We start from the raw sequence: 54,953 nt of genomic DNA on the forward strand, positions 1-54,953 counted from the left end.
GCGTGGTCACCGAGGGCGGCATTGCATTCGACGCCCGCGCCGTGGTGCTGACCGTGGGCACCTTCCTCAACGGCCAGATGCACACCGGGCTCACCCAGCAGCCCGGCGGGCGCGCGGGTGATCCGCCGAGCACTCGCCTGGCGGCGCGCCTGCGCGAGATGGCCTTTGCCGTCGGGCGGCTCAAGACCGGCACGCCGCCGCGCATCGACGGGCGCAGCGTGGATTTCTCGCGGCTCGAGCCGCAGCCGGGCGATGACCCGCGCCCGGTCTTTTCCTTCATCGGCTCGACCGACGACCACCCGGCGCAGCGCCCCTGCCATATCGCGCGCACCAGCGAGAAGACCCACGACCTGATCCGGGCGAACCTCGACCAGGCGCCGATGTACTCCGGCCAGATCGACAGCACCGGCCCGCGCTATTGCCCCTCGATCGAGGACAAGGTGGTGCGCTTTGCCGACAAGACCAGTCACCAGGTCTTTGTCGAGCCGGAAGGCCTCACCACCCACGAGCTGTACCCCAACGGGATCTCCACCTCGCTGCCGTATGCGATCCAGGTCCCCCTGGTGCAGAGCATTGCCGGCTTCGAGAACGCGCGCATCACACGCCCCGGCTACGCGATCGAATACGACTACTTCGATCCCCGCGGCCTGCGCCCGACGCTGGCCACGCGCGAGCTCGGCAACCTGTTCTTTGCCGGCCAGATCAACGGCACCACCGGCTACGAGGAGGCCGCTGCCCAGGGCCTGGTCGCCGGGCTCAATGCCGCGCGGCTGGTGCAGGACGCCGCGCCGTGGATCCCCCAGCGCTCCGAGGCCTACATCGGTGTGCTGATCGACGACCTGGTGACCCGCGGGACCCAGGAGCCCTACCGCATGTTCACCTCGCGCGCCGAGTACCGGCTGTTGCTGCGTGAGGACAACGCCGATCTGCGCCTGACCCCGGTCGGGCGCGAGTACGGACTGGTCGACGACGCCCGCTGGGCGCGCTTCGAGATCCGTGCCGCGGCCATCGAGACCGAGATGACCCGACTCGGACAAACCCGCCCGGACCGCGACCAGCGAAGCCGCCCGGCCCTGATCGACTTGCTGGGCAAGGCGCCGGATCCGGATGCCACGCTGCTCGACCTGCTGCGCCGCCCCGAGGCCGATTACGATGGCTTGATGCATGCGCTGCCCGACCTGGATGTCGGCTGCACGCCCGACGTGCGCGAGCAGGCGGAGATCCAGGCCAAGTACGCCGGCTACATCGAGCGCCAGCAGGCCGAGATCGACCGCCAGGCGAAGGCCGAGCAGACCGCACTCCCGGACAGCCTCGACTACGCCCGAGTCCACGGGCTGTCGAACGAGATCCGCCAGAAGCTGGCGGAATTCCGCCCCCATACCCTGGCCCAGGCGCAGCGCATCCCGGGCGTGACCCCGGCCGCTCTGTCGGCGTTGGCCGTGCACCTGAAGCAGCGCGCCAGTGGCGAGTAACGACTGGCGCGCTGCCCTGGCCGCCGTGGCCGGGGACTGGGCGCTGGACCCACCGGCCATCGAGGCCCTGGCGATTTATCTGGAACAGCTCGGGCGCTGGAACCGCGTGCACAACCTGACCGCGGTGCGTGACCCCGCGCAGTGGATTCGCCGCCATATCCTCGACAGCCTGACGTTGCGCCCGTATCTTCACGGGGACCGGGTGCTGGATGTCGGGACCGGCGCCGGGCTGCCTGGTTTCGTGCTCGCGGCCACCGAGCGCGAACGCGAATTCTGCCTGCTCGACAGCGCGGCCAAGCGCATCCGCTTCCTGCGGAACGTAATCGGACTCGCCCGGCTGTCCGGGGTCGAGGCCGTGCATGTGCGGATCGAGGATTTCCAGCCCTCCGCGCCCTACACCACGGTCCTGGCACGGGCGTTCAAGGCCCCGGCCGACATGGTCTCGCGGGTCGCGCCACAGGTGGCCGAGGGGGGCCGCGTGCTGGCCATGCTGGGTCAGCGCTCGGTCGTCGCCGAACCGCTCCCGGCCCCGTGGTCGTACCGAAGCGTGGACCCGGTTACCATTCCCGGCGAGACCGCCGAGCGGCACATCGCCATTATCGAGAGAGCCGACCCGTGACCGATACGCTGGCTATCACCAATCAGAAGGGCGGAGTGGGCAAGACCACTACCTGCGTGAACCTTGCCGCCTCGCTCGCCCGCCTGGGTAAGCGCGTGCTGGTGGTGGACATGGACCCGCAGGGCAACGCGACCACCGGTTCGGGCGTCGACAAGCACGCCGATGACCCAACCTCCTGCGAGGTCCTGCTTGGCCAGGCCACGGTGGCCGAGGCCGCCCACCGAGTGGAGGCCGGCTATGACCTCGTCCCGGCCAACGGCGACCTGACCGTGGCCGAGGTGCGGCTGATGGAGGCCGAGCGCCGTGAATACCGGTTGCAGGAGGCGCTGGCACCGGCCCGGGCAAACTACGACCACATCCTGGTCGATTGCCCGCCGTCGCTGAACCTTTTGACCGTCAACGGCCTGGTCGCAGCCGATGGTGTGGTGATCCCGATGCAGTGCGAGTACTACGCACTGGAGGGGTTGACCGCCCTGATGCGCACCATCGAGAGCATCCAGCGCGGTCCCAACCCCAAGCTGCGTATCTCGGGCCTGCTGCGCACGATGTTCGATCCACGCAATCGTCTTTCCGGGGATGTCTCGGCACAGCTCACCGGCCACTTCGGCGATCGCGTGTTCCGAACCGTGATCCCGCGCAACATCCGCCTGGCCGAGGCACCCAGTTTTGGCCAGCCGGCCTTGTTGTATGATGCCTCCTCGCGCGGGGCCGTGGCGTACCTGGCCCTGGCCGGCGAGATGTTGCGGCGCTGAACGCCGCCTGTTTTCCCCTTACCGACTGCCTGCAGGAACGATCAACCATGGCGAAACGAGGACTGGGCCGAGGCCTGGATGCCCTGCTCTCCGGCGCCCAGGCCGGTGGTGACGACAGCGACAGTTTGGAGCAGCTCCCGATCGAGCAGATCCGGCGTGGGAAGTATCAGCCCCGGGTCCACATGGCGGAGGCGGCGCTGGCCGAGCTGGCCGACTCGATCCGAGCCCAGGGCATCGTGCAGCCGGTCGTCGTGCGGCGCCTGGACGAGGGCTATGAACTGATCGCCGGCGAGCGCCGCTGGCGTGCCGCCCAGATCGCGGGCCTGGAGACCGTCCCGGCGGTGGTCCGCGATATCCCCGATCAGGCCGCCGCGGCGATGGCACTGATCGAGAACATCCAGCGCGAGGATCTGAACCCGCTGGAAGAGGCGCAGGCCATCCGCCGCCTGATCGGCGAATTCGAGATGACTCACCAGGCCGCGGCCGACGCGGTCGGCCGCTCGCGCACTGCGGTCACCAACCTGCTGCGCCTGCTGGAACTCCACGACACGGTGAAGGACCACGTCAACGAGGGGCGTCTGGAGATGGGCCACGCCCGCTGCCTGCTGGCGGTGCCCCTGGACGACCAGCCCGGGGTGGCCGCGACCGTGGTCAAGCGCGGGCTCTCGGTGCGCGCGACCGAGCAGCTGGTCAAGAAGATCCTCGCCGCCACCCCGGAGCCCAAGAAGGATGCCGGACCCTCGCCCGAGGTGCGACAACTGGAGAGCCGCCTCTCCGACCAGCTGGGTGCCGCGGTCCAGGTTCGCTACAACCGCCAGGGCAAAGGCCGTCTGGTCATCGAATACAACAGCCTCGACGAGCTCGATGGCATCCTCGCCCACATCCAGTAACTCTCTGAGCGGCTTGGCCGATGGCCCTGAACGCCGTTTGACGCAGTACAAGGGCGCTCTTATACTACGCGCACTTTTTGGGAGAGGGGTGGGTGTGCCCATCCGCTGAATGACACCGCGACGCTTCAGACACGCCTTACAATCGCTAGGTCTGCAGCTCGCCTTAACGCTGATACTGTCGGGCCTGCTTCTGGCCCTGTTCCCCCCGATCGTGGCGATCTCGGCTGCGGTGGGCGGCATCACCGCGACGCTCGGCAACGCCGTGGCCGCGGTTGTTGTGTTTCGGGCCTACCGTTCCGATCAGGTGGGCTCGCTGACCGCCCGCATGATGGGCGCCCAGATGGGACGACTGGCAATCATCGCGGTGGCATTCGGGGTGGCGTTCGCTTACCTGGACGAGCCGGATTTACTGGCGTTGTTCGGCATCTTCCTCCTGGTGCACCTGGCCCCCTTGTGGTGGCTGCACCGGGTTTCTGATCAAGCAATGACGAGATAACTGCATGGCTTCAGAAAGCGGACTGCCCACGATGGAAGAGCACATTGCTCACCATCTGACGAATCTTACCTTCGGACTCCACCCCGAGAAGGGGATGAGCTTCGCCACCACCAGCACCGAAGCCGCCGAAATGGGCTTCTGGGCGATCCACGTCGACTCCATGCTGTGGTCGATCGCACTCGGGCTGCTGTTCATCCTCACGTTCCGTGCCGCGGCCAAGAAGGTCACCGCAGGCGTCCCGGGCGGCTGGCAGAATTTCGTCGAAATGATGATGGACTTTGTGAACGACAACGTCCGTGGCTCGTTCAAGCACAAGAACGACATGGTCGCGCCGCTCGCGCTGACCATCTTCGTCTGGATATTCCTGCTCAACCTGATGGACCTCGTGCCGGTCGACCTGATCCCGCACATCGCCTATCTGCTGGGTATCCCGTACTTCAAGATCGTGCCGACTACGGATATCAACGTGACCGCGGGCCTGGCGCTCGGTGTGTTCATCCTGATCATCTACTACTCGCTCAAGATCAAGGGTCCGGTGGGTTTCATCAAGGAACTGACGGGCATCCCGTTCCAGACCAACATCGTGTACATCAAGCCGTTCTTCTGGGTGATCAACTTCGTGCTGGAGTTCATCAACCTGCTGGCCAAGCCGGCCTCGCTCGCCCTGCGACTGTTCGGCAACCTGTACGCCGCGGAGATGATCTTCATCCTGATCGGTGTCATGTACTCTGCGGGCCTGATCCTGGGTCTGGCCGGCGGTGTACTGCACGTGGGCTGGGCGATCTTCCACATCCTCGTGGTGCCGCTGCAGGCCTTCATCTTCATGGTGCTGACCGTCGTCTACATCGACATGGCGTACAGCGAAGACCACTGATTTCGACTTCCCTACTCAACTGACTGTTTCAACACTCGACTGGAGATACAAAAATGGAAATGGCTAACGCTCTGATCGTCCTGGCTGGCTCGCTGCTTCTGGGTCTGGCCGCTGTCGGCGCCGCCATCGGCGTGGGTACCCTCGGTGGTCGCTTCCTGGAAGGCGCCGCGCGTCAGCCGGAACTGATCCCGATGCTGCGCACCCAGTTCTTCATCGTGATGGGTCTGACCGACGCCGTGCCGATGATCGGCGTGGGTATCGGCCTGTACGTCCTGTTCGCCCTGGGTTAATAAGGCTGAGCGAGTCCCGAGGTCCCCTCCACTCGTCCAACCTGAGGTAGCAGGATGAATATCAATCTGACCATCATTGGCCAGCTGCTCGCGTTCAGCGTCTTCGTGTGGTTCACGATGCGCTACGTCTGGCCGCCCATGTCCGCCGCCCTGGAAGAACGTCGCAAGAAAATTGCCGACGGCCTGGCAGCCGCGGAACGTGGCGAGAAAGAGCAGGAGCTCGCCCAGGAGCGTGCGACCGAGGTCCTCAAGGAGGCCAAGCAGCAGGCCAACGAGATCGTGGCCTCTGCGCAGAAGCGCGCCAACGACGTGGTTGAGGAAAGCAAGTCCACGGCCCACGAAGAAGGCGAACGCATCAAGCAGGCGGCGCACGCCGAGATCGAGCAGGAGATCAACCGCGCGAAGGAAGAGCTGCGCAAGCAGGTCTCCGAGCTAGCGGTTGCCGGTGCCGAGCAGATCCTGGCCAAGGAAATCGACGCCAAGGCGCACGGCGATCTGCTCAAGAAGCTCTCGGCCAAGCTGTAAGGAGACGTTATGTCAGACCTGATTTCGGTCGCCCGACCCTACGCTCGCGCAGCTTTCGAGCGGGCCCGCGAGGCCAAGGATCTCGCCGGCTGGGCCGAGCAGCTCGAATTGCTGGCGGCGATCGCCCGCGATTCGCAGATGCACAGTCTCCTCTCCAACCCGCGGGTCCCGCGGCCGGACCGGGCACAGCTCGTGCTCGACGTGGCCGGTGACAAGGTGGGGCCCGAGGCGGGGAACCTGGTTCGCCTGCTGGCCGAAAACGGCCGGCTGCCTGCCCTCCCTGCCGTGAGCGATGCCTTTGCCGAATTGAAGGCCGCGGCCGAGCACCGCGTCCATGCCGACGTGATTGCCTTTCGCAAGCTCACCCAGGCGCAGGAGAAAGAGATCCACGACGCCCTGGCCAAGGGGTTGGGCTGCGAAGTCGATCTCGAGCATTCGGTCGACAGCGCCCTTCTTGGAGGGGCCATCATCCGCGCCGGCGACCTGGTAATCGACGGCTCCGTGCGAGGCCAGCTGAACCGCCTGGCTGCCAATTTGAGTCGCTAAGAGGATATTTAACATGCAACTGAATCCCTCCGAGATCAGTGATCTGATCAAACAGCGCATCGAGAAATTCGATGCCTCGTCCGAGGCCTCCAACGAGGGCACCGTGGTCAGCGTGACCGACGGTATCGCCCGCGTCCACGGTCTCGGTGACGTCATGCAGGGCGAGATGCTCGAGTTCCCGGGCGACACCTTCGGTATGGCGCTCAACCTTGAACGCGACTCTGTGGGTGTCGTGATCCTGGGCGACTACAAGCACATCTCCGAGGGCCAGACGGTCAAGTGTACCGGCCGCATCCTCGAAGTGCCGGTTGGTGAAGCGCTGCTGGGCCGGGTAGTCGATTCCCTGGGTCGTCCGATCGACGGCAAGGGCCCGATCGAAAGCGACATCACCAGCCCGATCGAAAAGATCGCGCCGGGTGTTATCGAGCGCAAGTCGGTCGACCAGCCGCTGCAGTCCGGCATCAAGGCGATCGACGCCATGGTCCCGGTCGGTCGTGGCCAGCGTGAGCTGATCATCGGCGACCGCCAGACCGGCAAGACCGCCGTCGCGATCGATGCGATCATTAACCAGAAGGACTCCGGCGTTAAGTGCGTCTACGTCGCGGTTGGCCAGAAGGCCTCCTCGGTCGCCTCCGTGGTGGCCAAGCTGGAAGAAGCCGGCGCGATGCAGAACACCATCATCGTGGCGGCCAATGCGTCGGAGTCGGCGGCGATGCAGTTCATCGCCCCGTACGCCGGCTGTGCGATGGGCGAGTACTTCCGCGATCGCGGCGAAGACGCGCTGATCGTCTACGATGACCTCACCAAACAGGCCTGGGCCTACCGTCAGGTCTCCCTGCTCCTGCGTCGTCCGCCGGGCCGTGAAGCCTACCCGGGCGATGTCTTCTACCTGCATTCGCGTCTGCTGGAGCGTGCCTCGCGTGTGAACGCCGAGTACGTCGAAGAGAAGACCAACGGTGAAGTGAAGGGCAAGACCGGTTCGCTGACGGCGTTGCCGATCATCGAGACCCAGGCGGGTGACGTCTCCGCGTTCGTTCCGACCAACGTGATCTCGATCACCGACGGTCAGATCTTCCTCGAGACCGACCTGTTCAACTCCGGTATTCGCCCGGCGATCAACGCCGGTCTGTCGGTGTCCCGAGTCGGTGGTGCCGCCCAGACCAAGATCATCAAGAAGCTGGGTGGCGGCGTGCGTCTGGCGCTGGCGCAGTATCGTGAGCTGGCGGCGTTCTCGCAGTTTGCCTCCGATCTGGACGAACTGACCCGCAAGCAGCTGGATCGCGGTAAGCGCGTGACCGAGCTGATGAAGCAGGGTCAGTACCAGCCGATGTCCATCGGCGAGATGGCCTTTTCGCTGTACGCCGCGAACGAAGGCTTCCTCGACGACGTCGAGGCCGACAAGATCGTGAGCTTCGAGAAGGAACTGATCGCCTACGCGCGTTCCTCCCAGAAGGAGCTCCTGGACGAAATCAACAGCACTGGCGACTACAACGACTCCATTCAGGAAAAGCTGAAAAGCGCCCTGGAAGAGTTCAAGGCCAAGCACAGCTGGTAACGGGAGCACGCAATGGCGGGCACTAAGGAGATCCGGACGCAGATCAAGAGTATCAAGAATACTCAGAAGATCACCAAGGCGATGGAAATGGTCGCCGCGTCCAAGATGCGCAAGGCCCAGGACCGCATGCAGGAGTCCCGGCCTTACGCACAGAAGATCCACGACGTGATCGGTCACGTCGCGATGGCGAATGCGGAGTACAAGCATCCGTTCATGGTGGAACGCGAGGTCAAGCGCGTCGCGCTGATCATCGTGTCGACTGACCGTGGTCTTTGCGGCGGCTTGAACACCAACCTGTTCAAGAAGGCCGTGATCGAGATGCGTCGCTACCGCGACGAGGGCGTCGAGGTCGATCTGTGCGTGATCGGGAGCAAGGCGCTGCAGTTCTTCAAGCGCCTGGGCGGCAACATCGTGGCCGAGTCCAAGGATCTCGGGGACCGTCCGCACATCAATGACCTGATCGGTTCGATCAAGGTCGTGCTGGACAACTTGCGTGACGGCAAGGTCGATCGCGTGGTGCTGCTCGAGAACAAGTTCGTCAACACCATGACGCAGCAGGCCGAGGCCACGCAGTTGCTGCCGACGGCGCCTAGCCGAGACGAATCGCTCAAGCACCACTGGGATTACATCTACGAGCCCGACACGCATCCGGTGATGGATACGCTGCTCGAGCGCTATGTCGAGTCCCTGATCTATCAGGCGGTGGTCGAGAACGTGGCCTGCGAGATGGCCGCACGCATGGTCGCGATGAAGTCGGCCTCCGACAACGCCGGCACGATGATCAAGGACCTGCAGCTCGTCTACAACAAGGCGCGCCAGGCTGCGATCACCCAGGAGATCTCCGAGATCGTCGGTGGCGCGGCTGCGGTCTAGCGCCCACCGGCCCGAATCGGTCGACTCGGCACGAATTACGACTTACGAGGATGAACAAATGAGTTCTGGAAAGATTGTCGAAATCATCGGCGCCGTCGTGGACGTGGAATTCCCCCACGGCGAAGTGCCCAAGATCTACGACGCGCTGACCCTGGAAAACGGTCTGACCCTGGAAGTTCAGCAGCAGCTGGGCGACGGCGTGGTACGCACCATTGCCATGGGCACGACCGAGGGCGTGAAACGTCAGACCGCGGTTACCGCCACGGGCAAGCCGATCTCCGTGCCGGTCGGCAAGGGGACCCTGGGTCGGGTGATGGATGTCCTCGGTCGTCCGGTGGACAACGCCGGTGATGTTGAGGCCCAGGAGACCTGGTCGATCCACCGCGCCGCCCCGACTTTTGACGAGCAGGCGGGCTCGACCGAGCTGCTGGAAACCGGCATCAAGGTCATCGATCTGCTGTGCCCCTTCGCGAAGGGCGGCAAGGTCGGCCTGTTTGGTGGGGCCGGCGTGGGCAAGACCGTTAACATGATGGAGCTGATCCGTAATATCGCGATCGAGCACTCCGGTTACTCGGTGTTTGCGGGTGTCGGGGAGCGTACTCGTGAGGGCAACGACTTCTACCACGAGATGAAGGACTCCAACGTCCTCGACAAGGTGGCCCTGGTCTATGGCCAGATGAACGAGCCGCCGGGTAACCGTCTGCGCGTAGCGCTGACCGGTCTGACCATGGCCGAGTTCTTCCGTGACGAAGGCCGTGACGTGCTGATGTTCATTGACAACATCTACCGTTACACCCTGGCCGGTACCGAGGTCTCGGCGCTGCTGGGCCGTATGCCCTCCGCGGTGGGTTACCAGCCGACCCTGGCGGAAGAGATGGGTGTGCTGCAGGAGCGCATCACCTCGACCAAGAAAGGCTCGATCACTTCCATCCAGGCCGTCTACGTGCCGGCGGATGACTTGACCGACCCGTCCCCCGCCACCACCTTCGCGCACCTGGATGCCACGGTCGTGCTGTCGCGGCAGATCGCCGAGCTGGGCATCTACCCGGCCGTGGACCCGCTGGACTCGACCTCGCGTCAGCTGGATCCGCAGATCATTGGGCAGGAACACTACGACACCGCACGGGCGGTGCAGGGCACCCTGCAGCGCTACAAGGAGCTGAAGGACATCATCGCGATCCTCGGCATGGACGAGCTGTCGGAAGATGACAAGCTGGCCGTGGCCCGTGCGCGAAAGATCCAGCGCTACCTGTCGCAGCCGTTCTTCGTTGCGGAAGTCTTCACCGGCGCCCCGGGCAAGTACGTCTCGCTGAAGGACACCATCCGGGCGTTCAAGGCCATCGTGGACGGCGAATACGATCATCTGCCGGAACAGGCCTTCTACATGGTCGGCACGATCGAAGAAGCTGTCGAGAAGGCCGAGAAGCTCGGCTAAGGAGCAAGGCGTTATGCCCATGAATATGCATGTGGATGTGGTCAGTGCGGAGGAGTCGATCTACTCCGGGACGGCCCTGATGATCGCCGCACCCGCCGAAGGGGGCGAGGTCGGCGTGTATGCCGGGCATACGCAGATGCTCGCCCGGTTGAATCCGGGTGAACTGCGCATCCTGGAAAAGGAAGGCGCGGAGCCGCAGCCGGTGTTCGTGTCCGGCGGCATCCTCGAGGTGCAGCCGTACCATGTGACGGTTCTGGCGGACACTGCGGTGCGCGCGAAGGATCTTGACGAGGCCGAGGCCATCGAGGCGAAAAAGCGTGCGGAGGAGGCCCTGGCCAATTCCAAGGCCGATTTCGACTACGCCAAGGCCCAGGCCGAGCTGGTCGAGGCGGCGGCACGGCTGCAGATGATCCAGAAGCTGCGCCGGAAATAATCCGGCAACGTTCCACGGATGACTTACGCTAAGGGCCAACCAACTCGGTTGGCCCTTTATCATTGTGCCCATGCCTGAATCGAAGCCCCTTCATATCGCGGTACTTGCAGCCGGCAAGGGCACGCGCATGCGCTCGCGCCATCCGAAAGTCCTGCAAGCCCTCGCCGGCCGTCCGCTGCTGGCTCATGTCCTGGAAAGAGTAGCGGCGCTGGACGCCGCTGCCTGCCACGTGGTGGTCGGTCACGAACAGGAGCGGGTGCGGGCAGCATTCGCCGACTCCCGGCAAGGCTTGAACTGGGTCGACCAGGGGGAGCCGCGCGGGACCGGCCATGCGGTGTTTCGAGCCCTTGAAGCCATCCCGGATTCCGCACGGGTGCTGGTGACCTATGGCGATGTGCCGCGCATTCCGATTGCCGACCTGGTGGCCTGTGCGGACGGCGACGGTGTCACCGTGCTTGCCGCCCGGGTCGTGGATCCGAGCGGCTATGGGCGCTTGGTTCTGGATTCGTCGGGGCAACTTGAGCGGATTGTCGAGGACAAGGAGGCCAGTGCACGGGAACGTGCCGTGGACCTGATCAATACCGGTGTCCTGGCTGCCCCCGCGGGTGAGCTGCGCCGGTGGCTGGCCGCCTGTGAGCCACGGGTGACCGGACCCCGCGAGTGGTACCTTACCGATGTCGTAGCGGCAGCCCGCGCCGACGGATGTGCCGTCAGCGTTGTGGAAAGCGGCGACGCCGCGGCAGTCCTCGGGGTAAACGACCGCGAGCAACTGGCGGTTCAGGAACGGCTGTACCAGGCGGCGCTGGGTGCTGGAATGATGCGCGAGGGTCTGGGCCTTGCCGACCCCGCGCGCCTGGATGTGCGCGGGGTTCTCACCTTCGGACGCGACTGCCAGATCGATGTGAACGTCGTGATCGAGGGCACGGTGACGCTCTCGGACGATGTTTATATTGGACCCGGTTGCGTGCTGCGGGACTGCGACATCGGTTCCGGCACGCAGATCGCGGCTCATAGTGTGCTCGAGGGGGTGCGGGTTCATGCCGATGCGCGGATTGGACCGTTCGCCCGCCTGCGGCCCGGGACCGAACTGGGGACCGGGGCGCGGGTCGGCAACTTCGTCGAGATCAAGAATGCCACCCTGGGTGCCGGGGCCAAGGCGAACCACCTGACCTACGTCGGTGACGCCCGGGTTGGCGCTGGCGCCAATCTGGGCGCGGGCACCATTACGTGCAACTATGATGGCGCCAACAAGCATCGCACCGAGATCGGCGAGCGCGCCTTTATCGGTTCCAATACGGCATTGGTGGCTCCGATACGCATCGGGGACGACGCGACCGTGGGCGCAGGGTCAACCCTGTCCGACGACGTCGAGGCGGGCGCTCTCGCGCTGACTCGCGCCCGAACCCGCACGATTCGTGACTGGCCGCGCCCGAAGAAGAGCGGTAACGACAAGGAGAAGTAATCGATGTGCGGTCTGGTTGCAGGCATTGGCGAACGAAACCTGGTCCCTGTCCTGGTCGAGGGCCTGCATCGCCTGGAATACCGGGGGTATGACTCCGCTGGAGTGGCCGTGGTCAACGACCGCACCCTTTCGGACCTGCGTGCCATCGGCAAGGTTGCGGCCCTGGAGCAACGGATCGAGGCCGCTGGGCTGGAGGGGCCGGTGGGCATCGCCCACACGCGCTGGGCCACGCACGGGGCTCCGACCGAAGAGAATGCCCATCCCCACCGTTCGCGTGACGGCCGCGTGGCCATCGTGCATAACGGCATCATCGAGAATCACGGCGACCTGCGTTCCCGGCTCGACGCCGCCGGCTGGCCCTGCGTATCCGCGACCGACAGCGAGGTGATCGCCCATCGTCTCGAGCAGGCCCTGGCACTGGGTTCGTCGCCGCTGGATGCGATGCGCAGCGCCTGTGCCGAACTTCAAGGCGCCTACGCGATCGCGGCGGTGTTTGCCGACTTCCCCGACGAATTGATTGTTGCCCGTTCCGGGAGCCCGGTCCTGCTGGGCCTGGGCATTGGCGAGACCTTCGCCGCCTCCGACGTGCAGGCGCTGCTTCCGGTCACCCAGCGTTTCGTCGACCTGGAAGATGGCGACATTGCCCGGCTCACGCGCGACGGCGTCGAGATCCGCGACGCCGCCGGAGAACGGGTCGAGCGCGGCATCCGCGAGAGTCGTTGCCAGGCGAGCATCGCGGACCGGGGCGAGTACCGCCATTTCATGCTCAAGGAGATCTACGAGCAACCCCATGCCCTGGAACAAACCCTGTCGGGCCGCCTGGGCGAAGCCGGTATCCTCGAGAACATCCTCGGACCGGGCAGCGACGAGCGCTTGGCCGATGTCGCCGCCGTCCAGATCGTTGCCTGCGGAACGAGTTATCACGCCGGCATGGTCGCGGCGCACTGGATCGAGGAGCACCTGGGTCTTCCGGCGCGGGTCGAAGTCGCCAGCGAATATCGCTACCGGCGCCACGTCCTCGCCCCGGGCACCCTGCTAGTGGTGATCTCGCAGTCCGGCGAGACCGCCGATACCCTGGCGGTCCTGCGGCAGTCCCAGGACGAGCCGTTCCTGGCGCGGCTGGCGATCTGCAACGTGCCCGAGAGCACGATGGCACGGGCGGCCGACCTGGTCCTGATGACCCATGCCGGACCCGAGATTGGCGTCGCATCCACCAAGGCGTTTACCACCCAATTGGCGGCCCTGGCCATCCTGGTCCTGCTGCTGGGTCAGGTCGCCAGCGCCGCCCGTATGCCCGCCGCCGAGCGGGCCGATGCGGTCGCGGCCCTGCGCAGTCTCCCCGATCAGGTGGCCCGTATCCTCGCGCTCGATACGCCTATTGCGCGGATCGCCGAGGATCTCATGGAGCGCCAGCATGCGCTGTTTCTCGGGCGTGGGGCCTATTTCCCGATTGCCCTGGAAGGCGCGCTGAAGCTGAAGGAAATCTCCTATATCCACGCCGAGGCCTACCCCTCCGGCGAGCTGAAACACGGTCCGTTGGCTCTCGTGGACACCGAGATGCCGGTCGTGGCCGTCGCCCCGGACGATGCCCAGCTGGAGAAACTTTCCAGCAACCTGCAGGAGGTACGGGCCCGGGGCGGGCAGCTGATCGTCATTGGCGAATCCAACGCCGCGCGCGCGTTGGAGCCCGAGGACACTTGGGTCGGTCTGCCGCAGAACGAGGCCCTCAGCCCGTGGCTGGCTCCGGTTCTGTTCACGGTCCCGCTACAGTTGCTCGCTTACCATACGGCCGTGCTGAAGGGCACCGATGTGGATCAGCCGCGCAACCTCGCCAAATCGGTGACCGTCGAATAGTGGGCGGCGCCCAAGCCGCTCAGTCCATCAGGAAACGCTTGTATTCGTGCCCCGGGTTCGCTAGATTTTGGTGCGCTTGAATAACCTGTCACAGGAGCACCTTATGGATCAGCAAGAGCTCAACAACCGCTGCGTCACCCTGTTCCAGTCCCCGCGAATCCAGACCAAGCTTTGGAACCCCCGCATGTTCTGGGAAGTCGGCCGCAAGCTGAACACGAATCCGGACGAGCTCACAGAGCCGAAGGTCGACCTGTGCGAGCTGGAGGTCATGCTCTCCGCCGCAGCCTACGAGCCGTCGAAATGCGCCGACAACCTGAACCAGCGCGAGGCCGGCCGCGCCGACTTCATCCGTCGCGCGGTCCAGTCCGGCCAGCGTCCGTTCCTGCGCCGCGCGGCCTGATCCACGTACGGATCATCGCCCGCCAGGACCCGGCCTCGCGCCGGGTCTTTTCGTTTGGGGTCGCGAAACTGTGTTTGTTCGTCACCGAGGACACGGGGCAGACAGACATCCACTGAGGTGCACGTCATGGCAGTGGCCATGCCCGGCAATCAAATGAACGGCAACTAGCGGTGCATCCGGCCCCGGCCAGTTTCGTGGGTCGGTCCCAAATAGAGGGTCAGGCCATGTGCGTCACCATGGCCTTTGTCCGTGTCCTTTGTGCTTCGCCCGTCTTGAGCCTCATCGCGGGTGTCCACGAGATCGTCCCTTACTGGCCCCTGGCCTCCAGCCAGAAGGTCACCGGGCCGTCGTTGGTCAGACTGACCTGCATGTCCGCCCCGAAACGCCCGCTGGCCACGGGTTTATGGCGTTGGCCTGCCCGCCGTACCAGCCAATCGAACAGCGCTGCGCCGTGCTCGGGGCTAGCCGATCCGGAAAAGCTCGGTCGCATCCCCTTGCGCGTATCGGCTGCCAGGGTGAACTGGGGCACCAGCAGCAGCCCGCCACCGGTCTCGCCCAGGCTCCGGTTCATTCGGCCCGCCGAGTCCGCGAATACCCGGTAGCCCAATAGCCGGTCGAGCATCCGTTCCGCGCTCGCCTCGGTATCGTTCGGCTCCACGGCCACCAGAGCCACCAGGCCGCTCCCGATCGCCCCGACGTCCTCCCCGTCGATGGTGACCCGCGCCGCGCTTGCGCGCTGGATCAGTGCGATCACGCCTGCTCCCTTCCAGTGCCGGGCTCGATGTGCCCGGACAGTTCCCCTGCCAGTCGGTCCGTGGCTGCGACCAGTCGGCGCACGATGCCCGGCTCCGCCGCCGAGTGGCCGGCGTCCGGTACGATCTCCAGCTGCGCCTGCGGCCAGGCCTCGTGCAGGGCCACCGCCTGATTCACCGGACACACCACGTCGTAGCGGCCGTGCACAATGGTGCCGGGAATCCCCTGCAGCCGGCCGGCATCGCGCAGCAGCTGGTCGGGTTCCAGGAACGTCTCGTGAACGAAGTAGTGGCACTCCAGCCGGGCCAGGCTCACGGCCACATCCGGCTCCTCGAAGTGCGCGATCACGTCGTGGTTCGGGATCAGACAGGAGGTGCGCCCTTCCCAGCTGGACCAGGCCCGGGCCGCGGCCTCGCGCACTGCACGGTCGTTGGCGGTCAGCCGCCGGTAGTAGGCACCTACCATGTCCGCCCGCTCGCCATCCGGGATCTGTGCCTCGTAGTCGGCCCAGGCCTCAGGAAACAACCGGTCCGCGCCCGACTGGTAAAACCATTGGATATCCTGCGGGCGGCACAGGAAGATCCCCCGTAGCACCAGGCCCAGGACCCGCTCCGGGTGTTTCTGGGCATACGCCAGCCCGAGGGTCGAGCCCCAGGACCCGCCAAATACCACCCAGCGTTCAACCCCCAGGTGCTCGCGCAGGCGCTCGATGTCCGCGACCGCGTGCCAGGTCGTGTTCGCCTCGAGGCTTGCGTGCGGGGTCGAGCGTCCGCAGCCGCGCTGGTCGAACAGCACGATGCGGTAGCGTTCCGGATCGTAGAAGCGGCGGTGCCAGCTTTCGCAACCCGAGCCGGGCCCGCCATGCAGAAACACGACGGGTATCCCCTCCGGATTGCCGCATTCCTCGAAGTACAGCTCGTGGCCGTCGCCAACCTGCAGGCGCCCCATACCGTGGGGCTCGATCTCGGGATACAGCGCGTCCATGGAAGCCCTCCGGGCAAAACCCCGAGTGTCGCCAAAACGCAGCCTGGGCGAAACCCTTCGGGCTCTTCCCGCAACCGCCGATCCGGCCCTACTCCGGGTCCTCGATTACCCGCCCGCGATAGACACGCCGCTTGTGCGCAGGCCGGTGTTCTCCCTGCGCCCCGTCTTCTGGTTGCGTCTTCGCGGGTGAGGGTGTTCGCAGATACCCCGTTCCCTCCAGCTGACTGCGCAGGGTCAGCGCCGCCGCCTCGACCATGCTCGACTGCGAGCGCGCAGCGTAATCAAGGATGGCCTCCATGAAATCCGGGTCGCTGACCGACAGCCGTGCTACCGAGGGGAATTCGGCGCGCAGGTTTCGCCGAAGTTCGGCGGCCAGGCTGAGGCTCTTGCGGTCGTGCATCGGATCCCCCGGGTGGGCGTAGCTTTCTCCGTCTTCATGCAAGCGGGGTGCCACGGCGAGACGCCCGCCATTCGCCGCTCCGGTGCCCCCACGGTCGAAAGCCCTGCCCTGTGCGAGAGCGACGCGTGTTCATCTCTGGTGCACGGGAGGCGCGGTGTGCACCGAAATCCTGCGCCACCATTGCGGGTTGGGCTTGCGTGCAGCCGACCGCCGGCCTATGTTGCGGGCCCATGGAGACACCCGCCGTTCCCGCCTCGATCCGCCGCCTCGCCGGGCGCGCCATCGCCGACTTCGACATGGTCCGCGAGGGCGACCGCATCCTGGTGGGCCTGTCCGGTGGCAAGGATTCGCTGACCCTGCTGTGGCTGCTGCACAACCTCGCTCGGCGGGCCCCGGTGCGCTTCGAGGTGGGGGCGGTCACGATCAACCCCGAGATCGAGGGATTCGAGCCGCAGCGGCTGATGGATTACCTGGGCAGCTACGGCATCCCCTATCACTTCGTGTCCGAGCCCATCGCCGAGCTGGCCGATGCGCACATGGACAACGACTCGTTCTGCTCCTTCTGCTCGCGCATGAAGCGCGGCTTGATGTATCGCACGGCGCGCGAACACGGCTACAACGTACTGGCGCTGGGCCAGCACCTCGATGATCTCGCGGAGAGCTTCATGATGAGCGCCTTCCATGGCGGCCAGCTGCGCACCATGAAGGCCCACTACGCGATCGACGCCGGCGACCTGCGGGTCATTCGCCCGCTGGTCTACGTGCGTGAACGCCAGACCCGCGACTTTGCCGACGCCGCGGGGCTCCCGGTGATCCTCGACAACTGCCCCGCCTGCTTCGCCATGCCCACCCAGCGCGAGCATATGAAACAGCTGCTGGCGCAGGAGGAGGCGCAGCACCCGCGACTGTTCCGCAACCTGCGCACCACACTCAAGCCCCTGATGACCGAGGGTGGCATTCCTCCGCGCGATCCACCGCCGAGCGCGTCCGCAACCACCGACCCCGCAGTGTCCGAACATGGCCCGACGTCGGCATCTGCGTGATCGCCTGATCGGGGTGGGCCTGCGCCTGCTGGCGCGCCTCCCGCTGTGCGTGAACCACGCCCTGGGCGGCGCGGTCGGGGCGCTGGTGTGGTACCTGCCCACCCGCGCGGCCCGTATCACCCGCATCAATCTGGCGCTGTGCTTTCCGGAAAAGGACCCGGCGTGGCGGCGGCGGGTGGGGCGGCGCTCCCTGATGGCGATGGGCCGCGCCCTGACCGAGTCCCCCTGGCTGTGGCAGTCGCCTCCGGAGAGCCTCGAGACCCTGGCCGTCCAGCCGCCGCAGTACGCGCGCCTGCGCGAGCGCTCCGCCGGTCGGGCGTTGTTCCTGTGCGCCCCGCATCTCGGTTCCTGGGAATTCGCCGGACTGCATGCCGCTTGCCACGGGCCGATGGCCACGCTGTACAGCCCGTTCAAGACCCCGGAGGTGGACCGCTGGGTGCGCGAGGCCCGTGCCTCCACCGGGGCTGAGCTGGCCCCGGCCGATCGCAGTGGCCTGCGCATCCTGCAACAGGCCCGCGACCGCGGCGAGATCATCGGCATCCTGCCGGACCAGAGCCCCAAGGGCGCCTCGGGCCAGCACGCCTCGTTTTTCGGGCGTCCGGCCCTGACCATGACCCTGCTCCCGCGTCTGCTGCGCGGGCGCGCGGATCACGTGGTATTCCTGTTTGCCGAGCGTCTGCCCGGGGGACGGGGCTATCGCTATCACGAGGTCGTGGCCGGCCCGGAGGTGGCCGATCGCGATTTTGTCCGGGCGGCCGCGGCGATCAACCTCCACGTGGAGACCCTGGTCCGGCGCTGTCCCGAGCAGTACAACTGGGCCTACAAGCGCTTCAACCCACCGCCCGCGGGCTGGCCCGATCCCTATCGCCGGGGGGCGCTCGAGTAACCTCCCGCGCGGTACCTCCCCGCGCATGGCTGACCCGCTGAGCGGGTCGCGTCAGAGGATGTAGCGGGACAGGTCCTCGTCTTCCGCCAGGTCGCCGAGGCGTTCGTCGACGAAGGCGCGGTCCACGATCACCGGGCCTTCGACATCCGGGGCGCGGTAGGCGACGTCCTGCAGCAGGCGCTCCAGCACGGTATGCAGACGGCGGGCGCCGATATTCTCGGTGCGTGCGTTCACGTCAAAGGCGATTTCGGCCAGACGGCGCACGCCCTCTTCCTCGAAGCGCAGCTCCACACCCTCGGTCTTCATCAGCGCGGTGTACTGCTCGGTCAGCGAGGCGGTGGGCTCGGTCAGGATGCGCACGAAGGCATCGGCCGACAGGGCGTCCAGCTCCACACGGATGGGCAGCCGGCCCTGCAGCTCCGGCACCAGGTCGGACGGCTTGGACAGGTGGAAGGCGCCGGAGGCGATGAACAGGATGTGGTCGGTGCGCACCATGCCCAGCTTGGTGGAGACGGTGGTGCCCTCGATCAGCGGCAGCAGGTCGCGCTGCACGCCCTCGCGGGAGACCTCGCCACCGCCGGTCTTCTCGCTGCCCTTGGCGACCTTGTCGATCTCGTCGAGGAACACGATGCCGCTTTGTTCCACGCGCTCGATCGCCTTCAGCTTCAGCTCTTCTTCATTGACCAGGCGCGCGGCCTCTTCCTCGATCAGCAGCTTGCGGGCCTCGGCGATCTTCAGCCGCCGCGAGCGGGTCTTCTGCCCGCCGAGGTTCTGGAACATCGACTGCAGCTGGCTGGCCATCTCTTCCATGCCCGGGGGCGTCATGATCTCCACGCCCTGCGGGTTCTGCGAGACCTCGATGTCGATCTCGCGTTCGTCCATGTCCCCCTCGCGCAGGCGCTTGCGCAGCTTCTGGCGGGTCTCGCTGTTGCCGTGGTCCGGCTCGGACTCGGTGAAGCCGGCATTGCGTGGGCTTGGCAGCAGGGCATCCAGGATGCGCTCCTCGGCGGCGTCCTCGGCCTTCAGGCGGTTTTCCTTGATCGCCTCGTCGCGCAGCTGCTTCACCGCGGCCTCGGCAAGATCGCGGATGATCGACTCGACATCGCGCCCGACATAACCGACTTCGGTGAACTTGGTCGCCTCGATCTTGATGAACGGGGCGTGGGCCAGCTTCGCCAGACGCCGGGCGATCTCGGTCTTGCCCACACCGGTCGGGCCGATCATCAGGATGTTCTTGGGTGTGACCTCCGGTTGCAGCTCCGGCGGCAGCTGGCGGCGGCGCCAGCGGTTGCGCAGGGCAACGGCGACGGAGCGCTTGGCGTCGTCCTGGCCGATGATGTAGCGGTCCAGTTCCTGGACGATCTCGCGGGGGGTCATGTCGGTCATGGCAAATGGGCCTTGGTCGAATCGCTTGGCGCCGGGTCGCGTTACTCCGCGTCCAGGCTCTCCAGGGTGATGTTGTGATTGGTGTACACGCAGATATCGGCAGCGATGTTCAGGGACTTCTCCACGATATCGCGGGCTGGCAGATCCGTGTTCTGCAGCAGGGCCTGGGCGGAGGCCTGGGCGTAGGGGCCGCCGGACCCGATTGCGATCAGTGCATGCTCGGGCTCGATCACGTCGCCATTGCCGGAGATCACGAAGGAGTTCTCGCGGTCGGAGACCGCCAGCAATGCCTCCAGCTTGCGCAGGGCGCGGTCGGTACGCCAGTCCTTGGCCAGCTCGACGGCGGCGCGGGTAATGTTGCCGGAGTGTTTCTCCAGCATCCCTTCGAAGCGTTCGAACAGGGTGAAGGCATCGGCGGTGCCGCCGGCAAAACCGGCGAGGATGCGATCATGGTAGACGCGGCGCACCTTGCGCGCGTTGCCCTTCATCACGGTGTTGCCAAGGGAAACCTGGCCGTCGCCCCCGAGGGTGACGGCGCCGCCCTTGCGGACGCATACGATGGTGGTGCCGCGAAACTGTTCCACGGATCTCTCCTGTTACGGCTGAGTGTCATGGGGCACGGTGTTGGGTTGCGATGGCCCGGGATCGTTCACCTGGTGGGTGCGATCGTCGCCGAATCAGTCTCTCCGGCGGGCCCGCGGATGGGCGGCATCATACACCTGTGCCAGGTGCTGATAGTCGAGATGGGTATAGATCTGGGTGGTTTCAAGGTTGGCGTGGCCGAGAAGTTCCTGGATCGCCCGCAGATCGCCACTCGACTCCAGCAGGTGACTGGCGAAGGCATGGCGCAGACGGTGCGGGTGCAGGCGCACATCCAGCCCGGCGCGACGGCCGGCCTCGGCGACCCGGCGTTGCACCGCGCGGTTGCCCAGGCGCTGGCCTCGTCGGCTGACGAACACGGCGCGCTCGTCCGCTGTGGCCCAGTCGCCCCGGCGTTTCAGCCAGGTGTGCAGCGCATCGCGCGCCACACGCCCCACCGGGACGCTGCGCTCGCGCCGGCCCTTGCCGAGCACGCGCACCAGCCCGGAATCCAGGTCAAGGTCGGTCAGATCCAGTCCGGTCAGTTCCGACAGGCGCAGCCCGGACGAATACAGCAGCTCCAGCATCGCCTGGTCGCGTGCCGCCAGATTCGGCTCGATGCCCTCCGCCGGGGTCAGCGCCCGCTGGGTCTGATCGACATCGAGATCGCGCGGCAGGGGGCGCCCGGCACGCGGGCCGCGCATGCCGGCGGCCGGATTGGCCGGCATGCGCCGCTGTTCGACCTGATAGGCGAAGAAGCCGCGCACGGCGGACAGGAAGCGCTGGATCGAGCGGGGGTGGCGGCCCTGGCGGGCCAGCTGTCCGGCGATGCGCCGCATGTCGGCTGCCTTGAGGGCATCCCAGGGGCCGTTATGCAGCCCGCGCAGGCGGGCCAAGTCGCGCCGATAGGCCTGTACGGTATGCGGCGAATGACCGCGAACATCGCTCAAATGGGCCAGAAAGGCCGCGATATCCGCATCCTGCTCGGGTGCGTCAGGCAGCGGCGTGGGCCCGCTCGACATGGCAGCGGATCGATTCGGCCAGCAGGTCGCCGATGTGGGTGACGAAGTAGGTGCCCATGTCGGGCTCGAAGCGGTCCGCGGATTCGCTGGCCAGGCCAAGTACCCCGATATGGTCGGATTCATTGCCCAACGGCATCAGGATGGCCGAGCCGATCTCCTCGGCGTCATCGAACAGCACGTCCAGCATCTCGGCCGGGACGCGACCGCATTGGGCCTTGCCGCGGCTGAACAGCGGGTCGAAGGTGGCCAGCTCGCTGGTGGTTAGCGCATGCAGGTCGTCGACCTCGCGGTGGGCCAGGCGGATGCTGACGCGTTCCGCGCCCAGCTCGTTGCGCAGGGCGTCCTGGGTCAGCGCCAGCACGGCGTCCAGGTTCTCGGCGCGCATCAGGGTCTTGGCCAGTTCGTGCAGGTGCTGGCCCATGCGCTCGTTGTCGCGGGCACGCTCGACCAGCTCGCCCATGTGCTGTTCCATGGCGCGGTGCTTCTCGCGCAGCAGGGCGACCTGGCGTTCCAGCAGGGACACCGCGCCACCGGTCGGGTGCGGCAGGCGCAGGATGTCCAGCAGCGGCAGGTGGTCCTGGAAGAAGTCGGGATGCTCGCGCAGGTAGGCCTCGACGTCCGCCGCGCTGATCGTGCGGTCTTCCGGGGCCCGGGTCTTGGGGGTCTTGGTTTTTGCCGCAGAGGCGTTGGAGGATTGCTGCCCAGTCATAGATCGATCCAGCCGTTGAATACCGTGGTGGCCGGCCCGGTCAGCCAAACCGGAGCCTCGGCCTGTCCGGTCCAGCTTAGCACAAGGGTCCCGCCCGGCAGGGTCGCTTCGAGGTTGTCGTCGACCAGTCCGCGGCGTCGCAATACGGCCATCGCGGCGGCCGCGCCGCTGCCACAGGCGAGTGTCTCGCCGACCCCGCGTTCGAACACCCGCAGGTCGACATGTCCGCGGTCGCGCAGTGCGGCGAACCCGACATTGACGCGGCGCGGGAAGCTTGCGTGGCGTTCGATGATCGGGCCGATCTCGTGGACCGGTGCGCTGGCCACGTCGTCGACCAGGATCACCGCATGCGGGTTGCCCATGGAGACCGCGCCCAGGGTGATCGAGTGGCCCTGCACATCCAGCGTGTAGGCATCGGCCTCGGCCTCGGCGAGCAGCGGGATGCGCGCCGGTGCGAACTCCGGCCGCCCCATGTCCACGCGCACCTGCTCGTCGTCCTCGACATGCAGCACGATGCGCCCGCCGAGGGTCTCGACCGGGATCTCGCGGGCCTCGGTCAGGCCCTGCTCGCGGACGAAGCGGGCGAAGCAGCGCGCGCCGTTGCCGCACTGCTCCACCTCGGAGCCATCGGCATTGAAGATGCGGTAGCGGAACAGCGCCTGCGCCGGATCGCCCGGGGGCTCCACCAGCAGGATCTGATCGCAGCCGATGCCGAAGTGGCGATCGGCCAGGTGACGCAGCGTTGGCTCGTCGAGCCGCACGTTCTGACGTATGCCGTCGATGACCACGAAGTCATTGCCCAGGCCGTGCATCTTGGTGAAGTCCAGGCGCATCAGGCGGTCTCCGGCAGGTGGCCGACAATGGTCATGTGGCGATCCGAGGTGATGGTCACCGTGAAGCCCTCGATCCCGGCCGCTGCCAGCTGTTCGCGTACCTCGTCGGGCGTGAAGGCGGCATGCAGGGAGTGCTCGAAGTCGTGGCGCAGCACTGGCGGCGCGTCGGCGGCGTACTCCGCGACCAGGGCCCGGACCGTCTCGGTCGTATCCGGCCGTCGCAGGTCCATGATGAACACCGCCGCGCCGGGCGCGCCGTCACGCGCAATGGTTTGCCACAGAGCGGCCGGGTCATGCAGGTGATGCAGCAGGGAGTTGCTGATGATCGTGGCATATGGCGCGCGCGGTCCGCGCGCCTCTGGCAGGCAGCCTTCGGCCAGATGCACACGGTCCGCGGCTGGGTGCCCGGCCATCAGCGCGTCGCCGGCCGCCAGCATCGCCGGGGCGCCGTCGAGGCCGTCGACCTCGCAGTCGGGGTAGCGCGTGGCGAAGCGCAGCGAGACATCGCCCGGGCCGCAGCCCAGGTCCAGCACCGGCCCGGTCACGGGCCCGGGAAAGGCCTCGGCGAAGGCGTCGACGAAACCCTCGTGCGGGGCGGCGAAGTCGGCCTCGGCATAGGCACGGGCCTGCTCCGGCTCCAGCATCAACTCCGGCTCCGGGCGCCGCGGGATCACGGCTCGATGCTCCCTGACGGGTCCTGGTCCTCCGGATCCCGGGGCAGCATGCTTTCGCGCATCATCAGGTGATCGACCTGCTCGCGGCGGTTGATGATCTGGAAGTGGTCGCCGTCGACCATTACCTCCGGCGGGCGCGGGCGCGAGTTGTAGTTGCCGGACATCACGTAGCCGTAGGCGCCGGCCGAGCGCACCGCGAGCAGGTCGCCGGCGGCCAGCGCAAGCTCGCGTTCGCGGCCGAGGAAGTCGCCGGTCTCGCAGACCGGGCCGACGATGTCGTAGGTGCGGGTCTCGGTGTCGCTGCGCGGTACCACCGGGACGATTTCCTGCCAGGCGCCGTACAGGGCCGGGCGCAGCAGGTCGTTCATCGCGCCGTCGACGATCGCGAAGTCATGGGCCTCGGTGTGTTTCAGGTATTCCACCCGGGTCAGGAACACGCCGGCATTCGCGGCGATCGCGCGCCCCGGTTCCAGCAGGACCTTCAGCGGACGATCGCCCAGAACCTCGCGCAGGGCGCTGGCCCAGGCATCCGGTTCCGGCGGGGTCTCGTCGCGGTAGCGCACGCCCAGCCCGCCGCCGACATCGATATGTTCCAGCTCGACGCCGTCCGCGGCCAGTTGGTCGACCAGTGCCAGTACGCGCTTGAGCGCGTCGGTGAACGGGTCGATGCGGGTCAGCTGCGAGCCGATGTGGAAGTCGACGCCGGTTGCTTCCAGGTGCTGGCTGTCGCGCACCCGGGCATACAGCGCCGGTGCCTCCTCGATGGCGACGCCGAACTTGTTCTCGCGCAGCCCGGTAGCGATATAGGGATGGGTCTCGGCGTCGACGTCCGGGTTTACCCGGATCGACACCGGGGCCTGGACACCCATCTCCATGGCGACGGCCTCCAGCCGGTCCAGCTCCGGGGCGGATTCGACATTGAAACAGTGGATGCCGACCTCCAGCGCCCGGCGCATCTCGGCGGCGGTCTTGCCGACCCCGGAGAATACGACCTTCGCGGGATCGCCCCCGGCGCGCAGCACGCGCTCCAGTTCGCCGCCGGAGACGATGTCGAAACCGGCGCCCATGCGCGCCAGCACATTCAGCACGCCCAGCGCGGAGTTCGCCTTCACGGCGAAGCAGACCTGGTGCGGGGTGCCGATCAGGGCCTCGCTGAACGCGCGGAAGTGGCGCTCCAGCGTGGCGCGGGAATACACGTACGCGGGGGTGCCGACCAGCTCGGCAAGGCGGTCCAGCGCTACGCCTTCGCAGAACAGGGTGCCGCGGTGGTAATCGAAGTAGTCCATTCAGCGCCGCTCCTCGGTTTCGTCGTCATCGGGCAGATAGAGATCGCCCTTCTGACCGCAGGCGGAGAGCATCTGCATCGTGCCGAGCACGACGATCACGGCAATCAGGAGCCACTGTGCCTTGCAGGAGAACATGGGTCGGATCCGGGGTTCGTTGCATCAAGAGGCGATAGTGTGCCATTGATACGCCCCTGGCTTCAGGTGCTAGCGGTAGATGCTGCGGTATCTGCCCGCCGAAATTTGCCCGATCGTGAACGGCGATGATTCGTTCATCAATGATTCAGCCAGGTTTGGGACGATGCATCTGCGAGACCAGCAAAAGACCACTGAAGCTGGTCAGGGGGCGGAACCCGAACCGCAGGGAATAGAGACCTGCAGCTCGCCGTCCAAAGCAACAGGCGTCGCCGCGGTTCGCCGCCAAGACGTCCCGGATAATCCGGATCTGACCCACAAGATGAGAGGAGATCATCCATGATTAGCACCAAGCGCCGTGTCTTCCTGAAAGGCACTCTCGCCGCCGGTACTGTCGGTGTCGCCGTCGGGGCCGGTCTGCTCGCCCCGAGCAAGCTGCTCGCCGCCTGGCCGTCCGAGGCCTTTGGCGCCGAAGGCCTCGAAGCCGCCTTTGAAGCCGTTACCGGTTCCAGCGACATTGCCGATGGCGACGTCACCCTGAGCGCCCCGGAAATCGCCGAGAACGGCGCCGTGGTTCCGGTGTCGGTCGAATCCAGCCTGGACAACGTGACCGAAATGGCCGTGTTCGTCGAGCTGAACAACCAGCCGCTGACCGCCCACTATGTCCTGGCCGATGGCGCACACGCCAACATCTCGGGCCGTATCCGCATGGGCGAGTCCTCCAACGTGATCGCCGCCGTGAAGTCCGGCGACACCTGGTACAAGACGGTTCAAGAAGTGAAGGTCACGGTCGGTGGCTGCGGCGGCTAACGCCGACCCCCAACCGCTGATCCGAACACTACTGGAGGTTTAAGATATGTCTATCCGAGTTCGCGCCCAAGAAAGCAACGGCGTTATCAACATCCGTGCGCTGATGAGCCACGACATGCTCGTCCCCGACGACGACGGTGGCCCGCACTTCATCGAAACCGTGGAAATTGCGCGCAATGGCGACACCGCCATTACCGCCAACTGGAACTACACGGTTTCCCGCAACCCGTTCCTGCAGTGCGAGATCGACGGCGCCGCCGGTGACACCGTGACCGTCTCCTGGACGGACAACAAGGGTGAATCCGACTCGACCGACGTCGAAGTGCGGTAACAAAGAGGGTTCCACTCTCTTTGAAGAAGCCGGGGCTGGTCCCCGGCTTTTTTGTGTCCGGTCATCGGGTGTCTGTGGTCAGCGTCTCTCTGGCGTGGACTACACTCCAGAAAGGTCCATGCCGAGCGCACCGCCATGTCCCCGGATATCCCCGCGCCCCGTGAAGCCGATCCGGCCCTGCGCCCGGCGCTGCTCCTCGAGCCCCACCAGCCCCTGTGGCAACGCCTGCCCCGGCGCGACGCCGAAGGCCGCCGGCTGGCGGACTTCATGATGCTGATCCCCGGGCTGCGCCAGCGTCCGCGCTCCGAACTCCATGCCCGGGCGCGCGCCATCGAGCGCGTGCTGAACGGCTATGGGGACGATATCGCGTTCGTGGAGCTGAACCTGAAGCTGAACACCCTGTGGGTCTCGTTGACCGCGCGGCCCGGGCTTTGCACTGAAGTGCCGGGGGCGATCCAGGCGGTGGTGCCCGAGGCGTTACTGGTGGGGCCGAAGCTGACCTCCGGCATGTAGTCGTCGAAGGGGTGAGGCCGCTGTCCGCCCCGACGCTGTTCTACCGTGAATAGGCCCGTGTTTCCCTGTGTCATACCGGGCGACGGCCAGCCTTGCTACACTGACCTTTTACCGTGCCCGAACCGGAACATGACTGAACGTACTGCATCTGTCCGCCGCGACACCCTGGAGACCCGGATTGCCGTCGAGCTGAACCTCGACGGCACCGGCCAAAGCCATCTCGAGACCGGCATCCCGTTCCTCGACCACATGCTGGACCAGGTGGCCCGTCACGGCCTGGTGGATCTCGACGTGCGCGCCGAGGGCGATCTGCATATCGATGCCCATCACACGGTGGAGGACGTCGGGATCACCCTGGGGCAGGCGCTGGCCAAGGCCCTGGGGGACAAGAAGGGTATCCGCCGCTATGGCCATGCCTATGTCCCGCTGGACGAGGCCCTTTCACGGGTGGTCATCGACTTCTCCGGGCGTCCGGGGCTGGAGATGCACGCGGATTTCCGCCGTTCGCACATCGGCGAATTCGATGTGGACTTGTTCCACGAGTTCTTCCAGGGCCTGGTCAACCACAGCTGGATGACCCTGCACATCGACTGCCTGCGTGGCGACAACGCGCATCATGTCGCCGAGACCATCTTCAAGGCCTTCGGGCGCGCCCTGCGTGTGGCGGCGGAGTTCGATCCGCGCTCCGCGGGGATCACGCCGTCCACCAAGGGCAGTCTGTAACGGACCAACGGACGAGACCCGGCCATGGAAACTGTTGCCGTCATCGATTACGGCATGGGGAATCTGCACTCGGTCGTGCGTGCACTGGAGCACGAGGCCGCGGGCGACCAGCGCGTACTGCTGACCGACGACCCCGAGACGTTGCGCGAGGCCGACCGGTTGGTGTTTCCCGGCCAGGGCGCGGCCGGGGATGCCATGCAGGCGCTGTCGAATCGCGGGCTCGACCGGCTGCTGCCGGAGCTGGCGGCCGACCGCCCGTTCCTGGGCCTGTGCCTGGGCCAGCAGATCCTGATGGACGCCAGCGAGGAGAGCGGCGGCGTCGACCTGCTGGGCATCCTGCCGGGCCGGGTCGCGCGCTTTCCCGCGATGCAGGGCCCGGATGGCCGGCGCCTGAAGATCCCGCACATGGGCTGGAACCGCGTGCTGCCGGCGCAGGAGCATCCCCTGTGGCACGGCCTGCCGGAGACCCCGTGGTTTTATTTCGTCCATAGTTACCGGGTGCAGCCCGAGCGCGAGGCCGATGTCGCCGGGCGCACCGATTATGGCGAGACCTTTGCCTCGGGACTGGCGCGGGGCTCGTTGTTCACCATGCAGTGCCATCCGGAGAAGAGCGCCGCCTGCGGGCTGCGTCTGCTGCATAACTTTCTGCGCTGGGACGGTGATGGTCCCGGGGCGTCGTGAGGAGTCGAAGATGCTGGTCATTCCCGCAATCGATCTGAAGGAAGGCAAGTGCGTTCGCCTGCGCCAGGGGAACATGGACGATTCCACCGTGTTCGGCGAGGACCCGGTGGAGATGGCGAAGCGCTGGGTCGATGCCGGGGCCGAGCGGTTGCATATCGTTGATCTCGACGGCGCCTTTGCCGGTCAGCCGCGCAATGCCAAGGCGGTGCACGCGATTGCCAAGGCCTTCCCCGACCTGCCGATCCAGATCGGCGGCGGCGTGCGCGACGAGGACACGGTTCAGGCCTATCTGGATGCCGGGGTCGAATACGTGATCATCGGTACCCGCGCGGTCAGCGCGCCGCACTTCGTGAACGACCTGTGTCTGGAATTCCCCGGCCGTATCATCGTCGGGCTGGATGCCAAGGACGGCAAGCTGGCGGTGGATGGCTGGTCCAAGCTGTCGCACCACGACGTGATCGACCTGGCCCAGCACTTCGAGGCGGACGGCGTGGTGGCCTTCGTCTACACCGACATCGCCCGCGACGGGATGATGAAGGGCCCCAACGTGGAGGCTACCGCGCGCCTGGCGAGCAACGTGCGCGTGCCGGTGATCGCCTCCGGCGGCATCAGCTCGCTGGACGACCTGCGCAACCTCGCCGCCCGCGAGGACGAGGGCATTACCGGCGCCATCGTCGGCCGGGCCTTGTACGACGGCGCCTTCACCCTGGAGGAGGCCCGCAAGGCCCTCGCGACCTGAGATGCTCGCCAAGCGCATCATTCCCTGTCTGGATGTCGACGCCGGCCGCGTGGTCAAGGGTGTCAACTTCGTCGGCATCCGCGATGCCGGGGACCCGGTGGAGATCGCCCGGCGCTACAACACCCAGGGTGCGGACGAGATCACCTTCCTCGACATCACCGCCTCCAGCGACGACCGCGAGACCATCGTGCACGTGGTCGAGGCCGTCGCGCGCGAGGTGTTCATCCCGTTGACTGTGGGTGGTGGCGTGCGCGCGGTCGAAGACATCCGCCGCCTGCTGAACGCCGGGGCCGACAAGGTTTCCATCAACACCGCCGCGGTGCACCGGCCCGAGCTGGTGCGCGAGGCCGCCGACTGGGTCGGCAGCCAGTGCATCGTGGTCGCGATCGACGCCAAGCAGGTCAGCACGGGGAATGAACCACCGCGCTGGGAGGTCTTTACCCACGGAGGCCGCCGCGAGACCGGGCTGGACGTGGTCGAGTGGGCGCAGCGCATGGAGTCCCTGGGGGCCGGCGAGATCCTGCTGACGAGCATGGATCGTGACGGCACCCGTATCGGCTTCGACCTGCCCCTCACCCGCGCGGTCAGCGATGCGGTCGGCGTGCCGGTGATTGCTTCGGGCGGGGTCGGTGAGCTGCAGCACCTGGTGGAGGGTGTGACCGAGGGCCATGCCGATGCCGTGCTGGCCGCCAGTATCTTTCACTTTGGTCAGCACACGGTGGGCGAGGCCAAGGACGCGATGGCGGCGGCCGGTGTCCCGGTGCGGCCGAACGATGCCGAGGTGGCCGCGCAATGACCGATTCGACTCCCCGTCCGGGTGGTGCCGAGGTGCTTTCCGCGCTCGCCGAGGTGATCGAGCAGCGCCGCCAGGCCGACCCGGAGCAGTCCTACGTGGCGAAGCTTCACGCCCGGGGCCTGGACGAGATGCTCAAGAAACTGGGTGAGGAATCGGCGGAGACGCTGATTGCCGCCAAGAACGACGATACCGACGCCCTGGTGTCGGAAATGGCCGACCTGTGGTTTCATGCCCTGGTGGTGCTCGCGGCCTGCGGACGGCACCCGGACGATGTCCTCGATGAACTGGGCCGGCGTTTCGGTCTGTCGGGCGTCGCCGAGAAGGCCGCGCGCGAAATCAGTGGTCGCCGGTCCGACCATTCGTAGTCTGTACATTGGTCGGTGTTTCCCCGGGGGCCGCATTGAGTCGCCGGCTGTAAAGCGTTCGTTCATGTGGCGCGGCTACACTGCAATCACTGCGCCCTGTCCGCGAAGAAACAGCGACTCCAGCACACCGCCCACAGTGGCCGGTGTGCCCCAGAGTTGATTATGGGCCTGGCGCCGTTCAGGCTAACCCCAAAGTTGTATGACTGGAGAACAGAGTCCATGGGTATTGGTGGTATCAGCATTTGGCAGCTCCTCATCGTCCTGCTCATCGTCGTGCTGCTGTTCGGCACGAAGAAGCTGCGCAACATGGGTGGGGATATCGGCTCGGCGATGAAAAACTTCCGCCAGGCGGTCAAGGATCCCGACGCCGAGAAGAAGGAAGGCGAAGAAGGCGAAGAGCCGCGCGAGGTCGAGAACCAGACCGACAGCGAAGGCCGGGTGGTCGACGCCGAGGTGAAGAAGAGCAGCGAAAAGGATTCCGACGCCTCGCAATCGGACAAGAAGTCCTGAGCCGCGCGCCCTGCGCGGCGGCCAGGCTCGAGCGATAGCCCATGTTCGACATCGGCTTCTGGGAAATCATCATCATCGTGCTGGTGGCGCTTCTGGTCGTGGGGCCGGAGCGTCTGCCCGGGCTTGCGCGCGAAATCGGGCGCTGGGTCGGCAAGACCCGGCGTTTCGTCCATAGCGTTCGATCGGACTTCGAGCAGGAGCTGCAGACCGACGAACTGCGCAACATGCTGAAGAGCCAGGATCGCGAGATCCGCCAGCTCAAGAACATGATGGACGAGACCGAGACCAGTCTGCGCGAGGATATCGAGGATACCGAGCGGGACCTGCGCGAAGATATCGAGGGCAAGCCGAAGACCCGCAAGGATCTCTCCGGCAAGGAGCAAAAGGCCCTGGCCGAGAACAAGGCCAAGCCCGCGGTGCGGGACAAGCCATCCATGCGCAGCCCGGATGCGTCGGCGCGTGCTTCGGACACGGGTGCGCCGGAGGCAGCCGACGACGCGGATGCGCCCGAGGTTCGGCGTGTGCCCACCCAGGGCGATCTGGATGGCAACTTGATGACCGACGACCCGGCGCTGGCCGCCGAGCAAAAGGCGCGCGCCTCCGATGGCCCGCGTCCGGAGCGGACGAAACCGGCGGTGCGCGAACGGCGTACCCCGGACCCTGCCGAGTCACGGGGGGGCGAGGCCTCTGATCCCGAAGCGGATACCACCCACAACGACCAGACCCCTGACAAGCACTCATGAGCAAGACCAAACCGGGGGTCGAGCCGAGTCCGGAAGCGACCGAGACCCTGCTCACGCACCTGATCGAGCTGCGCGACCGCATCCTCAGGATGTTCATTGCCATCCTGGTGATGTTCCTGATCCTGTTCCCGTTCGCCAACCCGATCTACACCTGGCTGGCCGGCCCGCTGATGCAGCACCTGCCGGAAGGCACCAGCATGATCGCGATCGACGTGGCCGCGCCGTTCCTGATCCCGTTCAAGCTGACCCTGCTGCTGGCGGTGGTGCTCAGCATCCCCTACCTGCTGTATCAGGTCTGGTCCTTCGTGGCGCCTGGGCTTTACTCGCACGAAAAGAGCATGGCGCTGCCGCTGGTGGCGTCGTCCACCGCGCTGTTCTATCTGGGGATGGCGTTCGCCTACTTCGTGGTCTTCCCGCTGATTTTCGCGTTCTTCACGGCCACGGCGCCCGAGGGCGTGGCCGTGATGACCGATATCTCGCGCTATCTGTCGTTCGTCATCATGCTGTTCATCGCCTTCGGCATTGCCTTCGAGGTGCCGGTGGCAACGATCCTGCTGGTCTCCATGGGGGCCACGACCCCGGCCAAGCTGTCGCAGAAGCGCCCCTATGTGATCGTCGGCGTGTTTCTGGTCGGCATGGTGCTGACCCCGCCGGACATCATCTCGCAGACCCTGCTGGCGCTACCGATGTGGCTGTTGTTCGAGATTGGCCTGATCCTGTCGCGCATCATGGAGCGCAAGAAGGCGCAACGCCGCGCGACTGCGGGCGGTGACGATGCGGCCGACGCCGATGATGGTCCGGACGACGATGGACCGGGTGGCGGCGGTGGTACGCCGCGCGGTGGCCCGGGTGGTTCGGGCAAGGCGTCCGGCACCACGCGGGCCGCTTCGTCCACGGCGGCCGCATCCGCCGCTGGGGGCGCCAGCGCCGCCGCGCGCACCGGGTACACGCCGTTGACCGACGACGAGATGGACGCCGAGCTCGACCGCATCGAGGAAGAGCAGGCCGAACTGCGTCGCCAGCGCGGGTCCGCGAGCACACTCGCCACGGACGCCCCCGCCGATCCGGCGCCCGAGGCGGACGAAAGCCAGAGTGGCGAGCGCCCGGCTGACGACGGCCAGCCCGACGCGGCCGCATCGCAGGAGGATGGCAATACGGGGCGCGATCGCTGAGTCACCGCGCCGGCGGCCGTATTTGTGCAGGCCTGCGCCCCCGCCAAGCATCGGAAGTTGCTAAAATACCCGGGTAACCCATTGACCCAGGTAATGATCCCGCGATGGCACACCCGCGTCCCACCCCCCGCCGCCCTGTCCTGCTGATCATCATGGACGGGGTGGGCGTGAACCCGTCCAAGCTGAACAATGCCTACGCCGAGGCCGATACGCCGCGCCTCGACGAGTACCTCTCCACTCATACCCACACGACACTGGACGCCTGTGGTCGCGCCGTCGGGCTGCCGGATGGGCAGATGGGCAACTCCGAGGTCGGGCATCTGACCCTGGGTGCGGGCACCGTGATCAACCAGGACCTGGTGCGTATCGACGACTCGATCACCGATGGCAGCTTCTACGAGAACGACGCCCTGGTCAGTGCTGCGCGCGCCGCGGCCGCGAAGGACCAGCCGTTGCATCTGATCGGTCTGGTGTCCGATGGTGGTGTGCACTCGCATATCCGCCACCTGCGCGCCCTGGTGGAGATCTGCCAGCGCGAGGGCGCGCGCCCGATGGTGCACATGATCACCGACGGCCGCGATACCGCACCCCGTTCCGCGCTCCACTACCTCGATCCGCTGGAGGAAGAGCTGGCGAACGCTGGCGGCGCCATCGCCACCGTGTGCGGGCGTTACTACGCGATGGACCGTGACAAGCGCTGGAAGCGCACGGAAAAGGCCTTCCGCGCGATGGCCTACGCCGAGGGGGAGGCCGCCGGTTCCGCGCGCGAGGCGATCGAGGCGGCCTATGCGGCGGGCGAGGACGACGAGTTCATCAACCCGCGCATCATCAACGGTGGCGAGCCGCTGGGGCAGGATGCGGTCTGCGTGCTGTTCAATTTCCGTAATGACCGTCCGCGTCAGCTGACCGCGGCCCTGGGCATGGACGACTTCGACGGCTTCGACCGCGGTGACTTTCACCCGGTCTCCGAGACCTGCCTGACCGAGTACGACCCGCGCTTCCTGTCGCCGATCGCGTTCCCGCCGGAACGCCCGTCGACGACTCTGGGCAGCACCATCGCCTCCGCCGGCATCCCGCAGTTCCACTGTGCGGAGACCGAGAAGTACGCCCACGTGACCTTCTTTTTCAACGGCGGCAAGGAAGAGCCCTACGCCGGCGAACAGCGCGTGATGGTCCCCTCGCCGTCGGTGGATACCTACGACGAGCAGCCGGAGATGAGCGCGGTCGAGGTCGCCGACCAGACCATCCAGGCGATGGAGAGCGGGCGCTACGGGTTCGTCCTGGTCAACTTCGCCAATGGCGACATGGTGGGTCATACGGCCAAGCGCGAGGCCCTGATCGAGGCCGTCCAGGTCCTGGATCGTGAGGTCGGGCGGGTGCTGGATGCGGCGAAGAAGCTCGAATATTCGGCGATCGTCACCGCGGACCATGGCAACTGCGACGAATACGTGGATCCGGTGACCGGGGCCCCGCACACCCAGCACACCATCTATCCGGTGATGTGCATGATTACCGACTCGCAGCGCTGGCGTCTGCGCACCGGCGGCGGCCTGGCCGATGTGGCCCCGACCGTGCTGGAGCTGATGGGCGTGCCCAAGCCCTCTGCAATGGGCGGGCGCAGCCTCCTGTTCGAGGAAGTGCCGGCCTCGGCCTGAGGGAGCGCGCCATGCACACACGCTACAGCGACACACCGGCCTACGACACGAAGGACGGCTCCGAGATTCGCGAGCTGATGCACCCTGACGTGCACGGCAATGCGGCCCAGAGCCTGGCCGAGGCGGTGGTCGAGCCGGGTGCCGTCACGCGCCTGCATCGCCATGCCCGCACCGAGGAGATCTATCACGTGACCCGCGGGCAGGGCGAGATGCGTCTGGGTGAGGAGACCTTCCCGGTGGCTGTGGGTGACACCGTCTGTATCCATCCCGGCACGCCGCACAACATCCTCAATACTGGCACCGAGCCGCTGCACATCCTCTGCAGCTGCTCCCCGGCCTACTCGCACGACGATACCGAACTGCTGTAGCGCCGATCGGCGCACATGCCGCCACCCTGCGTAAACCCCTGCCCCGGTCCGCGTCTCCTAAACGCCGTACTCGGCGCGGTACGCGCGCAGGGCCTCCAGGTGTTCGGGCGCGCGGCCCGTATCCTCCAGCATGGTCACGAGATCGGTCAGCCGCGCGACGCGGATGACCTGCAGGCCCAGGTCGGCTTCGACCTCCTGGATCGCCGAGCGCTCGCCGCGGCCGCGCTCCTCGCGGTCCAGGGCGATCGCCACGCCCACTGGCGTCGCCCCGGCTGCGCGGATCAGGTCCACCGATTCGCGGATGGCGGTGCCGGCGGTGATCACGTCGTCCACGATCAGCACCCGGCCCTGCAGCGGCGCACCGACGATGTTCCCGCCCTCGCCGTGGTCCTTCGCCTCCTTGCGGTTGAAGGCCCAGGGGCGGTCCATGCCGTGGTCGCGGAACAGCGCTTCGGTGACCGCCGCCGCCAGCGGGATGCCCTTGTAGGCGGGGCCGAACACCAGGTCGAATTCGATGCCGGAGTCCACGATCGCACGGGCGTAGAACTCGCCCAGGCGGGCCAGGTCGGAGCCGCGGTTGAACAGGCCCGCGTTGAAGAAGTACGGACTGGTTCGCCCGGACTTCAGCGTGAACTCGCCAAAGCGCAGGACGTCGCGTTGCAGGGCGTATTCCAGGAAGGCGTGGGCGGTCATCGGGGTGCTCCGGTCGTAAAACGCCGTATTCTGACACAGGGACACGCGGATTCCGCAGCCAGGCCCTTTCCTGCGCGTGCGCGCGCCGGTATCGTTCCTCGCCATGCGCATACTCTCGATGAACGCCAACGGCATCCGTGCCGCCGCCCGCAAGGGTTTCTTCGACTGGCTCCCGGGGACCGAGGCCGACGTGGTCTGCATCCAGGAGACCAAGGCCCAGATCCACCAGATCCAGGGCGAGCCCTTCCATCCGCCCGGGTACCACAGTGTCTATGTCGATGCGGTGAAGCCCGGCTACAGCGGTGTGGCCCTGTACAGCCGCCGCCAGCCGGACGAGGTCGTGACCCGCATCGGCTTCGAGGAGGCCGACAACGAGGGCCGCTATGCCGAGATGCGCTTCGGCAACCTGTCGGTGGTCTCGCTGTACCTGCCCTCGGGTTCGTCCGGCGACCATCGCCAGGATTCCAAGTGGCGTTTCCTGGAGTTCTTCCGGCCCTGGCTGACCGAGCGCATGCAGGACGGGCGCGAATGGGTCATCTGCGGCGACTGGAACATCGCCCACCGCGAGATTGACCTGACCAATTACAAGTCGAACCGCAAGAATTCGGGTTTCCTGCCGGAAGAACGGGCCTGGCTGGACCACCTGTTCGACGAGATCGGCATGGTGGATGTGTTCCGCCGACTGGACGAACGCCCGGAGCAGTACACCTGGTGGTCCAACCGCGGCCAGGCCTGGGCCAAGAACGTGGGCTGGCGCATCGACTATCAGATCGCCACGCCGGGCATCGCGGCCACCGCGCATGACCCGTACATCCATACCGACGATCGCTTCTCCGACCACGCGCCGTTCTGGATCGACTATGACTACCAGCCCTGATCGGGGCATGTTCCTCGCATTCGGTAACGTCGGCGCATGACCGGAGTCGCTGAAGCGCAGCGTCCCCCGAGCCGCGACTGGCGCGCGGCCCTGGCGGTCTACCGCCACCCACGGGTCATCGGGATGCTGTTCCTCGGCTTCGCCGCGGGGCTGCCGTTGCTGCTGACCGGCGGCACCTTCACCGCCTGGCTGCGCGATCTCGGGGTGGAGCTGGCCTCCATCGGCTTCCTGTCCTGGGTCGGCATGGCCTACAGCATCAAGGTGTTCTGGGCGCCGGTGGTCGACCGCCTGGCCCTGCCGCTCCTGACCCGGATATTCGGGCGCCGCCGTGCGTGGATGCTGTTCGCCCAGGCCGTGATCATCCTCGGGCTGGTCGGCATCGCCTTGACCGACCCGGTCGAACAGCTCTGGCTGGTTGCGGTCCTGGCCGTGCTCACCGCCTTTGGCGCCGCCACCCAGGACATCGCCATCGACGCCTATCGCATCGAGGCCGTCAGCCAGGAGCGCCAGGGCGCCATGGCGGCGGCCTACGTGTTCGGTTATCGCGTCGCACTGCTGACCGCGGGGGCCGGGGCGCTGCACATCGCCGCCGTCGGTAGCTGGAGCCTGTCCTATGCCGCCATGGCCGCGCTGATGCTGGTAGGTGTCGTCTGCACGTTGATCGTGCGCGAGCCCGAGGTCGCGAAACGCGATGCCGCCACGGCCCGGCTCGAGGATCGCGTGGTCCATTACCTCAACAACACCTCGGATACCGGCTGGTGGCGGGACCTCAAGGCCTGGGTCATCGGCGCGGTGGTCTGCCCCTTTGTCGAGTTCTGGCAGCGTTTCGGCCGCATCGCCCTCGTTGTTATCGCGTTTATCGCGGTCTTTCGCATCAGCGACATCTTCATGGGGGTGATGGCCAACCCGTTCTATCTGGACATCGGATTCACCAAGGAAGAGATCGCCAATATTGCGGCCGCCTTCGGCCTGGCCATGACCCTGACCGGTGCGGCCCTGGGCGGATTGCTGGTGGTGCGCTTCGGCATCATGCGCATGCTGATCGCGACCGCGATCCTGGCGCCGCTGACCAACCTCACCTTCTCCTGGCTGGCGACGCTCGGGCCCGAGACCTATGGGCTGGTGTTCGCGATCATGGCCGACAATCTATCGGGTGGCATGGCGATTTCGGTGTTCATCGCCTATCTCTCCAGTCTGACCAACAGCGCCTACACCGCCACCCAGTACGCCCTGTTCAGCTCCATCATGACCCTGCCGGGGCAATTCCTCGCCGGCTTCACCGGCGTGCTGGCCGAACACATCGGCTGGGTCTGGTTCTTCGCCAGCTCCGCCCTGATCGGCATCCCCACCATCCTGCTCGCCTTCGCCCTGATGCGCTGGGCCAACCCCGACCAAATGCCCCAGCCCGGCCGGCCGGATATCCCGGAGGCCCCCGCGCGCGACTAGCAAGCCTGTCGGGTATGGGCGAGCATTGCGAACATAGAAGGAGACTCAGGGTTGTTGCGGTCTGTTGAGGCGTGCGGCAGGTGGCATGTAACGAGAAGAGCGGAACAGGGGACCGCCTTTCGGCATACGCAGCGTACCCGTTTCGAACTCGCCAGGTTCCTGGCCCGTTGGTATGTCCGCAGCGTTCACATGAGCACACGAAAGCCCGCACCGAAAGGTGCGGGCTGATGGGTGTTTCCGGGTTGGAGTAATCAGAAGCTGTAGTGCATACCCACCATGAAGACGTTGTTGCTGCCGTCACCGGGGCCAAAGCCGGCTGGATCACTACCGGTGTCGCGGGCCTTCAAGGCAGGCACGGCGCCGGTGGACTCTTCTTCGTAGTAGTACTCGGCGAACAGGGACAGCCCGTCCATCCAGTTGAAGGCGTAGCCTAGGTGGAAGACGTCTTCACCGTAGTTATCCACGTTGGCGTAGGTACCATGGAAAATATGCTGACCCATGGTGTAGGACGCGTAGATGTTGGCAGCGATATCGCCGTCGTCACCAAAGGCGCCGGCATCCTGGTCACTTTCGATGTACTCCACCTTCGCGCCCATGGACCACGGACCCATGCTGTGCATCGCTGAAACACCCCAGATCCTGGTGTTTGCTACGCCGTTGGCATCGTCGACCCCGATCGACAGCGTGGTGTCACCAAAGCTGTACGAACCGGTCAGCTGGTAGCGATCGTCTTGAGACCCTGATGCGTCTGCATATCCTGCATTCGCACTGTAGGAGGCAGCGAAGGAGAAGCCGTTAAAGTCCGGCGAGTAGTACATCAGGCTGTTGCTCTCGCGGAACGTGGTGTAGGTCGCGAAGCCACTCTGGTAGGAGTAGAACATATCCACCGGGAAGGCGATGGCGTTGTAGTACGGGAGCCAGTCGCGGCCGTATGCAACGGTACCGAAGGCCCCACTGAGCCCGACCTTGCCGATTCGGATATCTTCGTTTTCGCCGTTGAAGGGGTCCTGGATCTTGCCGTTAGCCAGATCGATCGGCACCTCCAGCTGCGCAAAGGCGTTGAGGTCCGAGTTGATCTCGTAGTTGGCGTTAAAGCCTAGGCGCGAATAGGCGTCACGGAAGCCGTCGTAGCTGTCGACGCCTTCCGGGTCGGCGGCTTCATACTGCAGGCGTAGAGAGCCGTAGAAATCAAACTCCACGCCGCCTGCGCCTTCTTGCTGCGCGAAAGCGGCATGCGGGCCCAGGAACAGGGCCAGGGCAACGGCACCGGAAAGGGGTGCCAGGGTCCAGCTCATCGTCTTCTTCATTGCGATCCTCTCTGGTCGGGCGGTTCGGGTGTCGCCAGAGGCCATCCTGGGCGGACACGGAATGTGCGTCTTTGCGTCTTGATCGTAGCCGGCAACGTTTATAAGCAGTTTCTAATGCGTTGTAAACAAGATACGCGAGCTCGGCGCATTGTGGTGTGACCACCACACCCGCCCCGTGTTCCTCCTTGTGGCGCCGAGGGTTCGGGGGCCTTCGGTCGCGCGTCTCGCACCCGGCGGGGAGGCGGGTTTCTCGCCGGGGCAGGTACCCCAACTCACTTGTTTAGAGCCCGTGGCGCGATTTCGCCAGTTCGACCTCGAGTTGCAATAAAACTATTTTTGTACAAAAATAAATAGACGAATGATTTATTGCGAGAAGTTTTCATGACCTCCACCCAAGCCGTGCACCAGGCACCCCAGGATGAATCCGGTACCCCTGCCGGTGCGCCGGCCGAGCCGGATGTCGCGCGGTCGGTGATCCGCCAGCTGCGTGTGATCATCCGCGCCCTGCAGGGGCATTCGCGGTCGGTGGAGCGCGCCTGCGGCATCAGCGCCTCGCAGCTGTGGGCGTTGTGGGAGTTGCAGCGCACGCCGGGACTGAACGTCAGCGACCTGTCGCGCCGGCTATCGGTGCATGCCTCCACCACGTCCAATCTTCTGGACAAGCTGGAACACCGGGGTCTGATCGAGCGCCGGCGCCCGGAAAAGGACCAGCGCATCGTCCGGCTCTACGTCACCGATGCGGGGCTGGAACTGCTGGAGAGGGCGCCGGCCGCCCCGCAGGGCGAACTGAACCGCGCTCTGCAGTCGTTGCCGAAGGGACGTCTCGTGGAGCTGGACCAGGGCCTGGACCTGCTGGTCGAGGCGATGAACACCACCGAGCCCAAGGCCGGCCTGCAGCCGTTCGACGGCAAGTCCTGAAACGTCCGACGCGGAGGCCCTGATGCGATTGTTTCGCGTGCTGCTGCCGTTTCTTCTTTGCCTTCCACTGGCGGCGGGCGCGCAGCCCACGTTTGATGCGCCACCCGAGCGCTCAACGGATGGCGGCTTCACCCTGGCGTGGGCGGCAGATGGGCCCGTGGTACTGGAGCAGGCCTCGGGTCCCGACCACGCGGATGCGCGCATCCTCTATCAGGGCGGCGATACCAGCACGGTCATCAGCGGCCTGCCCGATGGTGACTACCGGTTTCGCCTGCGAGCCGCGGATGCCGATCCGGACACCTGGACCGATCAAGCCATGGTGTCGGTGGAACATCACAGCCTGGCCCGAGCTTTCGGTTTTTTTGCCGTGGGCGCGGTCGTCTTTCTGGTCCTGATCGGGGCCATCCTGCGCGGGCGTCCGCGCAGCTGATTCACTTGGTCCAGCCCTGCCGATCCGTGTCGAGCTAACGTTCTCGCGTGATCCGGGGTGGGCCCGCTTTCGGAGGTATCCATGACGGATCTCAAGATCAACATGCAGCGCCTGCAGCAGGACATCAATGATCTCGCGCAGATCGGCCGCGATGCCGACCGGGGCCTGCATCGTCGCGCATTCAGCGACGGCGACCGCGCCGGGCGCGAGTGGTTTCGTGGGCGCCTCGAGGCCGCCGGCCTGGATGTCTGGCAGGACGGTGCCGCCAACCTGCACGGGCGCCTCGACTACGACGGCAAGCGCCCGGTAGTGGCCATGGGTTCGCACCTGGATACGGTGCCCGGTGGGGGTCCGCTGGACGGGGCGCTGGGCGTGCTGATCGGGCTGGAGGTGCTGCGCACCGCCCAGGAGAACGCGGTCGACCTCGCGTACCCGCTCGAGGTGATCGACTTCACCGACGAGGAGGGCCGCTTCGGCGGCATGTTCGGCTCGCAGGCGATGGCCGGCAAGCTGACCCCGGAGAGCATCAGCCATGCGCGGGATCTCGAAGGCGTGACCCTGGTCGAGGCCATGGCCAACTGGGGGCTGAACGCCGACGACGCGCTGGCCGCGCGGCGCGATCCGCACAGCCTGCATGCCTTCATCGAGACCCACATCGAGCAGGGCCCGGTGCTGGACCGGCGCGGCCTCAGTGTCGGGGTGGTCGAGGCGATCACCGGCTTGTTCAAGTGGGAGGTGCGCCTGAAGGGCCAGCCCAACCACGCCGGCACCACGCCGATGGACATGCGTATCGATCCCTTCCAGGGGCTGGCGGAGTTCGGCGGCGAGATCAATCGCCTGATCGAGGAACACGGCAGTCCGAACTCGCGCGCCACCATCGGCCGCGTGGAGCTGGCACCGGGGGCGGCGAATACCGTGCCGGGCATGGCGACCTTCTCCTTCGAGGTGCGCGACACCGACGAGAAGGTCCTGACCGCGCTGGCCCATGCGGCCCGGCGCACCCTGTCCAGTCTGGCGCGCCGACGCGACCTGATGTTCGAGTTCGACGTCCTCTCCGAGATCGATCCGGTGCGCTGTGACCCCGGCGTCGTGCAGACCATCGAGGCGCAGGCCGAACGCATGGGGCTGGAGTACATCACCATGCCCAGCGGTGCAGCCCACGATACCCAGAGCATGAGCCGCATCACCCGCACCGGCATGATCTTCGTGCCGAGCCTGCAGGGGCGTAGCCATTCCGCCGCGGAATGGACAAACTGGGAAGACATCGAGACCGGCGCCAATCTGACCCTGCAAAGTGCCCTGGCGTTGGCCGCTCGGCAATAAATCGCGACGAGAGGAAGCGCCCGGAATGGCCGAACACGACAACGTCACCCAGTTGACCGACTACGACTCCCTGGATCCGCTGCGCGAGCAGTACCAGGAAAGTCTGATCACCACGCCGGTGCTGCGTCAGGAGTTGCGGGAGCACCATGTCGCCCTGCTGTGCATCGACTTGCAGTATCTGGATGCCGCGCGCGGCCACGGCGTGTTCGCGAACTCCGCCGACTCTGGCGTGCCGCTGGAGGCCCAGGAGTATTACTTCAATCGCCTGGAACAGACGGTGCTGCCCAATGTGCGCCGCCTGCAGGATGCCTTCCGCGAAGAGGGGCTGGAGGTGATCCATACCCGCATCCGCTCGCTGACGCATGATGGCCGCGACCGCAGCCCGGGCCACAAGCGCCTGAACCTGCATGCGGCCCCCGGCTCCAAGGATGCCGAGTTCGTCGAGCAGGTGGCCCCGGTCGGGGACGAGATCGTGCTGGACAAGACCGCCAGCGGGGTCTTCAACTCCACCAACCTCCACTACATCCTGCGCAACCTGAACATCAGCGCGCTGTTCATCGTGGGCGTGTATTCCAACGAGTGCGTATCCACCGCCGTGCGGGATGCCTGTGACCTGGGCTTTTATGTCACCCTGATGGACGACGCCACGGCCACGGTGACGCCGGAGATGCAGAAGGCCACGCTCACGACCATCAAGGACCGCTACGCCCGCGTGATGACCACCGACGAGGCCATCCGCGAGATCAAGAAGGTGCAGGAGGCTTCGTGACCGGTCTCGACGACCCGATCCTCCCGACCTCCATCGCCTGGGGGCTGCTGGCGGCGTTCAGCGTCCTCTGGGTGGTGCTGGGCTGGTGGTTGGGTCGTCGCAACAAGACCGCCGAGGATCACATGCTGGCGGGGCGCAACGTTGGCCTGGCGCTGGCCACCGCCACCGCGATGGCCACCTGGGTCACCGCCAACACCACGATGACGGCCCCGCAGCTGGCGCTGCAATTGGGCGTCTGGGGCATGCTTGGCTACTCGCTGGGCGCCCTGGGCCTGATCCTGTTCGCGCCGCTGGCGCGGCGCATCCGCGAACTGATGCCCGAGGGCTTTACCTCCGGCGACTTCATCCGGCTGCGCTACGGCAAATTCACCTGGCGGGTGTTCCTGGTGGTGTCACTGATCTACGCCTTCGGCTGGCTGGTCTCGATGGCGATGGCCGGCGGTGTGCTGATCAACGCCCTGGCCGGCATCGACTACCGCGTGGGCATGACCGTGATTTTGACCGTCTGCGTGCTCTACACCCTGCTGGGCGGCCTGCGCGCGGTGATCGGGACCGACTTCATCCAGACCGTCATCATCATCGCCGGTGCGGCGTTCATCGCCTGGCTGACCATCGACAAGGTCGGCTTCGAGGCGATCCACTTCAACCTGATGGAAGAGCGCCCGGAGCTGCTGAACCTGCTGTTCCCGGCCGCGATCATGTTCCTGTTCAACAATCTGCTGTTTGGCGTCGGCGAGATCTTCCACTCCAATGTCTGGTGGTCGCGCGCCTTCGCCTTTGGCCGCAACGTGGGTTTCCGGGCCTACCTCTTTGGCGGCCTGCTGTGGCTGCCAATCCCGATCGTGGCCGGCTTCATCGCCCTGGCCACGCCAGCGCTGGGCCTCAACGTGCCCGCCGCGGACATGGTCGGGCCGCTGGTGGCCGCCGAGGTGCTGGGCCTGACCGGGGCGATCGTGGTGTTCATCGTGGTGTTCGCCGCGCTCGCCTCCAGTCTCGACTCGCTGCTGGCGGCCACCTCGGACCTGGTGACCCGCGACATCTACCGCGGCCACATCCGCCCGCAGGCCAGCGAACAGCACCAGTTCCACGCGACCAAGGTGATCGTGGTGCTTCTGGGCCTTGTGACCTGGCTGGCGGCCAGTTACCGCGGCGAGCTGCCGATCGTCGGCTCGCTGGCCGAGCTTCTGTACTTCACCGGCGCCTTCGTGGCCTCCGCGATCTGGCCGATCGTTGCCGGGCTGTACTGGCAGCGGGCGAACCCGCAGGGCGCGGCCTGGTCGATGATACTGGGGTCGGGCATTGGCCTGGCCAGCTACTTCCTGATTGGATTTTATGTGGCCGCGCTGGTCGGGGCCGCTGTCTCGCTGGCCGTGATGGTGCTGAGCACCTGGTTGATGCCGCGGCCATTCGACTGGGGCCGCCTGGCCCGTCCGGACGGCGAGGTGGTCGCATGACGATCTCCATTACAGCCCTGTCCGTGATCGTGATCATCGCCACACTGGTGGCGAGCCTGACCCCGATCCTGCTGATTGCCCTGTTTATCCGCGACTGGAAAAAAGGATGCCTCTGGTGAACTACACCGAAGATCCCCTGCACGTGCTCCACCCGAAAGACGGCGCCGCCGGTACCGACCGGCCGAAGGCGTTGCTGGCGGCGGTGGAGGAAGACCCGGACCCGCTTCTCAAGCTGGCGGCCTCGCATGTGGTCTCCAGCCAGCAGTTCTCGCGCGACGAGCTGCTGCAGCTGTTCCGCCTGGCGGCGCAGTACGAGACCACGCCGGCGCTGATGCACCTGCCGCTGGCGGGCAAGATCCTGATCAGCGCGTTCTACGAGCCGTCCACGCGCACGCGGCTGTCGTTCGAGAGTGCATGGCACCGCCTGGGCGGCTCGGTCATGTCGATTACCGATCCCAAGAGCACCGGTATTGCCAAGGGCGAATCGCTGGCGGACATCGCCGAGATGTTCAACAACTACGGTGATGTGCTGGTCCTGCGCTCCTCCGACGGCGAGGCCGCGCACAACATGCTGGAGAACCTGCGCATCCCGCTGGTGAACGCCGGCAACGGGATCGACGAACACCCGACCCAGGCGCTGGCGGACGTCTACGCCCTGGCCAAGTGGCGCCCGGAGCTGTTCACCGGCGAGGTGGCCCCGGAGCAGCGCATCAAGGTCGGCATCATCGGGGTGCCCTCGCGCATGCGCACGGTGCGCTCCCTGCTGCGCCTGTTGAGCCTGTTCCCGCAGGCGATCGACGAGATCGTGCTCGTCTCGCGCGAGGACGAGAATTTCGATCCGGGTCAGCGCGAGGAACTGGAAGAGGCCGGGATCTCGCTACGCGTGGTGCACGACCTGGACCCGGCTCTGCCGGATCTGGATGTCGTGTACATCAACGCGATCGCCTGGGTGGGTGACACCTTCGAGGCGATGGGCGAGGGGCTGAAGCTGGATCGCCACTCCCCGCTGAAGGAGGGCGCGGTGGTCCTGCATCCGCTGGCGCGAGGTGAAGAGCTGTCCACCGACCTCGATGCCACCCCGCACAACTGGTATTTCGCCCAGGCCCGCGGGGCCGTATTCGTGCGCATGGCGCTGCTGACCACGGTGGTACGCCGCATCAGCGCGGTGATGGATACCCCGGACGGCTGACGCCGCCTTTTAGTTGAACCGCGAGCGGCGTGGCGCGCCGGGCCTTCCCGGCCCGCGCCCCGCTCGCCCCGAACGGATAACCAAGGAGACATGCCATGTGTGGCATCGCAGGAATCTTTCACGCCGACCCGACCCGCAAGGTCGACCCGCAAACGCTGGTCAACATGGCCGCGATCCAGTATCACCGCGGCCCCGACGGCTTCGGTTACCGTACCCAGGATGACCGCGGTGTGGGCTTTTCCCATGCGCGTCTGTCGATTATCGACCTGGACGAGAACCGCGGCCGTCAGCCGTTCTGCATGGACAACGGCGAGATCATGACCGCGGTCAACGGCGAGCTGTACGACTACAAGCGCATCCGCACCGATCTCACCTCGCGCGGGGTGAAGTTCCGCACCAAGAGCGACTCCGAGATGGTCATGCACCTGTACCAGCGCGAAGGGCTGGAGGACGCGGTCAAGCATTTCCGTGGCGAGTTCGCGATCTCGCTGTACGACCGCAAGCACGACCGGCTGATCCTGATCCGCGACCGCTTCGGCATCAAGCCGCTGTACTTCACCGAGGCCAACGGCAGCTTCGTGTTTGGCTCCGAGCTGAAGGTGCTGTTCGCCAACCCCGATGTGCCGCGCCAGTTTTCCGATGACGGCCTCTACCACCAGCTGATGCAGACCATGGTGCCCGGCACCACCGCCTTCGAGGACATCCAGCAGGTGAAGCCCGGCCACATGGTGATCGTCGAGCGCGCCCACGGGAAGCTGAAGATCCGCCAGGAGAAGTACTGGGACATGGACTTCCCGCTGGCCTCCGAGCGCCCGCCCGAGAGCGAGACCGACGAGGCGTACTGGATCGAGGGCGTGCGCGACCAGCTCATGGAGGCGGTGCAGTTGCGCCTGGAGGCCGACGTGCCGGTCGCCTGTTACCTCTCCGGCGGGATCGACTCCTGCATCACCCTGGGGCTGGCCTCGGCCAGCCAGCAGGCGCCGGTCAAGGCCTTCACCATCGGCTTCGACAACGACGACTATGACGAGACCGCGATCGCCCGCGAGATGGCCGAGAGCGTGGGTGCCGACCAGGACATCATGACCCTGGACGCCAACCACCTCTACGACAACTTCGAAGAGGCCCTCTGGCACGCCGAGCGCACCATCTACAACACCCTGGGTGTCGCCAAGTTGCTGATGAGCCGCCACGTGAACAAGGCCGGCTACAAGGTCGTCGTCACCGGCGAGGGTTCGGACGAGCTGTTCGGCGGCTATCCGGCCTTCCGCCGCGACATGTTCCTGCACGGCCTGGATACCCTGCCGGAGGCCGACCGCCAGGCCTGGCAGCAGATGCTGAACGAGTCCAACGAGCTGGTCTCCGGTGCGATGCTGGCCGAGGACGAGGTCAACGACCCCGACTTCACGCAGATGATGGGCTTCACCCCGTCCTGCCTGCAGCCGTGGCTGGCCGCGGCCGACCACGTGCCGGGCCTGCTGCACCCGAAGCGCCGCGAGCGCATGCAGGACTACAAGCCGGGCAAGGCGATCGCCAACGCCCTGGATGACGACATGCTGGAAGGCCGGCATCCGCTGGACAAGGCTCAGTACGTCTGGATCAAGACCATGCTGGAGGGCCAGATCCTGACCTGGGGCGGCGACCGCATGGACATGGCCAATTCGATGGAGGCGCGCCCGCCGTTCCTCGATCACCACCTGGCCGAGTTCGCCGCCCACCTGCCGCCGACCATGCGCATCAAGGGCAAGACCGAGAAGTATGTGCTGCGCGAATCGATGAAGGGACTGCTTCCGAAGGTGCTCTACGAGCGCGAGAAGTTCGCCTTCATGGCGCCGCCCGCGCACACCGACCCGGTCAAGTGGGCGGCGATGAAGGCCCTGGCCGATCGCTATCTGTCCCCGGAGAAGGTCGCCGAGGCCGGGTTGCTGGACCCGGAGGGCGTGCGTCAGGTGTTCGAGCTGCACGAGTCCGAGGACACGCCGGCCGCCACCCAGGTTCAGCTGGACGCGGTGATCAACCACATGATCGGGGTCCAGGTGCTGCACGACAAGTTCGTCGCCACCGACATCCCGGCGCTGGCGCGGCAAAAGGCCGAGGAGTTCGGCTGGCACGCCTGATCACGGGTGCAAGCCTCGAGTGACCCAGAAGGCCCCGCGGACCTTGGTCCGCGGGGCCTTTTTCGTTCTTGCCAACAGGGCCGGTCGGGGTCTCGATGGGGGTGAGCGCCCTCATCCGTTGCTGGTTGCGCACGGATCGTGCGCGACCGCCACAAAAAAGCCGCCCGCGGCCAGGGGCCGGGGGCGGCTGATGGCTTCGCGGCCCCGAGGGGCCGGAAGCGGCGGCCTTACAGGCTGTAGTACATGTCGAACTCGATCGGATGGGTGGTCATGCGCATCTGCGTGACGTCTTCCATCTTCAGGTCGATGTAGGCATCGATCATGTCGTCGGTGAACACGCCACCCTGGGTCAGGTATTCGCGATCCTGGTTCAGGGCTTCCAGCGCCTGGTCCAGCGAATGGCAGACCTGCGGAATGCCCTTCTCTTCTTCCGGCGGCAGGTCGTAGAGGTTCTTGTCCATCGCGTCGCCCGGGTGGATCTTGTTCTGGATGCCGTCCAGGCCGGCCATCAGCATCGCCGCGAAGGCGAGATACGGGTTGGCGGTGGAGTCCGGGAAGCGCAGCTCGACGCGACGGCCCTTCGGGTTCATGACGAACGGGATACGCAGCGAGGCGGAGCGGTTGCGGGCGGAGTAGGCCAGCATGACCGGTGCCTCGAAGCCCGGCACCAGACGCTTGTAGCTGTTGGTGGACGGGTTGGTGAAGGCATTCAGCGAGCGGGCGTGCTTGATGATCCCGCCGATGTAGTACAGCGCGGTCTCGGACAGGCCGCCGTACAGGTCACCGGAGAACAGATTCTTGCCGTCCTTGGACAGTGACTGGTGCACGTGCATGCCGGAACCGTTGTCACCAACGATCGGCTTGGGCATGAAGGTCGCGGTCTTGCCGTGGACGTGGGCCACGTTCTGGATCACGTACTTCAGGATCTGCACCTCGTCGGCCTTCTGCGTCAGGGTCGCGGGACCCACGCCAATCTCGCACTGGCCGGCGGTCGCCACCTCGTGGTGGTGCACCTCGGTCTCGAGGCCCATCTCGGTCATCACTTCGCACATGGTGGAGCGGATGTCGTGCAGGCTGTCGACCGGCGGGACCGGGAAGTAGCCGCCCTTCACGCCCGGGCGGTGACCGATGTTGCCGTCCTCGTAGACGCGCTCGGAGTTCCAGGAGGCCTCCTGGGAATCCACGCGGCAGTAGGAGCCGGACAGGGTGCTGCCCCACTTCACGTCGTCAAAGATGAAGAACTCGTTCTCCGGGCCGAACAGCGCGGTGTCGGCGATGCCGGTGCTCTGCAGGTAGGCCTCGGCGCGGCGCGCCAGGGAGCGCGGGCAGCGGTCGTAGCCCTGCATGGTGGCCGGTTCGACCACGTCGCAGCGGATATTCATGGTCATGTCTTCGAAAAACGGATCGAGGACCGCGGACTCGGCGTCCGGCATCAGGATCATGTCGGACTCGTTGATTCCCTTCCAGCCGGCGATCGACGAGCCGTCGAACATCTTGCCTTCCTCGAAGGTCTCTTCGTCGATGTCGTGGGCCGGCACGGTCACATGCTGTTCCTTGCCCTTGGAGTCGGTAAAACGGAAGTCGATGAAGCGAACTTCCTTTTCCTTGATCTGGTTCAGCACGTCGGCTGCGGACATGGGGATCTCCTTGGTCTTTACTTGAGTCTTCAAAGGTGGCCGGCCGGCCCGTCGGGCGCTTGCGCGGCGTCGCGGTTCATTATGCAGGCATCATGCCATCCGGTCCTGTTTGGCCCGGGCGCGCGAAAAACGGGCACCCGGGGCGCCCCGCCGCATCCTGGATGCACCAATCTGGTGCCTCATCTGCACAACTTTTGTGCGCATCGTGGTGGTCCGCACCTAATGAGTGCAGGGCCGATAGAGTAGCGTGACCTCGCCCAGCATGTCGCCTACCCCGGGATGGCGGTGCAGTCGGTCGGCCAGGGCCTGGGTGCGGGCCTCGAGGTCTGCCGGCGCGGCTGCCCCGTCAAGGCGCAGGGTCAGCGTCACGTGTACCCGACCGCCGAGATAATGCAGCGACAGGTGCTCCACCGCATCCAGCTCCGGGGCGTCCGCCCAGGCCTCGCGCAGCGCCTCCACCAGCGTCGGGCGCAGCGGCAGCATGGAACTCCGGGCCTGTTCCGCGTCGTTTTCCGGGTCCACGTGCACGGTGATGTCGTTCACGCGGTCATGTGCATCGGTCACCGCGTGGAACACCGCATCGGCAATCCGATGGCCCTCGGAGACCGAGATCATCGGCGCGACCTGGATATGCACGTCCACGACGACTTCGCTGCCGTGGCGGCGCGTGCGTAGCATGTGCGCATCCTTGACCCCGGGCACATCCATGATCGTGCGGTGGATGCGTTCGACCTTCTCCGGCTCCAGGGCCGTATCGATCAGCTCCGCCGCGCTGCGCACGATCAGGCGCCCGGCGATATGCAGGATGAACAGCGCCACGATCAGCGCCGCCAGGGCATCCGCCCACGGGAACCCGGCCACCGCAGCGGCCACCCCGGCCAGCACGAACAGCGACGAGATCGCATCCGTGCGGTGATGCCAGGCGTTGGCATCCAGCATCCGCGACTTCAGGCGCTTCGCCACCCGGTGGGTGTACTGATACAGGCCTTCCTTGGCCACCAGGGTCAGCAGGGCAAAGGCGATCGCCATGTTTGCGGGGCCGGTCATGGCCTCGGGCTCGACCAGGCGGTTGCCGGCAGCCCAGGCAATCGCCAGACCTGCGAGCGCCAGAAAGACCCCGACGATCACCGTGGCCAGGGTCTCGATCCGCGCGTGACCGTAGGGGTGTTCCTGATCGGGGGAGGCGGCGGCCTTGCTCGCCGCGAACAGCACCACCCCGTCGGTGATCAGGTCCGACAGGGTATGCACGCCGTCCGCCACCAGGGCCTGCGAGTTCAGCAGCCAGCCACTGACGAGCTGCGCCACGGCGAGGAAGCTGTTCACGGCCGCGCCCACCAACGTGACCCGGCGGGTATCACGATAGCGCTGGCCGCTCTCCGGCGTGATCGAAGGTCCGGAATTGGCGAGGGGGTCGCTCAGGGCCACTCTCCCGAACAGAATCAGGGCCCCAGTATGGGCGCGCTTTGGCTGCATGCAAAACGCCCGCGCCAACGCGAGCGGTGGCCGTGGCCGAAGCCGGGCCGATATACTGTCGGCTTTGCCCTGACCCGGGATCCCGCATGTCGCAAGAACGCACCCCGCCCAGCAGCAGCCCGACCTTCCAGGACCTGATCCGCCGCCTGCAGGACTACTGGAACGATCATGGCTGCGTGGTCCTGCAGCCCTACGACATGGAGATGGGCGCGGGGACCTTCCATCCGGCGACCTTCCTGCGCTCCATCGGGCCGGAGCCGTGGCGCGCGGCCTACGTGCAGCCGAGCCGCCGCCCGACCGACGGGCGCTACGGCGACAACCCCAACCGTCTGCAGCACTACTACCAGTTCCAGGTCCTGCTGAAACCCTCGCCGCCGGACATCCAGGCGCTCTACCTGGGCTCGCTGGAGGCGCTCGGGTTCGACACCCTGACCCACGATGTGCGCTTCGTCGAGGACAACTGGGAGTCCCCGACGCTGGGCGCCTGGGGGCTGGGCTGGGAGGTCTGGCTCAACGGCATGGAGGTGACCCAGTTCACCTACTTCCAGCAGGTGGGCGGGCTCGACTGCCACCCGGTCTCCGGCGAGATCACCTACGGCCTCGAGCGCCTGGCGATGTACCTGCAGGGTGTGGAGAGCGTCTACGACCTGGTCTGGACCAACGGCCCGGACGGCCGCGCGATCACCTACGGCGACGTCTACCACCAGAACGAGGTGGAGCAGTCCACCTACAACTTCGAGCATGCCGACCGCGACGCCCTGTTCGCCGCCTTCGACCAGCACGCGACCGAGAGCGATCGCATGATTGAGCTGGGCCTGCCCCTGCCGGCCTACGAGCAGATGCTGCGCGCCTCGCACAGCTTCAATCTGCTGGATGCGCGCGGCGCGATCTCGGTCACCGAGCGCCAGCGCTATATCCTGCGCGTGCGCGAGCTGTCGCGGAACGTCGCCCGGAAATACTACGAGTCGCGCGAGGCCCTGGGCTTCCCGCTGTGTGCCGAAGACGACGCGAACAAGCCCGACGCCGCCTGAATCCCGCAATCCCGCGCCGGCCGGCCCCCTGGGTCGCGCGGCGCGTACTGGACCCAACCTGGACCCGACATGGCCGAAGCCCGCGAACTCCTGATCGAACTTGGCACCGAGGAGCTGCCCCCGACCGCCCTAGCGCGCCTGCGCGACGCCCTGGCCGAGGGCCTGACCACCCGCCTGCGCGAGGCCGGGCTGGAGCCGGGCGAGCCCGAGGCCTTCGCCACCCCGCGGCGCCTGGCCGTGTTGTTCCCGAGCGTACCCGCGCGCCAGCCGGACCAGCTGCAGGAGCGCCGCGGCCCGGCGGTGGCCGCGGCCTTCGACGATGCCGGCGAGCCGACCAAGGCCGTGCTGGGCTTTGCCCGATCCTGTGGCGTCGAGGTCGAGCGCCTGGAGCGCGAGACCACCGACAAGGGCGAATACCTGGTGTTTCGCCAGCTGCAGCCGGGGCGCGCCCTCGGCGAACTGCTGCCGGAGATGCTGGAGGCCGCGCTGGACGCCCTGCCCACACCCAAGCGCATGCGCTGGGGCAGCAGCCGTACCGAGTTCGTGCGGCCCGCACACTGGCTGGTCGTACTGCACGGGCCCGAGGTGCTGGAGATGACCGTGCTGGAACAAACAGCGGGTCGGAAGACCCACGGCCACCGCTTCCATCAGCCCGGCGCCCTGGAGCTCAAGCGCGGGAACGACTACGCCGAGCGGCTGCGTCGCCCGGGGTTTGTCGAGCCGTCTTTCGAGGCGCGCCGCGAGCGCATCCTCGAGCAGGTCCACGAGCAGGCGAAGGCCCTGGGCGGGCGCGCGCTGGTGGATGCGGACCTGCTGGACGAGGTGACCGCGCTGGTCGAGTGGCCGGTGGCGCTGACCGGCGGCTTCGACCCGCGCTTCCTGGATGTCCCGCAGGAGGCGCTGATCTCCACCATGCAGGACAACCAGAAATACTTCCCGGTGGTCGACGAGGCCGGCCGCATGCAGCCGCACTTCATCGTGATCAGCAACATCGAATCGCGTGATCCGCATGCGGTGCGCGACGGCAACGAGCGCGTGTTGCGCCCGCGCTTCGCGGATGCCGAGTTCTTCTGGCAGCAGGACCGCAAGAAGCGCCTGGAGGAACGCCTGGAGGCGCTGGACTCGGTCGTGTTCGAGAAGCGCCTGGGCACGCTGCGCGACAAGTCCATGCGGCTGGAGGCCCTGATGCAGCGCCTGGCCGGGCTGATGGGCCTCGACGCACCCCTCGCTGCGCGCGCCGCACGTCTGGCCAAGTGCGACCTGGTCACCCAGATGGTGTTCGAGTTCACCGAGTTGCAGGGCACCATGGGGCGTTACTACGCCCTGCACGACCGCGAGGACGAGACCGTCGCCGCCGCGATCGAGCAGCACTACTGGCCGCGCCAGTCCGGCTCCGAGCTGCCGGACGCCCCGCTCGCCCAGGCGCTGGCGCTGGCCGATCGTCTCGACACCCTGGTCGGCATATTCGCCATCGGCAAGCAGCCCAGTGGCACCAAGGACCCGTTCGCCCTGCGCCGCGCCGCGCTGGGGCTGGTGCGCATCCTGGTCGAGCGCGAACTGCCGCTGGCCTTGACCCCCTTGCTGCAGGCCGCCGCCGAACCCATCCGCGAACGCGTGCCGGAGGCCGATCAGGCCGTGGAACCGGTACGCGAGTACATCCTCGAGCGCCTGCGCGGGTACCTGCTGGAACAGGGGCAGGCGCACGAGACTATCGAGGCAGTGGCTGCGGTCGCGCCGGATGCCCCGCTGGATTTCGTGCGCCGCGTGCGCGCGGTCAGCCTGTTCCGCGAGCGCCCGGAGGCCGAGGCCCTGGCCGCCGCGAACAAGCGGATCCACAACCTGCTGCGCAAGGCCGGCGAGGAGGCCGAGGCGGAACTCGATCCGGAGGCCCTGGCGCTGGACGAGGAGCGTCAGCTGTACCAGGGCCTGCAGGCCGTGCGTCCGGGGGTCGAGCAGGCGGTGGCCGACGGTGACTACCTGCATGCCCTCGGCGAACTGGCAGGCCTGCGAGATCGGGTGGACACCTTTTTCGACCAGGTGATGGTGATGGCCGAGGACGCCGCAGAGCGGCGCAACCGCCTGGCCCTGCTGCGTGAACTGCGTCGCGCGTTCGAGACCGTGGCCGACATCGGCCGCCTGGCGACGGGGTAGGGCCGGGCGATGCTGCCCCTGATCCGAGGTCTGCTGTTCCAGCTGGGGCTCGTTGGCTCCATCCTGGTCTTCGGGCTGCTGGTACCGCCGCTGATCTGGCCGTTTTCCCGCCCCGTCCGCTACCGTGTCCTGACCCTGTGGGGCCGGTTCAACGTCTGGTGGCTGCGTGTCAGTTGCGGCATCGATTACCGGGTGCACGGGCGCGAGCACATCGACCCCTCGCGCCCGCATGTGGTGCTGTCCAAGCACCAGTCGGCCTGGGAGACGGTGGCCTTCGTCGCGATCTTTCCCATGCAGACCTGGGTGCTCAAGCGTGAACTGATGCGGATTCCCCTGTTCGGCTGGACGTTGTCCATGCTCGATCCGGTACCGATTGATCGCGAGGGCGGACGCCAGGCCCTGGAGAACCTGGTGGCCGAAGGCAAGCAGCGCCTGGACCAGGGCCGCTGGGTGATCGTGTTTCCCGAGGGCACGCGCGTGGCCCCGGGCGAACACGGGCGCTACCGTCAGGGCGGCGCGATGCTCGCAGTGCGCACCGGCTACCCGGTCCTGCCGGTGGCGCTGAACAGCGGGAGCTTCTGGCCGAAAAAGGGCCTGCGGCGCTATCCCGGCACCGTCGAGGTAGTGATCGGGGCGCCGATCGAGACCGCCGGTCGCAAGCCGGTCGAGGTGCTGTCCGAGGCCGAGAGCTGGATCGAGACCACCATGACCGAGATCGAACCTCGCCCCGCCACCCTGTCGACGGAGAAGCCCGATGGCCAGTGAACCCCTGATCAGCGCCCCATTGGTCGAACTGCGTGACCGGACCATCTACCGGATCGGCGATTCGGAACCGGCCGTGTGGCTGATCGACGACCTCGAGCTCGGCGGCATCCTGGTGAACGCGCCGATCTATTCGGAATCGCTCCTGGAGGCGCTCCGGGCCATCAGCAAGCCCGCGTACCTGTTCCTGCCCAGCCGGCATGGGGCGCAGGATCTGGATGCCTGGCGCGCTGCGGGACTGGAGACCCTCACGTTCGAGGCCGAGGCCCCGGCGATCCGCGCAGCGGGCGGCGAGATCGATATCGCCTTCAACCGCAAGCAGCGCCTGTCGCGCACCATCGACTTCCTGCCGATGGCCGGCGTAACCGATGGCACCTGTGCACTGCGCCTGAAGAATCTGCCCGGCGTGGTCTTCTTCGGCCCTGCCCTGGCCCCGGGCGCGGACGGCTGGCCCACGCTGATCCAGAACCCTGAGGATCATTCCTTCGAGGCACGCCTGTTCGGTGCCCTCGGAGTGAAGGATCTGAAGTTTGCCTACGCCTTCTGCGACCGCTTTGATCCCGCCACTACGCAGTTCGGCCCGGACGCTGACCAGCACATCCAGGCCCGCATCGAGGCCGTGTTCGACGACTAGGGTTGGGTGCCCGCGGCCTGGCGCGGCTGAGGGGTGTCCCTCGCCGATTGCCGCGGCGCGTTGCGCCTCGCAATGACCAGTTGGCCCGTTTCTCCGGCGCGGATTCGTGCGCGTCAGGCGCGGGTGATCAGGGTCTGGATCACGTGGCCGGCGGCGGTCAGGCCGAAGATCGCGGG

Annotated in this window: 62 protein-coding genes (2 of these 62 running past the window's edge); 46 read left to right on the forward strand and 16 right to left on the reverse strand. The window is 66.4% G+C overall.

The features are described 5' to 3' along the window. From mnmG to F618_RS0101135, 16 genes are all read left to right on the forward strand, one after another. Positions 1-1,472: the 3' portion of a tRNA uridine-5-carboxymethylaminomethyl(34) synthesis enzyme MnmG gene (mnmG, locus tag F618_RS0101060; protein WP_019567542.1), read on the forward strand. 403 nt of this gene lie to the left of the window's left edge; 1,472 of the gene's 1,875 nt are visible here — the last part of the coding sequence; its start codon lies off the left edge, out of view; its stop codon occupies positions 1,470-1,472. After that, positions 1,462-2,091, forward strand: a complete 630-nt coding sequence (rsmG, locus tag F618_RS0101065) for a 16S rRNA (guanine(527)-N(7))-methyltransferase RsmG (RefSeq protein ID WP_018168794.1) — start codon at positions 1,462-1,464, stop codon at positions 2,089-2,091. The genes mnmG and rsmG overlap by 11 nt, the downstream gene beginning before the upstream one ends. Then, complete coding sequence (locus F618_RS0101070) at positions 2,088-2,843, forward strand: ParA family protein (RefSeq protein ID WP_018168793.1); 756 nt, start codon at positions 2,088-2,090, stop codon at positions 2,841-2,843. Before rsmG ends, F618_RS0101070 begins: the two co-directional genes overlap by 4 nt. 47 nt (positions 2,844-2,890) lie before the next feature. After that, positions 2,891-3,733, forward strand: coding sequence for a ParB/RepB/Spo0J family partition protein (locus F618_RS0101075; RefSeq protein ID WP_018168792.1), 843 nt, complete (start codon positions 2,891-2,893; stop codon positions 3,731-3,733). A 109-nt stretch (positions 3,734-3,842) separates the two neighbouring features. After that, positions 3,843-4,229, forward strand: coding sequence for an ATP synthase subunit I (locus F618_RS0101080; RefSeq protein WP_018144955.1), 387 nt, complete (start codon positions 3,843-3,845; stop codon positions 4,227-4,229). 31 nt (positions 4,230-4,260) lie between these two features. After that, a complete protein-coding gene (gene atpB / locus F618_RS0101085) occupies positions 4,261-5,103 on the forward strand; it encodes a F0F1 ATP synthase subunit A (RefSeq protein ID WP_026287973.1) in 843 nt (280 codons plus the stop codon). A gap of 53 nt (positions 5,104-5,156) precedes the next feature. Then, positions 5,157-5,393: a F0F1 ATP synthase subunit C gene (gene atpE / locus F618_RS0101090; protein ID WP_012983953.1), complete on the forward strand. Its 237-nt coding sequence runs from the start codon at positions 5,157-5,159 to the stop codon at positions 5,391-5,393. 54 nt (positions 5,394-5,447) lie between these two features. Further along, a complete protein-coding gene (locus tag F618_RS0101095) occupies positions 5,448-5,918 on the forward strand; it encodes a F0F1 ATP synthase subunit B (RefSeq protein ID WP_018144953.1) in 471 nt (156 codons plus the stop codon). A gap of 9 nt (positions 5,919-5,927) precedes the next feature. Then, positions 5,928-6,464 carry a F0F1 ATP synthase subunit delta gene (locus tag F618_RS0101100; RefSeq protein WP_018938629.1) on the forward strand — a complete coding sequence of 179 codons (537 nt, stop codon included), beginning with the start codon at positions 5,928-5,930 and terminating at the stop codon, positions 6,462-6,464. A 13-nt stretch (positions 6,465-6,477) separates the two neighbouring features. Further along, entirely contained in the window at positions 6,478-8,019 is a 1,542-nt protein-coding gene (atpA, locus tag F618_RS0101105; protein ID WP_018144951.1) for a F0F1 ATP synthase subunit alpha, read from the forward strand. A gap of 12 nt (positions 8,020-8,031) precedes the next feature. Next, positions 8,032-8,892, forward strand: coding sequence for a F0F1 ATP synthase subunit gamma (gene atpG, locus F618_RS0101110; protein WP_019567543.1), 861 nt, complete (start codon positions 8,032-8,034; stop codon positions 8,890-8,892). 58 nt (positions 8,893-8,950) lie between these two features. Next, positions 8,951-10,327, forward strand: coding sequence for a F0F1 ATP synthase subunit beta (gene atpD / locus F618_RS0101115; protein ID WP_018144949.1), 1,377 nt, complete (start codon positions 8,951-8,953; stop codon positions 10,325-10,327). 13 nt (positions 10,328-10,340) lie between these two features. Beyond that, entirely contained in the window at positions 10,341-10,760 is a 420-nt protein-coding gene (locus tag F618_RS0101120) for a F0F1 ATP synthase subunit epsilon (RefSeq protein WP_018144948.1), read from the forward strand. 127 nt (positions 10,761-10,887) lie between these two features. Beyond that, positions 10,888-12,222: a bifunctional UDP-N-acetylglucosamine diphosphorylase/glucosamine-1-phosphate N-acetyltransferase GlmU gene (gene glmU, locus F618_RS0101125; protein WP_026331106.1), complete on the forward strand. Its 1,335-nt coding sequence runs from the start codon at positions 10,888-10,890 to the stop codon at positions 12,220-12,222. Between the two features lie 3 nt (positions 12,223-12,225). Then, the gene (gene glmS, locus F618_RS0101130; RefSeq protein ID WP_019567546.1) at positions 12,226-14,076 is read left to right on the forward strand and encodes a glutamine--fructose-6-phosphate transaminase (isomerizing); all 1,851 of its coding nucleotides are present in this window, start codon (positions 12,226-12,228) and stop codon (positions 14,074-14,076) included. Between the two features lie 103 nt (positions 14,077-14,179). Continuing rightward, the gene (locus tag F618_RS0101135) at positions 14,180-14,476 is read left to right on the forward strand and encodes a hypothetical protein (protein ID WP_018144945.1); all 297 of its coding nucleotides are present in this window, start codon (positions 14,180-14,182) and stop codon (positions 14,474-14,476) included. A 307-nt stretch (positions 14,477-14,783) separates the two neighbouring features. Here F618_RS0101135 and dtd read toward each other — a convergent pair whose 3' ends face one another. From dtd to F618_RS0101150, 3 genes are all read right to left on the reverse strand, one after another. Further along, entirely contained in the window at positions 14,784-15,230 is a 447-nt protein-coding gene (gene dtd, locus F618_RS0101140) for a D-aminoacyl-tRNA deacylase (protein WP_018938634.1), read from the reverse strand. Next, entirely contained in the window at positions 15,227-16,213 is a 987-nt protein-coding gene (gene pip, locus F618_RS0101145; protein WP_019567547.1) for a prolyl aminopeptidase, read from the reverse strand. Before pip ends, dtd begins: the two co-directional genes overlap by 4 nt. Before the next feature lie 88 nt (positions 16,214-16,301). Further along, positions 16,302-16,613, reverse strand: coding sequence for a hypothetical protein (locus F618_RS0101150; protein ID WP_019563050.1), 312 nt, complete (start codon positions 16,611-16,613; stop codon positions 16,302-16,304). 230 nt (positions 16,614-16,843) lie between these two features. On the opposite strand from F618_RS0101150, the gene F618_RS0101155 reads away from it, so the two are divergent. Both F618_RS0101155 and F618_RS0101160 read left to right on the forward strand, forming a co-directional pair. Beyond that, positions 16,844-17,656 (forward strand): tRNA 2-thiocytidine(32) synthetase TtcA, encoded by an 813-nt coding sequence (locus F618_RS0101155; RefSeq protein WP_018938637.1) that lies wholly within the window; start codon positions 16,844-16,846, stop codon positions 17,654-17,656. Next, on the forward strand, positions 17,631-18,542 hold the full coding sequence (locus F618_RS0101160) for a lysophospholipid acyltransferase family protein (RefSeq protein ID WP_019567548.1): 912 nt from the start codon (positions 17,631-17,633) through the stop codon (positions 18,540-18,542). Before F618_RS0101155 ends, F618_RS0101160 begins: the two co-directional genes overlap by 26 nt. 51 nt (positions 18,543-18,593) lie before the next feature. Here F618_RS0101160 and hslU read toward each other — a convergent pair whose 3' ends face one another. The 8 genes from hslU to F618_RS15235 form a co-directional block, all read right to left on the reverse strand. Then, complete coding sequence (gene hslU, locus F618_RS0101165; protein ID WP_018144939.1) at positions 18,594-19,928, reverse strand: ATP-dependent protease ATPase subunit HslU; 1,335 nt, start codon at positions 19,926-19,928, stop codon at positions 18,594-18,596. 41 nt (positions 19,929-19,969) lie between these two features. Next, the gene (gene hslV / locus F618_RS0101170; RefSeq protein ID WP_018168781.1) at positions 19,970-20,512 is read right to left on the reverse strand and encodes an ATP-dependent protease subunit HslV; all 543 of its coding nucleotides are present in this window, start codon (positions 20,510-20,512) and stop codon (positions 19,970-19,972) included. 93 nt (positions 20,513-20,605) lie between these two features. Next, positions 20,606-21,529, reverse strand: coding sequence for a tyrosine recombinase XerC (gene xerC / locus F618_RS0101175; protein WP_018938639.1), 924 nt, complete (start codon positions 21,527-21,529; stop codon positions 20,606-20,608). Next, on the reverse strand, positions 21,501-22,238 hold the full coding sequence (locus F618_RS0101180; RefSeq protein WP_018144936.1) for a DUF484 family protein: 738 nt from the start codon (positions 22,236-22,238) through the stop codon (positions 21,501-21,503). The genes xerC and F618_RS0101180 overlap by 29 nt, the downstream gene beginning before the upstream one ends. Then, complete coding sequence (gene dapF, locus F618_RS0101185) at positions 22,235-23,071, reverse strand: diaminopimelate epimerase (RefSeq protein ID WP_019567549.1); 837 nt, start codon at positions 23,069-23,071, stop codon at positions 22,235-22,237. Before dapF ends, F618_RS0101180 begins: the two co-directional genes overlap by 4 nt. Next, a complete protein-coding gene (locus F618_RS0101190; RefSeq protein WP_018168778.1) occupies positions 23,071-23,745 on the reverse strand; it encodes a trans-aconitate 2-methyltransferase in 675 nt (224 codons plus the stop codon). The genes dapF and F618_RS0101190 overlap by 1 nt, the downstream gene beginning before the upstream one ends. Next, entirely contained in the window at positions 23,742-25,031 is a 1,290-nt protein-coding gene (gene lysA, locus F618_RS0101195; protein WP_019567550.1) for a diaminopimelate decarboxylase, read from the reverse strand. Before lysA ends, F618_RS0101190 begins: the two co-directional genes overlap by 4 nt. Beyond that, positions 25,032-25,166, reverse strand: a complete 135-nt coding sequence (locus F618_RS15235; protein WP_018144932.1) for a lipoprotein — start codon at positions 25,164-25,166, stop codon at positions 25,032-25,034. It lies immediately after the preceding gene. 79 nt (positions 25,167-25,245) lie between these two features. Between F618_RS15235 and F618_RS16130 the strand changes: the two genes are divergently transcribed. The 14 genes from F618_RS16130 (at position 25,246) to F618_RS0101265 (ending at position 34,569) form a co-directional block, all read left to right on the forward strand. Next, positions 25,246-25,506, forward strand: coding sequence for a hypothetical protein (locus tag F618_RS16130; protein WP_196800397.1), 261 nt, complete (start codon positions 25,246-25,248; stop codon positions 25,504-25,506). Then, entirely contained in the window at positions 25,503-25,973 is a 471-nt protein-coding gene (soxY, locus tag F618_RS0101205) for a thiosulfate oxidation carrier protein SoxY (protein ID WP_018938643.1), read from the forward strand. The genes F618_RS16130 and soxY overlap by 4 nt, the downstream gene beginning before the upstream one ends. A gap of 46 nt (positions 25,974-26,019) precedes the next feature. Then, positions 26,020-26,304 carry a thiosulfate oxidation carrier complex protein SoxZ gene (soxZ, locus tag F618_RS14685; protein WP_018168776.1) on the forward strand — a complete coding sequence of 95 codons (285 nt, stop codon included), beginning with the start codon at positions 26,020-26,022 and terminating at the stop codon, positions 26,302-26,304. A gap of 135 nt (positions 26,305-26,439) precedes the next feature. Further along, entirely contained in the window at positions 26,440-26,817 is a 378-nt protein-coding gene (locus F618_RS0101215; RefSeq protein WP_018938644.1) for a hypothetical protein, read from the forward strand. A 129-nt stretch (positions 26,818-26,946) separates the two neighbouring features. Next, on the forward strand, positions 26,947-27,540 hold the full coding sequence (gene hisB, locus F618_RS0101220; protein WP_018144928.1) for an imidazoleglycerol-phosphate dehydratase HisB: 594 nt from the start codon (positions 26,947-26,949) through the stop codon (positions 27,538-27,540). 24 nt (positions 27,541-27,564) lie between these two features. Continuing rightward, on the forward strand, positions 27,565-28,221 hold the full coding sequence (hisH, locus tag F618_RS0101225; RefSeq protein ID WP_019567551.1) for an imidazole glycerol phosphate synthase subunit HisH: 657 nt from the start codon (positions 27,565-27,567) through the stop codon (positions 28,219-28,221). 10 nt (positions 28,222-28,231) lie between these two features. Then, positions 28,232-28,960: a 1-(5-phosphoribosyl)-5-[(5-phosphoribosylamino)methylideneamino]imidazole-4-carboxamide isomerase gene (gene hisA / locus F618_RS0101230; RefSeq protein WP_018144926.1), complete on the forward strand. Its 729-nt coding sequence runs from the start codon at positions 28,232-28,234 to the stop codon at positions 28,958-28,960. A gap of 1 nt (position 28,961) precedes the next feature. Further along, the gene (hisF, locus tag F618_RS0101235; protein ID WP_018144925.1) at positions 28,962-29,756 is read left to right on the forward strand and encodes an imidazole glycerol phosphate synthase subunit HisF; all 795 of its coding nucleotides are present in this window, start codon (positions 28,962-28,964) and stop codon (positions 29,754-29,756) included. Continuing rightward, the gene (locus F618_RS0101240; protein ID WP_018938646.1) at positions 29,753-30,121 is read left to right on the forward strand and encodes a phosphoribosyl-ATP diphosphatase; all 369 of its coding nucleotides are present in this window, start codon (positions 29,753-29,755) and stop codon (positions 30,119-30,121) included. Before hisF ends, F618_RS0101240 begins: the two co-directional genes overlap by 4 nt. A 219-nt stretch (positions 30,122-30,340) precedes the next feature. Beyond that, the gene (gene tatA / locus F618_RS0101245) at positions 30,341-30,631 is read left to right on the forward strand and encodes a twin-arginine translocase TatA/TatE family subunit (protein WP_018938647.1); all 291 of its coding nucleotides are present in this window, start codon (positions 30,341-30,343) and stop codon (positions 30,629-30,631) included. Positions 30,632-30,672: 41 nt separating this feature from the next. Then, positions 30,673-31,374 (forward strand): Sec-independent protein translocase protein TatB, encoded by a 702-nt coding sequence (tatB, locus tag F618_RS0101250; RefSeq protein ID WP_018175909.1) that lies wholly within the window; start codon positions 30,673-30,675, stop codon positions 31,372-31,374. Then, on the forward strand, positions 31,371-32,546 hold the full coding sequence (tatC, locus tag F618_RS0101255; protein ID WP_019563046.1) for a twin-arginine translocase subunit TatC: 1,176 nt from the start codon (positions 31,371-31,373) through the stop codon (positions 32,544-32,546). The genes tatB and tatC overlap by 4 nt, the downstream gene beginning before the upstream one ends. Before the next feature lie 104 nt (positions 32,547-32,650). Continuing rightward, positions 32,651-34,201 (forward strand): 2,3-bisphosphoglycerate-independent phosphoglycerate mutase, encoded by a 1,551-nt coding sequence (gene gpmI, locus F618_RS0101260; protein WP_018649593.1) that lies wholly within the window; start codon positions 32,651-32,653, stop codon positions 34,199-34,201. Positions 34,202-34,212: 11 nt separating this feature from the next. Then, positions 34,213-34,569, forward strand: coding sequence for a cupin domain-containing protein (locus F618_RS0101265; RefSeq protein ID WP_018168770.1), 357 nt, complete (start codon positions 34,213-34,215; stop codon positions 34,567-34,569). A 57-nt stretch (positions 34,570-34,626) separates the two neighbouring features. Here the strand turns inward: F618_RS0101265 and pyrE are convergent, their stop codons facing one another. Beyond that, positions 34,627-35,262 carry an orotate phosphoribosyltransferase gene (gene pyrE / locus F618_RS0101270; RefSeq protein ID WP_018144918.1) on the reverse strand — a complete coding sequence of 212 codons (636 nt, stop codon included), beginning with the start codon at positions 35,260-35,262 and terminating at the stop codon, positions 34,627-34,629. A gap of 103 nt (positions 35,263-35,365) precedes the next feature. Between pyrE and F618_RS0101275 the strand changes: the two genes are divergently transcribed. Both F618_RS0101275 and F618_RS0101280 read left to right on the forward strand, forming a co-directional pair. After that, positions 35,366-36,139 carry an exodeoxyribonuclease III gene (locus F618_RS0101275; protein ID WP_255346780.1) on the forward strand — a complete coding sequence of 258 codons (774 nt, stop codon included), beginning with the start codon at positions 35,366-35,368 and terminating at the stop codon, positions 36,137-36,139. 36 nt (positions 36,140-36,175) lie between these two features. Beyond that, positions 36,176-37,585: an AmpG family muropeptide MFS transporter gene (locus F618_RS0101280; RefSeq protein WP_019567553.1), complete on the forward strand. Its 1,410-nt coding sequence runs from the start codon at positions 36,176-36,178 to the stop codon at positions 37,583-37,585. A 251-nt stretch (positions 37,586-37,836) separates the two neighbouring features. Here F618_RS0101280 and F618_RS0101285 read toward each other — a convergent pair whose 3' ends face one another. Next, positions 37,837-38,892: a porin gene (locus F618_RS0101285; protein ID WP_018939204.1), complete on the reverse strand. Its 1,056-nt coding sequence runs from the start codon at positions 38,890-38,892 to the stop codon at positions 37,837-37,839. Between the two features lie 381 nt (positions 38,893-39,273). Here F618_RS0101285 and F618_RS0101290 point away from each other — a divergent pair, with 381 nt between their 5' ends. The 8 genes from F618_RS0101290 to asnB all read left to right on the forward strand — a co-directional run bounded on the left by F618_RS0101290 (position 39,274) and on the right by asnB (position 47,089). After that, positions 39,274-39,810, forward strand: coding sequence for a MarR family winged helix-turn-helix transcriptional regulator (locus F618_RS0101290; RefSeq protein ID WP_018168765.1), 537 nt, complete (start codon positions 39,274-39,276; stop codon positions 39,808-39,810). A 22-nt stretch (positions 39,811-39,832) separates the two neighbouring features. Next, positions 39,833-40,240 carry a hypothetical protein gene (locus F618_RS0101295; RefSeq protein WP_019567554.1) on the forward strand — a complete coding sequence of 136 codons (408 nt, stop codon included), beginning with the start codon at positions 39,833-39,835 and terminating at the stop codon, positions 40,238-40,240. A gap of 81 nt (positions 40,241-40,321) precedes the next feature. Continuing rightward, entirely contained in the window at positions 40,322-41,563 is a 1,242-nt protein-coding gene (locus F618_RS0101300; RefSeq protein ID WP_019567555.1) for a Zn-dependent hydrolase, read from the forward strand. 25 nt (positions 41,564-41,588) lie between these two features. Further along, complete coding sequence (locus F618_RS0101305; protein WP_018144911.1) at positions 41,589-42,332, forward strand: cysteine hydrolase family protein; 744 nt, start codon at positions 41,589-41,591, stop codon at positions 42,330-42,332. Continuing rightward, complete coding sequence (locus tag F618_RS0101310; protein WP_018144910.1) at positions 42,329-43,786, forward strand: sodium:solute symporter family protein; 1,458 nt, start codon at positions 42,329-42,331, stop codon at positions 43,784-43,786. The genes F618_RS0101305 and F618_RS0101310 overlap by 4 nt, the downstream gene beginning before the upstream one ends. Further along, complete coding sequence (locus F618_RS16520; protein WP_018168760.1) at positions 43,783-43,905, forward strand: hypothetical protein; 123 nt, start codon at positions 43,783-43,785, stop codon at positions 43,903-43,905. The genes F618_RS0101310 and F618_RS16520 overlap by 4 nt, the downstream gene beginning before the upstream one ends. Further along, complete coding sequence (locus F618_RS0101320; protein ID WP_018144908.1) at positions 43,893-44,975, forward strand: aspartate carbamoyltransferase; 1,083 nt, start codon at positions 43,893-43,895, stop codon at positions 44,973-44,975. Before F618_RS16520 ends, F618_RS0101320 begins: the two co-directional genes overlap by 13 nt. 95 nt (positions 44,976-45,070) lie before the next feature. After that, entirely contained in the window at positions 45,071-47,089 is a 2,019-nt protein-coding gene (gene asnB / locus F618_RS0101325) for an asparagine synthase (glutamine-hydrolyzing) (RefSeq protein ID WP_019567556.1), read from the forward strand. 227 nt (positions 47,090-47,316) lie between these two features. Here asnB and glnA read toward each other — a convergent pair whose 3' ends face one another. Together glnA and F618_RS0101335 are read right to left on the reverse strand one after the other, a co-directional pair. Continuing rightward, the gene (glnA, locus tag F618_RS0101330; protein WP_018175903.1) at positions 47,317-48,726 is read right to left on the reverse strand and encodes a glutamate--ammonia ligase; all 1,410 of its coding nucleotides are present in this window, start codon (positions 48,724-48,726) and stop codon (positions 47,317-47,319) included. 219 nt (positions 48,727-48,945) lie between these two features. Continuing rightward, positions 48,946-50,199: a cation diffusion facilitator family transporter gene (locus F618_RS0101335; RefSeq protein WP_026331107.1), complete on the reverse strand. Its 1,254-nt coding sequence runs from the start codon at positions 50,197-50,199 to the stop codon at positions 48,946-48,948. An 86-nt stretch (positions 50,200-50,285) separates the two neighbouring features. On the opposite strand from F618_RS0101335, the gene glyQ reads away from it, so the two are divergent. The 4 genes from glyQ (at position 50,286) to F618_RS0101355 (ending at position 54,777) form a co-directional block, all read left to right on the forward strand. Further along, positions 50,286-51,230: a glycine--tRNA ligase subunit alpha gene (gene glyQ / locus F618_RS0101340; RefSeq protein ID WP_018144904.1), complete on the forward strand. Its 945-nt coding sequence runs from the start codon at positions 50,286-50,288 to the stop codon at positions 51,228-51,230. A gap of 69 nt (positions 51,231-51,299) precedes the next feature. After that, a complete protein-coding gene (glyS, locus tag F618_RS0101345) occupies positions 51,300-53,381 on the forward strand; it encodes a glycine--tRNA ligase subunit beta (RefSeq protein ID WP_019563041.1) in 2,082 nt (693 codons plus the stop codon). Between the two features lie 9 nt (positions 53,382-53,390). Beyond that, a complete protein-coding gene (locus tag F618_RS0101350; protein ID WP_018144902.1) occupies positions 53,391-54,146 on the forward strand; it encodes a 1-acyl-sn-glycerol-3-phosphate acyltransferase in 756 nt (251 codons plus the stop codon). Beyond that, the gene (locus tag F618_RS0101355; protein ID WP_019567558.1) at positions 54,136-54,777 is read left to right on the forward strand and encodes a hypothetical protein; all 642 of its coding nucleotides are present in this window, start codon (positions 54,136-54,138) and stop codon (positions 54,775-54,777) included. Before F618_RS0101350 ends, F618_RS0101355 begins: the two co-directional genes overlap by 11 nt. Positions 54,778-54,890: 113 nt before the next feature. Here the strand turns inward: F618_RS0101355 and F618_RS0101360 are convergent, their stop codons facing one another. Beyond that, positions 54,891-54,953, reverse strand: the final stretch of a protein-coding gene (locus F618_RS0101360) for a ThiF family adenylyltransferase (protein WP_018649586.1). The gene runs 684 nt beyond the window's last position; the window shows 63 of its 747 coding nt (coding positions 685-747); its start codon lies beyond the right edge, outside the window; its stop codon occupies positions 54,891-54,893.

It is taken from the genome of Thioalkalivibrio sp. ALMg13-2, from assembly GCF_000381185.1.
Taxonomy (GTDB): Bacteria; Pseudomonadota; Gammaproteobacteria; order Ectothiorhodospirales; family Ectothiorhodospiraceae; genus Thioalkalivibrio; species Thioalkalivibrio versutus.

Coding starts and splice junctions, on each gene's coding strand:
- F618_RS0101275 (WP_255346780.1), top strand. CDS start 35,366: ATGCGCATACTCTCGATGAACGCCAACGGCATCCGTGCCGCCGCCCGC.
- atpB (WP_026287973.1), top strand. CDS start 4,261: ATGGAAGAGCACATTGCTCACCATCTGACGAATCTTACCTTCGGACTC.
- F618_RS0101355 (WP_019567558.1), top strand. CDS start 54,136: ATGGCCAGTGAACCCCTGATCAGCGCCCCATTGGTCGAACTGCGTGAC.
- lysA (WP_019567550.1), bottom strand. CDS start 25,031: ATGGACTACTTCGATTACCACCGCGGCACCCTGTTCTGCGAAGGCGTA.
- F618_RS15235 (WP_018144932.1), bottom strand. CDS start 25,166: ATGTTCTCCTGCAAGGCACAGTGGCTCCTGATTGCCGTGATCGTCGTG.
- F618_RS0101135 (WP_018144945.1), top strand. CDS start 14,180: ATGGATCAGCAAGAGCTCAACAACCGCTGCGTCACCCTGTTCCAGTCC.
- F618_RS0101075 (WP_018168792.1), top strand. CDS start 2,891: ATGGCGAAACGAGGACTGGGCCGAGGCCTGGATGCCCTGCTCTCCGGC.
- pip (WP_019567547.1), bottom strand. CDS start 16,213: ATGGACGCGCTGTATCCCGAGATCGAGCCCCACGGTATGGGGCGCCTG.
- F618_RS0101215 (WP_018938644.1), top strand. CDS start 26,440: ATGTCCCCGGATATCCCCGCGCCCCGTGAAGCCGATCCGGCCCTGCGC.
- glmU (WP_026331106.1), top strand. CDS start 10,888: ATGCGCTCGCGCCATCCGAAAGTCCTGCAAGCCCTCGCCGGCCGTCCG.
- F618_RS0101080 (WP_018144955.1), top strand. CDS start 3,843: ATGACACCGCGACGCTTCAGACACGCCTTACAATCGCTAGGTCTGCAG.
- hisB (WP_018144928.1), top strand. CDS start 26,947: ATGACTGAACGTACTGCATCTGTCCGCCGCGACACCCTGGAGACCCGG.
- hisH (WP_019567551.1), top strand. CDS start 27,565: ATGGAAACTGTTGCCGTCATCGATTACGGCATGGGGAATCTGCACTCG.
- dapF (WP_019567549.1), bottom strand. CDS start 23,071: ATGCGCCTGGACTTCACCAAGATGCACGGCCTGGGCAATGACTTCGTG.
- F618_RS0101350 (WP_018144902.1), top strand. CDS start 53,391: ATGCTGCCCCTGATCCGAGGTCTGCTGTTCCAGCTGGGGCTCGTTGGC.
- F618_RS0101160 (WP_019567548.1), top strand. CDS start 17,631: ATGGCCCGACGTCGGCATCTGCGTGATCGCCTGATCGGGGTGGGCCTG.
- gpmI (WP_018649593.1), top strand. CDS start 32,651: ATGGCACACCCGCGTCCCACCCCCCGCCGCCCTGTCCTGCTGATCATC.
- F618_RS0101150 (WP_019563050.1), bottom strand. CDS start 16,613: ATGCACGACCGCAAGAGCCTCAGCCTGGCCGCCGAACTTCGGCGAAAC.
- F618_RS0101300 (WP_019567555.1), top strand. CDS start 40,322: ATGACGGATCTCAAGATCAACATGCAGCGCCTGCAGCAGGACATCAAT.
- glmS (WP_019567546.1), top strand. CDS start 12,226: ATGTGCGGTCTGGTTGCAGGCATTGGCGAACGAAACCTGGTCCCTGTC.
- F618_RS0101335 (WP_026331107.1), bottom strand. CDS start 50,199: ATGCAGCCAAAGCGCGCCCATACTGGGGCCCTGATTCTGTTCGGGAGA.
- xerC (WP_018938639.1), bottom strand. CDS start 21,529: ATGTCGAGCGGGCCCACGCCGCTGCCTGACGCACCCGAGCAGGATGCG.
- soxZ (WP_018168776.1), top strand. CDS start 26,020: ATGTCTATCCGAGTTCGCGCCCAAGAAAGCAACGGCGTTATCAACATC.
- F618_RS0101265 (WP_018168770.1), top strand. CDS start 34,213: ATGCACACACGCTACAGCGACACACCGGCCTACGACACGAAGGACGGC.
- F618_RS0101095 (WP_018144953.1), top strand. CDS start 5,448: ATGAATATCAATCTGACCATCATTGGCCAGCTGCTCGCGTTCAGCGTC.
- F618_RS0101280 (WP_019567553.1), top strand. CDS start 36,176: ATGACCGGAGTCGCTGAAGCGCAGCGTCCCCCGAGCCGCGACTGGCGC.
- F618_RS0101285 (WP_018939204.1), bottom strand. CDS start 38,892: ATGAAGAAGACGATGAGCTGGACCCTGGCACCCCTTTCCGGTGCCGTT.
- tatC (WP_019563046.1), top strand. CDS start 31,371: ATGAGCAAGACCAAACCGGGGGTCGAGCCGAGTCCGGAAGCGACCGAG.
- F618_RS0101305 (WP_018144911.1), top strand. CDS start 41,589: ATGGCCGAACACGACAACGTCACCCAGTTGACCGACTACGACTCCCTG.
- hisA (WP_018144926.1), top strand. CDS start 28,232: ATGCTGGTCATTCCCGCAATCGATCTGAAGGAAGGCAAGTGCGTTCGC.
- F618_RS0101295 (WP_019567554.1), top strand. CDS start 39,833: ATGCGATTGTTTCGCGTGCTGCTGCCGTTTCTTCTTTGCCTTCCACTG.
- atpE (WP_012983953.1), top strand. CDS start 5,157: ATGGAAATGGCTAACGCTCTGATCGTCCTGGCTGGCTCGCTGCTTCTG.
- F618_RS0101240 (WP_018938646.1), top strand. CDS start 29,753: ATGACCGATTCGACTCCCCGTCCGGGTGGTGCCGAGGTGCTTTCCGCG.
- glyQ (WP_018144904.1), top strand. CDS start 50,286: ATGTCGCAAGAACGCACCCCGCCCAGCAGCAGCCCGACCTTCCAGGAC.
- tatA (WP_018938647.1), top strand. CDS start 30,341: ATGGGTATTGGTGGTATCAGCATTTGGCAGCTCCTCATCGTCCTGCTC.
- atpA (WP_018144951.1), top strand. CDS start 6,478: ATGCAACTGAATCCCTCCGAGATCAGTGATCTGATCAAACAGCGCATC.
- soxY (WP_018938643.1), top strand. CDS start 25,503: ATGATTAGCACCAAGCGCCGTGTCTTCCTGAAAGGCACTCTCGCCGCC.
- F618_RS0101100 (WP_018938629.1), top strand. CDS start 5,928: ATGTCAGACCTGATTTCGGTCGCCCGACCCTACGCTCGCGCAGCTTTC.
- F618_RS16520 (WP_018168760.1), top strand. CDS start 43,783: ATGACGATCTCCATTACAGCCCTGTCCGTGATCGTGATCATCGCCACA.
- atpD (WP_018144949.1), top strand. CDS start 8,951: ATGAGTTCTGGAAAGATTGTCGAAATCATCGGCGCCGTCGTGGACGTG.
- hisF (WP_018144925.1), top strand. CDS start 28,962: ATGCTCGCCAAGCGCATCATTCCCTGTCTGGATGTCGACGCCGGCCGC.
- glnA (WP_018175903.1), bottom strand. CDS start 48,726: ATGTCCGCAGCCGACGTGCTGAACCAGATCAAGGAAAAGGAAGTTCGC.
- F618_RS16130 (WP_196800397.1), top strand. CDS start 25,246: ATGCTGCGGTATCTGCCCGCCGAAATTTGCCCGATCGTGAACGGCGAT.
- F618_RS0101155 (WP_018938637.1), top strand. CDS start 16,844: ATGGAGACACCCGCCGTTCCCGCCTCGATCCGCCGCCTCGCCGGGCGC.
- tatB (WP_018175909.1), top strand. CDS start 30,673: ATGTTCGACATCGGCTTCTGGGAAATCATCATCATCGTGCTGGTGGCG.
- F618_RS0101290 (WP_018168765.1), top strand. CDS start 39,274: ATGACCTCCACCCAAGCCGTGCACCAGGCACCCCAGGATGAATCCGGT.
- glyS (WP_019563041.1), top strand. CDS start 51,300: ATGGCCGAAGCCCGCGAACTCCTGATCGAACTTGGCACCGAGGAGCTG.
- hslU (WP_018144939.1), bottom strand. CDS start 19,928: ATGACCGACATGACCCCCCGCGAGATCGTCCAGGAACTGGACCGCTAC.
- F618_RS0101180 (WP_018144936.1), bottom strand. CDS start 22,238: ATGACTGGGCAGCAATCCTCCAACGCCTCTGCGGCAAAAACCAAGACC.
- asnB (WP_019567556.1), top strand. CDS start 45,071: ATGTGTGGCATCGCAGGAATCTTTCACGCCGACCCGACCCGCAAGGTC.
- F618_RS0101120 (WP_018144948.1), top strand. CDS start 10,341: ATGCCCATGAATATGCATGTGGATGTGGTCAGTGCGGAGGAGTCGATC.
- atpG (WP_019567543.1), top strand. CDS start 8,032: ATGGCGGGCACTAAGGAGATCCGGACGCAGATCAAGAGTATCAAGAAT.
- pyrE (WP_018144918.1), bottom strand. CDS start 35,262: ATGACCGCCCACGCCTTCCTGGAATACGCCCTGCAACGCGACGTCCTG.
- F618_RS0101320 (WP_018144908.1), top strand. CDS start 43,893: ATGCCTCTGGTGAACTACACCGAAGATCCCCTGCACGTGCTCCACCCG.